We start from the raw sequence: 53,773 nt of genomic DNA on the forward strand, positions 1-53,773 counted from the left end.
GCATCCGCCATCCTGGTGAAACCCGATTCCCCGATCCGCACGCTGGCCGACCTGAAGGGCCGCAAGGTGGCCTTGCAGAAAGGCTCGAGCGCCCACTTCCTGCTGGTGCGGGCGCTGGAGAAGGCGCAGTTGCCATGGAGCGACATCCAGACGGTGTACCTGCCGCCGGCCGATGCACGCGCGGCCTTCGAAAAGGGTGCGATCGACGCCTGGGTAATCTGGGACCCGTACTACGCCGCGGCCGAGATCGCGGGCAACACCCGCGTGCTGGCCACCAGCCGGGGCCTCACCAACAACAACAGCGTCTACCTCGCCGCACCCGCCTTCGCGCGCCAGCATGGCGAAACCCTGCGCCAGGTGTTCACCGCGCTCACCGAGGCCGACGCCTGGGCGCAAGCCAACCGTTCGGAAGCGGCCCAGCGCGTGGCCGAGTTCACCGGCCTGAGCCTGGCCACCGTGCACCGCGTGCTCGCACGGCGGCCCGCCTCGCCGGTGGGGCCGGTCACGCCGCAGATCGTGGCCGACCAGCAGCGGGTGGCCGATGCCTTCACCGCGCTGCAGCTCATCCCCGCAAGGATCAACGTGGCCGATGCGGTGTGGGCAGGCGCGGCCACACGCGTGGCCCAACAAGCACAAGCGAGCAACCGATGAAGATCCTCTGGTTCATTCCCACCCACGGCGATTCGCGCTACCTGGGCACCAGCCACGGCGCCCGCACCACCGATCTCCATTACTTCAAGCAGGTGGCGGTGGCCGCCGACACGCTGGGCTACGAAGGCGTGCTCATCCCCACCGGCCGCTCCTGCGAAGACCCGTGGATCGTCGCCGCCAGCCTGGTCGACGTGACACGGCGCCTGAAGTTCCTGGTCGCGCTGCGGCCCGGCCTGGTGCAGCCGGCGGTGGCCGCACGCATGGCCGCCACCTTCGACCGCCTGTCCGGTGGCCGCCTGCTGATCAACCTGGTGACGGGCGGTGACGCCGACGAACTGGCCGGCGACGGCTTCTTCCTGGACCATGAAAAGCGCTACGAGGTGTCGGGCGAGTTCATGCACATCTGGCGCGAGCTGCTGGCGCGCAGCCATGACGGCGACACGCTCGATTTCGCCGGCGAGCACCTGAAGGTGCATGGCGGCAAGCTGCTTTATCCGCCGGTGCAGCGGCCCTACCCGCCCACCTTCTTTGGCGGCTCCTCGGAGGCAGCCCATGAGCTGGCCGCGCAGCAGCTGGACACCTACCTCACCTGGGGCGAACCGCCGGCCGCGGTGGCCGCCAAGGTGGCCGACATCCGCCAACGCGCAGCGCGCTACGGCCGCACGCTGGAGTTCGGCATCCGCCTGCATGTGATCGTGCGCGAGACGGAGGACGAGGCCTGGGCCGCGGCCAGCTCGCTGCTGTCCCACCTGGACGAGGGCACCGTCGCGGCGGCGCAGGCCAAGTTCGCGCGCATGGATTCGGTGGGCCAGCGCCGCATGGCCGAGCTGCACAAGGGCCGCTTCAACAAACACGACGTGCGCCAGGGGCTGGAGATCAGCCCGAATCTTTGGGCGGGGGTGGGCCTGGTGCGTGGTGGCGCGGGCACCGCCCTGGTGGGCAACCCGCAGCAGGTGGCCGACCGCATCCAGGAGTACGCGGCGCTCGGCCTGGAGCACTTCATCTTCTCCGGCTATCCGCACCTGGAGGAAGCCTATCGTTTCGCGGAGCTGGTGTTCCCGCTGTTGCCGCTGCAGCTGCAGGAGCGGTTGGTGCAGCCGCGCCTGAGCGGGCCGTTCGGCGAGATCGTGGCCAACGACGTGCTGCCGCCTTCGGCCAAGGCCCCGGCCCTGGCCACTTCCGCGAGCTGACGGCCCATGAACAGCATCCGAACCCGATTGCTGCCCTGGCTGCTGCCCATCCTGCTGCTCACGGCCTGGGAGGTGTCCGCGCGCGCCGGCTGGCTGTCCACCCGCGTGCTGCCGGAGCCGCTGGCCGTGCTGGAGGCGCTGGCGCGCCTGCTGCGGTCGGGCGAGCTCTGGCAGCACGTGCGCACCAGCACCTGGCGCGCGCTCAGCGGCCTGGGCATCGGCGGGGGGCTCGGCCTGGCGCTGGGCCTGCTCACCGGCAGCTTCCGCAGCGCGGAGACCCTGCTGGACACCACGGTGCAGATGGTGCGCAACATCCCGGCCCTGGCGCTGGTGCCGCTGGTGATCCTGTGGTTCGGCATCGACGAGACGGCCAAGCTGTTCCTGGTGGCGGTGGGCGTGTTCTTCCCGATCTACCTCAACACCTTCCACGGCATCCGCAGCGTGGACCGCGGCCTGATCGAGATGGCGCGCAGCTACGGCGTCACCGGCTGGGACTTGTATAGGCAAGTCATCCTGCCCGGCGCCTTGCCCAGCATCCTGGTGGGCCTGCGCTTCGCGCTCGGCCTGATGTGGGTGCTGCTGATCGTGGCGGAGACCGTGTCCGCGCAATCCGGCATCGGCTACATGACGATGAACGCCCGCGAATTCCTGCAGACCGACGTGGTGGTGGTCGGCATCCTGCTCTACGCGCTGCTGGGCAAGCTGGCGGACACCGGCGCCAAGGGGCTGGAGCGCTGGTGGCTGCGCTGGCACCCGGCGTACCAGGCCCGGGCTGCGGCATGAGGGAGAGTCGAACCATGAGCACACTGAGTGAAATCGACCTCGGCCTGCTGGGCCATGTGGCCGGCGAGCGGGCGGCGGCCCCACGCCTGCAGCGCGTGGGTGCACCGCGCCCGGCCGGCCTGCCGGTGCGACTGAGCGGCGTGCACAAGCGCTACCGGGAGCGCGAGGTGCTGCGCAATGTGCAGCTGTCGCTGGCACCCGGCGAGTTCGTGGCCCTGGTGGGGCGCAGCGGCTGCGGCAAGAGCACCTTGCTGCGGCTGATCGCCGGCCTGGAAGCCCCCAGCGCGGGCAGCCTCGGCTTCGGCACGGCGGGGGATGCCGGCCGCGACGACGTGCGCATCATGTTCCAGGACGCACGGCTGCTGCCCTGGAAGCGGGTGATCGACAACGTGGCACTCGGGTTGTCGGGTGAGGATGCGCTGCCACGCGCCCGCGAGGCGCTGGCGCAGGTGGGCCTGGCCGACCGCGCGCACGAATGGCCGGCGGTGCTGTCGGGCGGCCAGCGCCAGCGTGTGGCCTTAGCCCGCGCCCTGGTGCACCGCCCTCGCCTGCTGCTGCTGGACGAGCCGCTGGGCGCGCTGGATGCGCTCACCCGCATCGAGATGCATGCACTCATCGAACGGCTGTGGCTGCAGCACGGTTTCACCGCCCTGCTGGTGACACACGACGTGGCCGAGGCGGTGTCGCTGGCCGACAGGGTGCTGCTGATCGAGGACCACCAGGTCGCCCTCGACGAACCGGTGCCCATCGCACGGCCGCGCTCACGTGCGCATGCCGGCTTTGCGGCGCTGGAGAACCGGGTGCTGCAGCGGGTGTTGCGACAGCCCGAGATCGAGCCACAGCGCGCCGAACCAATCACGGTGCCGCAGCTGCGCTGGGCCGTGTGAGCTGAGCTCTCATGCGGGCAACGCATGTGCAGTCGCGATTTGATTCGTTCCCCGTGGGCACCCAGGCCGATAACGTCACCATCACGCCAAACCAGGCGCATCACCCCCAGGAAAACAAAGCCATGAGCATCACCGCCATCAACGTGCGCAACCAGTTCCGCGGCAAGGTCAGGGAGGTCATCGAGGGCCCGGTCGTGTCCGAGGTCGATGTGGAAACGCCCGCCGGCCTGATCATCACCTCGGTGATCACCACCCGCTCCGTCAAGGAGCTGGGCCTCAAGCCCGGCAAGGACGTCATCGCCCTGGTGAAGTCCACCGAAGTGTCCCTGGCCACGCTTTGACACTGCCATGGCCGGCTGCCGCTGCTCCACCCCCTTGCTCGTGATCCCGGGCCTGGACGACAGCGGCCCGGCTCACTGGCAAAGCTGGCTGCAGGCCCAGCACAAGGATGCAGTGCGTGTGACCCAGCACGACTGGTCCACGCCGGACCTGGACCGCTGGGCCGCCCGCATCGCGGCCACGGTGGATCGCCACGGCAGTGGGCCCTGGGTGGCGGTGGCGCACAGCTTCGGCGTGCTGGCGCTGATGCGCTGCCTGCAGCTGCACCCCGGCACGCCGGTGGCCGCCGCCTTGCTGGTGGCGCCGGCCGAGCCGGACAAGTTCGGCGTGGCGGGACTCCTGCCCCATGGCCGCCTGGCCATTCCGAGCACGCTCATCGCCAGCGACACCGACCCGTGGATGACCGCGGCCAGCACGCGGCGCTGGGCCGCCCGCTGGGGCAGCCACTGGCTGACCCTGGGCGATGCCGGACACATCAATGCCGAGGCCGGTTTCGGCCCGCTGCCGCTGGCCCAGCGCTGGGTGGTGAGCACGCAGCAGCGCCTGCAGCGGGCGCGGCGGCCCGTGCGGGCGTCCGTGGCGGAGTGGTCCTTCGCGATCTGAGCGCCATCCCTCATCAACGGGGGCGCGGGTGGCTGGCAACGGCTTGCGCGTTTTGCGCATGTCGATGGGCGCATTCATTCGTTCGTCGTTGGGGTAACCGTTCGTAGCATCGGTCCCCATCCCAGAACTCGAATGGCTGCTTCCCATGAACGCCCCCCGTTTGCTGCTCGGCCTGGCACTGGCCGCCGCCTCCCTGGCCACCCACGCCAAGGACATCACCCTGCTCAATGTGTCGTATGACCCGACCCGCGAGCTCTACCAGGACGTGAACACCGGCTTCGCCAAGGCCTGGAAAGCCAAGACCGGCGACACCGTCACCATCAAGGCATCTCATGGCGGCTCTGGCAAGCAGGCCCGTTCGGTGATCGACGGCCTCGAAGCCGACGTCGTCACCCTGGCGCTGGCCTACGACATCGACGAGATCGCCGACAAGGCCAAGCTGCTGCCGGCCGACTGGCAGAAGCGCCTGCAGCACAACAGCTCGCCCTACACCTCCACCATCGTGTTCCTGGTACGCAAGGGCAACCCCAAGGGCATCAAGGACTGGGACGACCTCATCAAGCCCGGCGTGGCGGTGATCACGCCCAACCCCAAGACCTCCGGCGGCGCACGCTGGAACTACCTGGCCGCCTGGGGCTATGCGCAGCGCAAGGCCGGCGGCTCGGAGGCCAAGGCGCAGGAGTTCGTCGGCAAGCTGTACGCGAACGTGCCGGTGCTGGACTCCGGCGCGCGCGGCGCCACCACCACGTTCGTGGAACGCGGCATCGGCGACGTGCTGCTGGCCTGGGAGAACGAGGCCCTGCTGGCGCTGAAGGAGCTGGGCCCGGACAAGTTCGAGATCGTGGCGCCGTCGGTGAGCATCCTGGCCGAGCCCCCGGTCGCGGTGGTGGACAAGGTGGTGGACAAGCGCGGCACCCGCGCGGCGGCCCAGGCCTACCTCGAATACCTGTACTCGCCCGAAGGCCAGGACCTGATCGGCCAGAACTACTACCGCCCGGTGGACCCCAAGGCCGCGCAGAAGTACGTCAAACAGTTCCCGACGCTGAAGCTGTTCACCATCGATGAAGCGTTCGGCGGCTGGAGCAAGGCGCAGAAGACGCACTTCGCCGACGGCGGGGTCTTCGACAAGATCTACACGAAGCGCTGAACCGGACTTGCCCGTGAACGGCCATCTCCTGCTCAAGCGCCACACCGTGCTGCCGGGCTTCAACCTGGCGCTCGGCTTCACCGTGCTGTACCTCAGCCTGGTGGTGCTGGTGCCCCTGTCGGCCACCTTCCTGCGCGCGGCCACCATGACCTGGCCGGCGTTCTGGGACGCGGTGTCCTCGCCGCGCGTGGTGGCCTCCTACCGGCTCACCTTCGGCGCCTCGTTTGCGGCGGCGCTGGTGAACGCGGTGTTCGGCGTGCTGATCGCCTGGGTGCTGGTGCGCTACGACTTCCCGTTCAAGCGCCTGGTGGATGCGCTGGTGGACCTGCCGTTTGCGCTGCCCACTGCGGTGGCCGGCATCACGCTGAGTGCCATCTACGCCACCAACGGCTGGGTCGGCCAGTGGTTCGCGCCGTTCAAGATCGCCTACACCCCGCTGGGGGTTTTCGTCGCGCTGCTGTTCATCGGCCTGCCCTTCGTCGTGCGCACCCTGCAGCCGGTGCTGGAGGACGTGTCGGCCGAGCTGGAAGAAGCCGCCGCCACGCTGGGCGCGAGCCGCTGGCAGACCTTCACACGGGTGATCTTTCCCTCTATCACCCCGGCACTGCTCACCGGCTTTGCGTTGGCCTTCGCGCGCGCGCTGGGTGAATACGGCAGCGTGATCTTCATCGCCGGCAACCTGCCGATGGTGTCGGAGATCACGCCGCTGCTGATCATCAGCAAGCTGGAGCAGTACGACGTGAGCGGCGCCACCGCCATCGCGGTAGTGATGCTGCTGATGAGCTTTGCAATGCTGCTGCTGGTCAACCTGCTGCAGGCATGGGCGCGCAAGCGCCAGGGGATGTGAGCATGAGTGCCGTCCTGCCCGTATCCACCCCCGTGCCCCTGCCGGGCCGCGCCGATGACAGCCGGCCGAAGGACCTGCGCTCGGCCACCAGCGAAGCGCCCTGGGTGCGCCGCCTGCTGATCGGCATCGCGCTGCTGTTCCTGACGCTGTTCCTGTTCCTGCCGCTGGTGTCGGTGTTCGTCGAGGCCTTCAAGAAGGGTGTCGAGGTCTATCTGGCCGCCATCACCGAAGACGACGCGGTGTCGGCGATCAAGCTCACCCTGATCGCGGCCGGCATCTCGGTGCCGCTGAACCTGGTGTTCGGCGTGGCCGCGGCCTGGTGCATCGCCAAGTTCGACTTCCGCGGCAAGAGCGTGCTGCTCACGCTGATCGACCTGCCGTTCTCGGTGAGCCCGGTGATCGCCGGCCTGATCTACGTGCTGGTGTTCGGCCTGCAGGGCTGGTTGGGCGAGAGCCTGCGCGACCACGACATGAAGATCATCTTCGCGGTGCCGGGCATCGTGCTGGCCACCCTCTTCGTGACCTTTCCGTTCGTCGCGCGCGAACTGATCCCGCTGATGCAGGCGCAGGGCACCGAGCAGGAGGAAGCGGCCCGCGTGCTGGGCGCCTCCGGCTGGCAGATCTTCTGGCGCGTGACCATGCCCAACATCAAGTGGGCGCTGCTGTATGGCGTGATCCTGTGCAACGCACGCGCCATGGGCGAGTTCGGTGCGGTGTCGGTGGTGTCCGGCCACATCCGCGGCCAGACCAACACCATGCCGCTGCACATCGAGATCCTCTACAACGAGTACCAGTTCGCGGCCGCCTTTGCGGTGGCCTCGCTGCTGGCCGGGCTGGCGCTGTTGACGCTGGTGCTGAAGTACATCGTCGAGCAGCGCGTGAAGGCGCAGAAGAAAGGCATTCAACATGAGCATTGAAGTGCGCGGCCTGCGCAAGGCCTTTGGCAGCACCGTGGTCTGCGACAACCTCAACCTCGACATCCCGGCCGGTGAACTGGTGGCGCTGCTCGGGCCGTCGGGCTCTGGCAAGACCTCGCTGCTGCGCATCATCGCCGGGCTGGAGCAGCCCGATGCGGGCGAAGTGCGCTTCCATGGCGAAGACGCCACCCGCACCGATGTGCGCGAGCGCCAGGTGGGCTTCGTGTTCCAGCACTACGCGCTGTTCGCCCACATGACGATCTTCGAGAACGTGGCGTTCGGCCTTCGCGTGCGCCCCAAGGCCACGCGGCCGAGCAACGCGGAGATCACACGCAAGGTGACCGAGCTGCTCAAGCTGGTGCAGCTGGACTGGATCGCCGACCGCTATCCGCACCAGCTCTCCGGTGGCCAGCGCCAGCGCATCGCCCTCGCGCGCGCGCTCGCAGTGGAGCCCAAGGTGCTGCTGCTGGACGAGCCTTTCGGTGCGCTGGACGCCAAGGTGCGCAAGGACCTGCGGCGCTGGCTGCGCCGCCTGCACGACGAGATGCACATCACCAGCGTGTTCGTCACCCACGACCAGGAAGAGGCGCTGGAAGTGGCCGACCGGGTGGTGGTGATGAACCAGGGCCGCATCGAGCAACAGGGCGCGCCCGACGAGGTGTACGACCACCCCGCCACGCCCTTCGTGCTGCAGTTCCTGGGCGACGTGAACCTGTTCCATGGCCGCTTCGGCCACGGGCCGGGTGCGGCCGACGGTGCGCAGCCGGTCAGCTATGTGCGGCCGCATGAGCTGCAGGTGCTGGCCGAGCCGCAGGATGGCAGCCTGGAGGCCGTGCTGTCGCAGGCGCTCACGGTCGGCCCGCAGACGCGGCTGGAATTCAAGCGCGTGGACGACGGCAGCTACATCGACGTGGAAGTCACCCGCAGCGAATACCAGCGCCTGCGCGAGCAGCTCGGCCTGAAGGCCGGCAGCACGGTGCACCTGAAGCCGCGCAAGGTCACCCGCTTCGAGGAAGCCGCGCATACCTGAGCCGGCCCCGACGGCTTGAAGCCCCTGGCCGCCAGCAGGGGCACCACGCTGCCGGCCTGCACGCCGATGCAGGCCGCGTTTATCTTCGGGTCTCCACTTCGAAGGGAGCACCATGAAGTTCTACCGCGGCCGACTGATCGACCACATCCACCTGCGTGCGCGTGACCTGGACGCCAGCAAGCGCTTCTACCGCGCCGTGCTGCAGTCGCTGGGCAAGGCAGACGCGATCCGCGAGGCACCGGACCACTTCTCCGCCGACGAGCTGTGGATCGACCGGGCCGACGGGCCGGTGTCCAAGGTGCACCTGGCGTTCCAGGCGGCCAGCCAGGAGGCCGTGAAGGCCTTTTATGACGCGGCACTCGCGGCCGGCGGCGAGGACAACGGCGGCCCCGGCGAACGGCCCTACCACCCCGGCTACTACGGCGCCTTTGTGTTCGACCCGGACGGCAACAACATCGAGGCCGTGTACCACGGGCCGTTCACGGCGTCTGCCGAAGCGATCGAGCTGACGCCCAAGACCTGATCGCCACGCAAGGCGCTCAGATCTCGAACACCTCGCCCGGCTCGGCCGCCAGTGCCTTGTCCACCACCGCGCGCGTGAGCGGCGCGGCAAAGGTCTGGATGAAGTCGTAGGCGTAGGTGCGCAGCCAGGTGCCGCGGCGGATGGCCAGGCGGGTCATGTTCACCGCGAACAGGTGGCGCGCGTCGATCGCGCGCAGGTGGCGGTCGCGCTCCTCGTCGTAGGCGATGGAGGCGACGATGCCCACGCCCAGGCCGAGCTCGACGTACGTCTTGATCACGTCGGCGTCCATCGCGGTGAGCACGAGGTTGGCTTCCAGGCCCTGGCGCTTGAAGGCCTCGTCGATGTGCGCACGGCCGGTGTAGCCGGCGTCATAGGTGATGATCGGATAGGCCGCCAGGCGCTGCAGCGTCAGCGGCTGCTCCTCCTGCAGCAGCGGATGCTCGGGCGGCAGCACCACTGAGTGGGTCCAGCGATAACAGGGCAGCGCCACCAGCTCCGGGTACTGCGTGAGCGCCTCGGTCGCGATCGCGATGTCGGCCTCGCCGGACAGCAGCATCTCGGCCACCTGGCGCGGCGAGCCCTGGTGCAGGTGCAACACCACGTCGGGATGGCGGCTGCGGAAGTCGCGCACCGCGGTGGGCAGCGCATACCGCGCCTGGGAGTGCGTGGCCGCGATGGCCAGCTGCCCCTGCCCTTGCGCCGCAAAGTCATCACCGGCGCGGCGCAGGTTCTCGCAGTCCAGCAGCAGGCGCTCCACGATCGGCAGGATGGTCTCGCCCGGCGGGGTGAGGCCCGTGAGCCGCTTGCCGGCACGCACGAAGATCTCCACGCCCAGCTCGTCCTCCAGCTCGCGGATCTGGCGGCTGACGCCCGGCTGCGAGGTGGACAGCACCTGGGCCACCACGGTCAGGTTGAAGTCCTGGCGCACGGCTTCGCGCACGGAACGGAGTTGCTGGAAATTCACGGGGCTAGCCTCGAAAGGCGTTGCAAATGCGATTTGCGCATTTTGGAAGTAGTGTCTTCATTGAAAAACAACTATTTCCTTCTATCGATAGGTGTTTGGCGCATGTGGCCGAAGACGCGCATCGCTTTTGCCAACCAGCTGCATGGCCGAATCCCCCAAGGCGATCTACGGTGCGATCGCCGCCAACATCGCGATCGCGATCGGAGCCTGATCGTGGCGGTGCTGATCTTCGGCCTGGGCGGCGGCGTGTCCTTCTATGAAGGCGTGATGCACATGCGCCACCCCACGCCGCTGGAGGATCCGACCTGGAGCTACGTGGTGCTCGCTGCGGCGTTTCTGTTCGAGGGTGCGAGCTTCCTGGTCGCACTGCGGCAGTTCCAGCGCGAGGCCAAGGGCCGGCCCTTCTGGGGCGCGCTGCGCTCCAGCAAGGACCCGACCACCTACACCGTGCTGGCGGAGGACGGGGCCGCGCTGCTGGGCCTGTTGGTGGCAGGCGCGGGGGTGTATGCCAGCCACCGTTTCAACCGGCCCGAACTGGACGGCGCCGCCTCAGCACTCATCGGCCTGCTGCTGGCGGGTGTGGCGGTGCTGCTGGTGCGCGAATCGCGCGGGCTGCTGATCGGCGAAGGCATACGGCCCACCACCGCCGCGGCGATCCGCCGCCTGGCCTGCGCACGTGCCGAGGTGGAGTCGGTGGGGCCGCTGCTGTCCATGTACATCGGGCGTGACGAGGTGCTGCTGGCCTTCGACGTGCAGTTCGCGGAGGCCACGCCGGCGGGCCAGGTGTCCGACACCATCGCGGAGATCGAGCGCCAGGTGCGCGAGCAGTTCCCGGTGATCCGCCGCATCTACATCGAGGCGCGGCGGCGCACCTGAGCGGCAGTGGTCAGTCGATGCGGCGGAAGGTCTGGCGCACGTGGGTGCGGTCCAGCATGTCGAAGTGCCACCACTCGTTGTCCACGCCGCCGAAGCCGCCGGCCGCCATGGCGCCGCGCAGGATCTGCCGGCGCTCCAGCTGCGCGGGCGTCAGCCGGCCATCGGTGAGGAAGCGTTCTTCCAGCACCGGGTGGGACAGCGGCACCATCTCGTCGAAGCCGGTGCCCATGTCCTGCTCCCGGCCCTGCGCGTCGACCAGCGTCACGTCCACCGCCATGCCGAAGGAATGGATGGAGCCGCGCGCCGGGTCGGCCACGTACTGGCGCAGGTCGGTGCCGGCGAGGTGGTCCCACAACACGATCTGCACACGATGCGGGCGTAGTGCGTCCAGCACCAGCAGGTTGTATTGCGGTGCATGCTGCCGCAACCACTGCACGGCGCGCTCCAGGCCTTCGGCGGCCAGGTGGTGCAGCCAGCTGCAGTCCAGCGCGCCGTAGAGGTTGCGGCCCACGAAGTTGGACGTGCCGGCATAACGCAGGTCCACGCCGATGCCGGCAATGCTGCTCAGACAGCGGAACTCCGGCAGTTCGGACAGGTGTTCACAAGGCGCGGAAGGGATCATGGCGTCGCAGGCAGGGCGGCGCTCGGCCACCGGTTGCGCCATCATGCCGGCTGTTCGCCACACCAGGCTTGCGGCCGGCCGAAGCCGTGCCACAAGCCGGGCAATTCGCCACACGCTTCCCGCCATGCCAGCCGACCACCCCACCGACCTGCCGCCGTTCAAGTCCATCCGCTATGCCGGCGCCGCGCCCGGGCCGCGTCTGATCGTGACCGCAGCGGTGCACGGCAACGAAACTTGCGGCACCCGGGCCATCGAACGCCTGGTGCAGGCCATCGACAGCGGCGCGCTGCGCATCGCGGCCGGTGTGCTGACGCTGGTGCCCATCACCAACCCGCTGGCGTATCGCCTGGGCCGGCGCGCCGGCGACCGCAACCTGAACCGGGCACTCGCGCCCACCGCCACGCCGCGCCAGTTCGAGGACCACGTGGCCAACTGGCTGTGCCCGCTGCTGGCCGCGCACGACGTGCTGCTGGACCTGCACTCCTTCCAGGCCCAGGGCCAGCCCTTTGTGATGGTGGGGCCGGACGACAACACCGGCACCTTGGAGCCCTTTGCCCATGCCGCGGAGGAAGAGGCCCTGGTGCGCCGCCTGGGCGTGAACCGCGCGGTGGACGGCTGGCTCAGCACCTATGCCGAGGGCGTGCAGCGCCGCCGAGCCGATGCCGGCGCCGCGGCGGCCGGCCTCGACCTGGACCCGCGCTACGGCATCGGCACCACCGAATACATGCGCTCGCAAGGCGGCTGGGCGCTCACGCTCGAATGCGGCCAGCACGACGACCCGGCGGCGCCCGAGGTGGCCTGGCGCGCGATCCGCAACACGCTGGCGCACCTGCGGCTGGTGGACGAACCGGCGCCGCCTGCGGCACACGGCATGGAGGCACTGCGCTTGTTCGAGGTGGTGGACAAGCGCCATCCCGACGACCGCTTCAGTCGCGCCTGGCAGAGCTTCGATGCGCTGCAAGCCGGCGACATCATCGGCACCCGCCGCGATGGCGAGGTGGTGCGCGCGCCGTGTGAGGGCCGCATCGTGTTTCCCAATGCGGCGGCCGATGCGCGGCAGGAGTGGTTCTACCTCGCCAAGCCGACCTCGCGGTTTGGTTGATCGCGCAACGTCTCTCTTCTCTCGTGCGCAGCCGCAACGCTAGGTCTATGGAACGAATCACGCATGACGGCCTGTCACTGTTCGATGTACCAACGTTCTTTGCTGCCTCAAAGAATCAACGATTTCGCGCAGTGACCCTGCTCAGGGCGCAAGCCACGGCAGAAGCCTTCACGTCCTGCGGCATCGCAAGCGCAAATCTTCAGGAAAGATTTGATGCAGCGCCTGAAGCGTTCAGGGTGACCTACGGCGATCTCACAAGCACTGGTCAAGAGTTTGCAAAGGCTCACTACGGCAAGTGGCTCGCAAGTACCGATCGCTGGAAGCAGGAGATCACGCTAGAGCTCCTTAAGCGCGCGTTACTGCAACGCTGGGAAGAGTTCTGCCAATGCAACTCTGCGGCCAAAGGAGCCGGGGGATCGTGAGCGCGTCCGCGGCAGCTCCCCGATCGAATGTTGGGTGCACGGGCAGATGCGCTCTTACACTCACCCGCTGTAGTTCGACCCACAGTGAACGCCGTATCCATGAGCTACTACTTTGACGACCCCGATGAAGGCTTGTCCGCTGAAACGAGTCATCCAAAATTTCGAGAACTCGCAGTAGACAGCTTCTACTATGACTGCACCGATGAATTCGCCCCTTTTGGGAGCGACGATGGAGCCGACACGTTGGCTGCGCTCCAGGAATGGTTCCGCAGGGGCGGGCGGCCAGAGCGACTTCCACAGTTCCTTGTCGATCTCTCGTCAGGCTGGAACCTTGGGGTTCCGGCGGGGCTCATTCAAGGCTCGGAGGCCCACAAGCGTGCTTGGCTGGAACAAGATCGCATGCACGAACCGTTCCTCCAATCAGAGTGCCGAGCCCGAATCGCCGTCGCGTTCGGGCAACTGAAGATCTGTGGCGAACTTCACCCCGAAATTCAAGCTGAAGCGCTGGCTTCGATTGCCTGCATGCTCTGGCTCAACGAGCGCTCCCAAACAGCGAACCCTCAATGGGGGCACGCCGCAGAAGAGCGTGCAAAGCTGATGAAGATGAAGGCCGTTCTCGGTGGCCTCTAGAAGAGCCCGCCAATGTTTCGCAGCACGGTCCTCGCCCTTGCATCGAGCGGACCATCGGCGGCGCACCAAAGGCGATAAGCACCGCGGCCGATGAGCACCACCGAGAAGCGCTTCAACGTCGCCGAGTCGTCGCGGGCCAAAGCTTGCCGGTCAAGCTGCACGCAGGATATGACCCCCATTGGAGCGCATACGAGGAGCATGTTCGTGTCTTGGAGGAAGGTGGCTCCTAACCCCATCATCAAGCAACCACGTCCAGGTGTGCCAGGCCCGGTCGCGCATGTCGAGTGTCGGCTCCATGAATGAATCCGTGGTGCAGCGAGTGTCGGCCATCGGGGTGGAACTGCGCCTCCTCGTTCAACGGCTCCGTGTACTGGGCTATGAATTTCATCGGCCGGATGAGGTGCTTCCCGGGGTAGCCCCGGACACGTCAGAAGCGATTTCCAGAATTGAACGACTTGCCGGTCCTGTGCCTGCAGCGCTCAAGGCGTTCTGGCTCATCGTTGGAAGCGTCGACTTGAGCGGAGGTCATCCGCAGTGGAGCGGGTGTGAATATCCCGACCCGCTGGTCGTCCTTCCACCTTCCTATGCTCTCTACGAACTGGACGAGTACATGGAAGACAGAGAAGTCAGAGACGCAGAGGGGCTTCCCTTCGCTATTCCTGTAGCGCCTGACTTCTTCCACAAGGCCAATGTGAGCGGTGGCCCACCATACGAAGTCGCCGTACCAGCGACAGCGGACGATCCGCCTTTGAACAACGCACCTCAACACATCTCCTTGCTGGAGTACGTGGAGTTGTCTCTGCGCTGGGGCGGTTTCGCGGGGCTTCAGCGCTGCGTTGGGCACTCGTGGCCTGTGGATAGCCTGGTTGCCGCACAGGGAAGCTAATCCCTCAAAGCACAAAAAAAGTTTCATTGAGGCGGGCGTTCAAGACGTGATCCCAGAGTATCTGGATGACCCGTAAGTCGTCCTTCGTCCGCCCGGCCGACGAAGCAACAACCAAGGAGCATGCGTGCAGAACCGCCTCGCCGTCGCATTGGCCTTCTACGCCGGACCCGAAGTCTTCGACACCTCCCTGGTGTCCGAGACCCTTGCGCTCGGTATGGAGACGCTATCGTCAGTGGGCCTGCGAGCAACACACGCCGGACTGCTAGGTGGAGGCCATTCGGGCAAGTACAGAAAGCTGACTGGAGCGTTTTCTCGCTCACTTTCCGAAGGCACGTTGGAAGGTATCACCAGCCTTACCCTCGCGTCGGTACCGGCTGGCAGCGATGCTCCCGCGTTCGACGGCGTCGCTGCCATTGGTGTAACGGCGCTTGGCGAGGAAACGATCCTGTTCTGCGTGGTTGAGACGACCCACGTTGCGCTGTTTTCGCAGCAATACGAGGTGGTCGCTGCCCGTCTGGCCAGCCTGCGTCCGTGGAGCTTCGGATATGGATTCACAGACCGCTTTCGTCATGCGGAACTTCACATCCTGGCAATGGATCCCGGCGACCTCTCCCCGGAGGAAAGCGTACGCCTGAACGCTTGGTATCAAGCCGGCTTCAATGCCCGAACCACCAAGCTTCGAAACGTCTACCCCGACAACTACCTCAACGGCTCACAACTCGAGGCGATCGCCGCGCCCGGGACGACGCTCCGGCAATTTGCAAGTCGCCAAGCTGGCACGACCTTGCAGCCGGTCACTGCGTCAACGCTGGTGAGATGGACAATTCCAGACGATGCACGGCTGCGCGGCGTACGAGCGGATCTTGCTCACAGCAATCTCATCATTCGTTGACGAGCCAGCGCGGCAATGGGGGGCCTCACCAGAGCAGGCCACCGCACCGAATGCGCACAGGCTCCATCATGGACAAATCTGTAAAGTGAAACTTAACCAGTTCGACAGACTCACCCAGACTCTTATTGGGCCAGTGCTCGGTTCGGGTGGGTTCTCGTACGACAGGGGAACCTTCTTCAGAGAGCTTGACGTCGGTATCCGCCACGTGGTCTCGCTGGACTTTGACATGCGTGGGAAGAAAACATACCGAGTCATCGTTGGCTTTCACTCCCCGCTGCTGCCGCAGGGCCGGTCGCCGAGCGATGACGGTGTCTTTGGTGTTCGCTATTTGGCCGGGGGTGGTCTTCGGTTATCGCCAGCGAACTTCCCATGCTTCACTGAAGAAGCCGCACGGGCAAGCCTGCTTGATGTCGCGGCGGCATTGCGCAACCTCGTCGTGCCTTGGTTTGATGAAGTGAGATCCCTCGGCGATCTCGCCGAGATCACGGAAGAACACTTTCCCTTCTTCAAGGGGAAGCTTTTCCTCCTGGCCGGAAACAGGCAGTCGGCGAAACACTACCTTTCCATCCACTTGACCACCTTGTCGGCACAGCCGCCAACACAGGACACCCGTCGCGCGATCGACCAAACGAGAGAACTGATCGAGCAGTGCTGAGCGCTTGATCCGGTCGTCTGGTGCCTTGCAGCCTCTGGAAGCGCGTGCTGCCCGAATAGACACGAGCCGTCTGCCCTTCGACGTGCGCCAAGTACTTTTTGTGGATCGTGACGCCGACTTCGCCGACGTGTTGGAGTCCAAGCACAACGATCGAATCCTCCAGGTGTCGCTCGGTATTCCCGAGGAACACATGCTGGATGTATCCGACGCGCCAGGGGAGAGTTCGCGTACCTGGAGGGAAGAAAATCGACACGCGTCGGCCACGAACAGCGCCTCGGCGTCGCGGCAGCAAACCCGCCCGCGCACCGTAGTCAAGCCGACCGAGCAAACACCCGCATCTCCTGCCGCCGCGGCAGGTCGGCACCGCGGCGCGAACAAGTAATGGCCGCCGCCTGGCTGGCGAACTGCAGCGCCGCGCGCAAGGCGGGCAACTCCAACGCGCGCAGCGCCTGCGTCGACAGCGCCCCTGTTTCCGCCAACCAGGTGAGCAAGGCGGCCTGGAAGGTGTCCCCGGCGCCCACCGTGTCCACCAGCGTGCAGGGCGCTGAAGGCACATCGACGCGTCCCTGCGCCGTCCAGGCGGAGGCGCCCTCCCCGCCGCGCGTCACCACCACCAGCCCCACGCCCTGTGCCAGCCATTCGGCCGCCAGTGCCTCGGCGCTCGCACCCGGGTGCAGCAGGCCCAGGTCCTCGTCGCTGATCTTCAGCAGGTGGCTGCGCGGCACCATCCACGTCAGCACCTCGCGCCAGCGCGCCACATCCGGCTCCACGTTGAGCCGCACATTGGGGTCATAGGCGATCAGGCTGCGGCCGCATTCACGCTCCACCAGCGCACGCTGGGTGCCGGCCACCGGCTCCACCACCATGGCGTAGGAGCCGAACTGGAAACAGGCTGCGGGCGGCACACGGGCCAGGGCCTCCATCGGCACCAGGCGGTCCGCACAACGATCGCCATAGAAGGCATACGACGGCACGCCCTGTTCGTTCAGGCCCACCAGGCTCAAGGTGGCGGGAGCGTCGATGCGGGCCACGGCGCGCAGGTCCACACCCTCCTGAAGCAGCGCCTGCTGCAGGCGTTCGCCCGCAAAGCCGGTGGAGACCCCGCCAAAGAAGGCCACCGGCTGGCCCAGCCGCGCCAGCCCCACCGCCACGTTGAAGGGCGAGCCGCCCACGCGCGCATCCAACGCCAGCCCGGTGGGTGTGTGCCCATTGGCAAACACATCGAACAAGGCTTCCCCACACACCACGAACATACCGCCCCTCCTGGCGATTGACTGCCATGACTGTCCCTCGGCTCGGCTCGCACCACCACCGGGAAAACCATTAATCAATCAACTTGATTTATCTAAAGCGGCCGCCCAGAATTTGCCCATCCCTTTTTCCAACACGCCAGGAGACACCCATGTTCACCAAGACCTCGATGGCGCTGGCCGCCGCCCTGCTCGCCACCACCGGCGCCGCCATCGCCGCCGACGCACCGGTGATCGGCCTGATCACCAAGACGGAGACCAACCCCTTCTTCGTGAAGATGAAGGAAGGCGCGCAACAGGCGGCGCAGGCCAAGGGTGCCAAGCTGCTCACCGGCGCGGGCAAGGCCGACGGCGACAACGCCGGCCAGGTGACGGCGATGGAAAACATGATTGCCGGCGGCGCCAAGACCATCCTGATCACGCCGAGCGATTCCAAGGCGATCGTGCCCGCCATCCAGAAGGCGCGTGCCAAGGGCGTGCTGGTGATCGCGCTGGACAGCCCGGCCGACCCGGCCGACGCCACCGACGCGCTCTTTGCCACCGACAACTACAAGGCGGGCGAGCTGATCGGCCAGTACGCCAAGGCGGCCACCGGCGGCAAGCCGGTGAAGATCGCCACGCTGGACCTCTTCCCCGGCCATCCGGTGGGCGCGCAGCGCCACAACGGCTTCCTCAAGGGCTTTGGCCTGGCCGCGCCGGATGCCAAGAGCAACGAGCTCGGCAAGGCGGCCGAAGTGGTGTGCATGGCCGACAGCTTCGGCGACCAGGCCAAGGGCCAGACCGCGATGGAGAACTGCCTCCAGAAGAACCCCGACATCAACCTCGTCTACACCATCAATGAGCCCGCCGCGGCCGGTGCGTACAAGGCGCTGCAGCGCGCCGGCAAGGACAAGGGCGTGCTCATCGTGTCGGTGGACGGCGGCTGCCAGGGTGTGAAGGACGTGACGGCCGGCCACATCGCCGCCACCTCGCAGCAGTACCCCCTGCGCATGGCGGCCATGGGCGTGGAAGCCGGGGTGGAATACGCCAAGACCGGCAAGAAGCCCAGCGGCTACACCGACACGGGCGTGACCCTGATCGCGGGCAAGCCGGTGGCCGGCGTCGAAAGCAAGGACACCAAGGTGGGCACCGATCTCTGCTGGGGCAAGAAGTGAAAGCCCGCGCCGCCCCTTCGCCCAGCCTGCCTTCGATGCCCCTGCCCGCGATGACCTTGCACCACAAGCTGCCGCTGGCCACGCTGGGGCCCTTGCTCGCGCTGCTGGCCGCATGCATCTTCTTCAGCACGCAGAACGAGCGCTTCCTGTCGGGCGGCAACCTGTCGCTGGTGCTGCAGCAGGTGATGGTGGTTGGCGTTATCGCCATCGGCCAGACGCTGGTGATCCTCACCGCCGGCATCGATCTCTCCTGCGGCATGGTGATGGCGCTGGGCGGCATCGTGATGAGCAAGTTCGCCACCGAGCTGGGCCTGCCGCCGGCGCTGGCCATCGCCTGCGGCCTGGGCGTGACCGCCCTGTTCGGCCTGGTCAACGGGCTGCTGGTCACCAAGGTGCGGCTGCCGGCCTTCATCGTGACGCTGGGCACCATGAACATCGCCTTTGCGATCACGCAGCTGTACTCCGGCTCGCAGACCGTGACCGGCCTGCCGGATGCACTCACCGTGCTGGGCGACACCTTCGGCATCGGCAGCACGCAGGTCGGCTACGGCACAGTGCTGATGCTGCTGCTCTACGGCCTGGTGTGGTTTGCGCTGCGCGAAACCGCCGCGGGCCGCCACGTGTACGCGGTGGGCAACAACCGGGAAGCCACGCGCCTGACCGGCATCTCGCCCGACCGTGTGCTGTTGGGCGTGTACGTGCTCGCCGGGCTGTTCTACGGCGTGGCCTCGCTGCTCAGCGTGGCGCGCACCGGCGTGGGCGACCCCAACGCGGGGCAGACCGAGAACCTGGACGCCATCACCGCGGTGGTGCTGGGTGGCACCAGCCTGTTCGGCGGGCGCGGCTGGATCGTGGGTTCGCTGATCGGCGCCCTGATCGTGGGCGTGTTCCGCAATGGCCTCACCCTGATGGGTGTGTCCTCGATCTACCAGATCCTGGTGACCGGCATCCTCGTGATCCTGGCAGTCGCCACTGACCAGCTCTCGCATCGGAGTGCACGATGAACAGCAACACGCCCCTCGTGATGCAGGCACGCGGCCTGGTCAAGCGCTATGGCCAGGTCACCGCGCTGGACGGTGCCGACTTCGACCTGCGTGCCGGCGAGATCCTGGCCGTGATCGGCGACAACGGCGCCGGGAAGTCATCGCTGATCAAGGCGCTCTCCGGCGCCATCGTGCCGGACGACGGCGAGATCCGCCTGGACGGGCAGCCGGTGCGCTTTCGCAGCCCGAGCGACGCACGCCGCGCCGGCATCGAGACCGTGTACCAGGAGCTCGCGGTCGCGCCCGCGATGACGATCGCGGAGAACCTGTTCCTCGGCCGGGAGCTCAAGCGAGGTGGCGTGTTCGGCCGCTTCCTCGGCCTGCTGGACAAACCGCGCATGCTGAGCGAAAGCGTGCGCCACATGAGCGACCTGAAGATCGGCATCCGCTCCATGAACCAGCCGGTGGAAACACTCTCCGGCGGCCAACGCCAGGGCGTGGCGGTGGCCCGCAGCGCGGCCTTCGCCAAGCATGTGGTGATCATGGACGAGCCCACCGCGGCGCTGGGCGTGAAGGAAGGCAACATGGTGCTGGACCTGATCCGCCGCGTGCGCGACAAGGGCCTGCCGGTGGTGCTGATCAGCCACAACATGCCGCATGTGTTCGAGGTGGCCGACCGCATCCACATCGCCCGCCTGGGCAAACGCGCCGCGGTGGTGGACCCCAAGCGCATCAGCATGAGCGACACGGTGGCCGTGATGACCGGTGCGCTGGCGCCGGAGAACATCCCGGCAGAATGCCTGGCGCATTGAGCCCCACCCCACCTTTGACCACTGACACCGTGACCGACCCCGCCCCCTGGCAGCTGCGCCCGCGCGGCTCCAGCCAGGGCGGCCTGCGCCAGTACAACGAACGCGTGGTGCTGCAGGCCATCCGCCTGCACGGCGCCCTGCCCGGCGCCGAGATCGCGCGCCTGACGCACCTGACCGCGCAGACGGTGTCCCTGATCACCAAGCGCCTGCTGGATGACGGCCTGCTGGTCAAGGGCGCGCCGCAGCGCGGCAAGGTGGGCCAGCCCTCGGTGCCGCTGGCACTGAACCCCGACGGTGCGTATGCGGTCGGCGTGAAGGTGGGCCGCCGCAACATGGACCTGCTGCTGGTGGACTTCACCGGCGCGGTGCGCGAACGCTGGTCCACCGACTACCGCTACCCCGAGCCCGCGATGCTGCGCGCGGAGATCGACCAGCGCCTGCGCGAGCTGCGGCGCAAGCTGGGGCCGGCGCGGCGCGAGCTGGTGCAGGGCGTGGGCATTGCGGCGCCGCTGTCGCTGGGCGGTTGGCAGACCCTGCTGGACATGCCGGCCGACGTGGCCCAAACCTGGCGCGGCACCGACCTGCGCGCCGAGGTGGCCACGCTCACCGACTGGCCAGTGCAGCTGCTCAAGGACACCGCGGCGGCCTGCGTGGCCGAGCTGGTGGCCGGGCGTGGCCGCAGCGTGAAGAGTTTTCTCTACGTGTTCGTGGACACCTTCATCGGCGGCGGCCTGGTGGTGGACAGCCACCTGCGCCACGGCTTGAACGGCAACGCCGGCGCGATCGGTTCGCTGCCGCTGGGGCTGGCAGCGCCCGGCAGCAACGCGCCGCCGCCGCAACTGCTCAGCGTGGCGTCCCTGCTGAACCTGGAACGGCTGTATGCGGCGGCCGGCCTGGACACGGGCGCCGTCGCCGACACCCGAGCCCTTGCGGCGCCCTGGCTGCAGCACACCCAGCAATGGCTGCACGATGCCGGCGCCGCGGTGGCCCTGTCGGTGAACAGCGCCGCCTGCCTGCTGGACCTGGACGGCGTGATCATCGACGGCTCCTTCAGCCGCGAGCTGCTGCAGGCGTTGCTGCGAGCCACCGGCGAGGCGCTGGACCGCTACAGCTGGGAAGGCGTGATGCGTCCGCAAGTGCTGGCCGGCACCATCGGCTCCGACGCCCGCGCCATCGGCGGCGCGCTGCTGCCGCTGTATGCCAACTTCGCGCCGGACCGGGATCTGTTCCTGAAGCTGGACGCGTAAGGCCCTCAGGCCAGGCTCACGCGGTCGCGCCCTTCGTGCTTGCTGCGGTACAGCGCGCCGTCGGCACGGCGCAGCAGCTCGTCGGCGCTTTCCGCCGCCGCGCCGGGCGGCAGGTGGGCGATGCCGATGCTCACCGTGACGCAGGGGCCGACCGGCGAGGCCGGATGCGCCAGCGCCCGCGCCGCCAGGCGTTGCCGCAAGCCTTGCGCAACCTGAATGGCGCCATGCGCGGTGGTGTCGGGCAGCACGACGGCGAACTCCTCGCCGCCGATGCGGGCGGCGATGTCGCCGGTGCGGCGGCAGCAGGCTTGCAGCTCGCGCGCCATCTCCTTCAGGCAGCGATCGCCGCCCTCATGGCCGCAGCTGTCGTTGTAGGCCTTGAAGTGATCGACATCGAGCACCAGCAGCGCGAGCCCGCAGCCGCCACGCGTGCTGCGGCGCAGCTCCTGCTGCAAAGCCAGGTCGAACGCACGCCGGTTCGCCAGCCCAGTGAGCGCGTCCTCGTGCGCCAGACGCTCCAGCGCCATGTTGGCCAGGCGCAGCTTGTGCTCGCTGTCCTGCAGCGCCTCTTGCTGTCGCTTGGTGCGGGTGAGGTCGGCAAAGCGCAGCAGGCAACCGTCGATCACCGGTGACACCCAAACGCCATAAAAGCGTTGCTCAGGACCCGGGTCGCCTACCGCAATTTCCACTTCCGCCGGCTGCTGCTGCGCCATGACGGCCAGGCACAACTCGCCGAGCCCGCCGGAAGTCCACAGGCCAAACGCCTGGTCCGCGCGCTGGCCCGGCAGCTCCTCGGCCGGCGTACCGATCAGGCCGGCCATGTGGCCGTTGGCCAGCGCAATCACCCATTCGTCGTCGGCCACCCCGCCGCGCTTCCACAGGCGCACGGCGAGCACGCCGTCCTGCGTGGCGTCGAGCACGGCGGCCAGCAGGTGCTCGCGCGATTCGAGCGGCGCGCAGTACACCAGCATCCAGGGCGCGCCCTGATCGTCATGCACCGGCAGGATCAGCCGCTCCCAGGTGTGCACCGAGCGGCCGTATTGGGACACGTGCACCGTGTAGCAGGGGTGTCGCTCGCTCAGCACCGCGCGGTATTTCAGCAGGATGGGATTCACCCGCCGGGGGTCGATCTCGCTGACCAGCCGACCTTCCAGCTGCAGGCCGGAGTACCGCTGCACCTCCGCACCGTAGTGGCGGTAGCGAAAGTCGTCGCCCTCGGCCTGCAGCAGGATCAGGTGATCGACGAACACCTCGAAGCGCCTGGGCAGGAACTCCGCCATCGCCGGCAGGCCACTGGGGGCGGTGCGTTCACTCCACGCGGCATGGAGCGCGCGGATCACGGGGTTCTGGACGTCCTGCGCGATGCCCGAGTCGATGTCCTTCAACCACAGTGCCATGCAACCATGGTGGCAGGTTCCGTGCGCATGGCGCTCGGGACTATCCACGATCGCGCCCAACCAAAGTCACGGTCGCTCAGGGTGAAATGTCGAGCGAGCTGCTGCGACGACCCCCACGTCTTTTTCTGGCGCAAACCCCGAAGCCCGCCTTGCCCGGGTGGCCGTACGCTCTGGGGCATGGCAGCACCTTACATCCCCCAGATCCGCCTGTACCAGCAGTGGCTGCACGAGCAGCGCGGCCTGCAGTTCGACTCCTACGACGCGCTCTGGCGCTGGTCGGTCACCGACCTCGACGCCTTCTGGTCCAGCCTCTGGGACTACGAACGGTTCGAGTCGCCCACACCCTACACCGCAGTGCTCACCGAGCGCCGCATGCCGGGCGCCCGCTGGTTCACCGGCGCACAGGCCAACTACGCGCAGCGCGTGCTGCGCCATGTCAACGCGGCCCATGCGGCCGGCCATCCCGCCATCGTGAGCGAGGACGAACAGGGCCGCGTGCGCGAGCTGCGCTGGCCCGAGCTGCAGCGCCAGGTGGCCTCGGTGGCGCTCACCTTGCGCGACATGGGCGTGCAGCGTGGCGACCGGGTGGCGGCCTACCTGCCCAACGTGCCCGAGACCATCGTCGCCTTTCTCGCCTGCGCCAGCATCGGCGCGGTGTGGAGCATCTGCGCGCCCGACATGGGCACGCAGGCGGTGGCCGACCGCTTCCGGCAGATCGAGCCGCGCGTGCTGATCGCCAGCGATGGCGTGTTCTACGGCGGCCGCGCGCTGGACCGCAGCGGGGTGGTGCAGCAGCTGCGCGAGGCGCTGCCGACGGTGCAGCGGCTCATCGCGCTGCGATCACCGCATGCGACGACCACCCTGCCGGCGGATGCCGACTTCGCTGCAGCGTCCGCCCGCAACGACGCCGAAGTGGCGGCCTTCCAGCCCGAGTGGCTGCCCTTCGAGCACCCGCTGTGGATCGTGTACTCCAGCGGCACCACCGGGTTGCCGAAGGCGCTGGTGCACAGCCACGGCGGCATCCTGATGATGATGGCCGCCAGCGGCAAGCATGGCGACATCGGCAAGAGCTACGAGGCCAACAGCTTTGGCGAACGTTTCCACTGGTACAGCAGCACCGGCTGGGTGATGTGGAACTCGCAAGTGGGCGGGCTGGTGGCGGGCGCCACCATCTGCCTGTACGACGGCAGCCCCGCGGGCCCCAAGGACCAGCCGGACTGGGGCGTGCTGTGGCGCTTTGCGGCGCGCCACCGCGTCACCTACTTCGGCGCGGGTGCGGCCTTCTACGCCAACTGCATGAAGGCCGGCGTGGACATCGCTGCCTGCGGCGACTTAGGCGCAGTGCGCGCGCTGGGCGCCACCGGCTCGCCGCTGTCGGAAGAGGTGCAGCGCTGGGGCACCGCGCAGTTCGAGCGCGTGGGCACCCGCGACATCTGGTGGAACAACATCTCCGGCGGCACCGACTTCTGCGGCGCCTTTGTGGGCGGCCACCGCGAGCTGCCGCAGGTGCCAGGGCGCATGCAATGCCGCCAGCTCGGCTGTGCGGTCGAGGCCTGGAACGAAGCCGGCGAACCCGTGATCGACGAAGTCGGCGAGCTGGTGTGCACCCAGCCGCTGCCTTCCATGCCGCTGTACCTGTGGGGCGACACGGATGGGCAGCGTTACCTCGCGAGCTACTTCGACGTGTACCCCGGCGTCTGGCGTCACGGCGATTGGCTGAAGATCCACGCCGACGGCAGCTGCGTGATCTACGGCCGCAGCGACGCCACCATCAACCGCCACGGCCTGCGCCTGGGCACCAGCGAGATCTACGCCGCAGTGGAGGCGCTGCCCGAGGTGCTGGACTCGATGGTGATCGACCTGGAATACCTGGGCCGCCCGAGCTGGATGGCGCTGTTTGTCGTGTTGCGCGAAGGCGCCACGCTGGACGAGGCGATGCAACGCCGCATCGCCGACGCGATCAAGGCCGCCGTGTCGCCCCGCTTCATCCCCGATGCCATTTACCAGGCGCCCGAGATCCCGCGCACCCTGTCCGGCAAGAAGCAGGAAGTGCCGATCAAGAAGCTCTTCCTTGGCCAGCCGATCGACAAGGTGGTGAACCGGGACGCGATGGCGAACCCGGGGTGCCTGGGGTGGTATGTGGAGGTGGCGGCGCGGCGTGCGGGGTGATGCTTCGGGGCGTGCACGCGGCCGCGCTGTACTGAGCACAATCCACCGAACACGTCTGCCCACACAACAAAGGCATTTTGCGCATGCACCACCCGGACCCGAAGCTGTACGGCCTGTCCCGCAGTGTCTACACGCGCATCGCACGGCTGGCCCTCCTCGAGAAGGGTGTTCCCCACGAGCTGGAAGAAGTGGAGATCTTCGGCCCCTCCGGCGTGCCGGCGTCCCATTTGTTGCGCCACCCGTTCGGCCGCATTCCCGTGCTGGACCACGCCGGCTTCATGCTGTTCGAAACCTCGGCCATCACGCGCTACGTGGACGAGGCGTTTGCCGGCCCGGCCCTGCAGCCGGCCAGCGCGCCGGCGCGTGCCCGAATGAACCAGATCATCGGCTTGCTCGACGCCTATGCATACAGGCCCATGGTCTGGCAGGTCTTTGTCGAGAGAGTGCGGGTGCCGCTGGAAGGCGGTGTATCCGACGAGGCGAAGATCCTTGCCGGCCTGGCCGCATCAAAAACCTGCCTGCAGGTGCTGCAAGGGCTGATGAGCGGCCCGTACCTCGCGGGAGAACACGCGACGCTGGCGGACTGGCACGCCATGCCCATGCTGCAATACCTGTCGCTGGCGTCAGAAGGGGCTGAGCTGCTGTCGCAGTACCCTGCCGTGTGCCGGTGGCTGGAGACCCTGCGCCGCCGGCCGTCTGTCCAGCAAACGCAAACGGCCTATGAACGCAGCGTGCTGCAACCGTCGGCGTGAACACCCATGTCCTTCTGGCACCCGCTTGGCAGCGCCCTGCTCGGTGACTGGCACTGGCTGTTCCGCGATGCGCTGGCCTTCATCGAGCGCTGGGCGGCAGGTTCTCCATCGCCGTCGGGCCTGATCGCAAATTGACCTTGCTCCATGCCATCAACCATCTGCGCCGTGGCCCACGTACATCGATCGAAACAGCCAACGGTTCGCGTCGCCGTGACGGAGGACGCACACAGGATTTCTGACCTGCTGCCTCACCTGGGCTATCAGGTGTCCGCTGATGAGGCCTCGCTGCGGCTGGCGTATGTGCTCGGCAGCCCGAACCATGCAGTGTTCGTCGCCGAGGCCCATCGCGAACTGGTCGGCTTGTGCCTCCTTGCCGGTGTGCGCCACATCGCCAGCGCAGGCTACGCCGAGGTGATGGAACTGGTGGTCCACAGCGGTCATCAGGGCCAAGGCGTGGGAAGGTCCTTGCTCCAGCAGGCCGAAGCCTGGGCTGTGTCGCAGGGCTACGGCCGGGTCAGACTGCGGTCCGGCGTGCAGCGTGAAGAGGCCCACCAGTTCTATGAGCGGCTGGGCTATTCCAGGTCGCGGGCGAGCTATGCATTCGAGCGGACCTTGGCTGCAATACAGCCGCCGGAGCCGACATGGGTGGGCGCGCACCGGCTTCCTCCATGGCCCACATCCGCCTCCGAAAGCTGAGCTGAACGCAACCATGAGACGCCGGGTGCTTCAATATGGCCTTCGACCCTGATCTGGCGCAGCGCGTTCGCGCTGTGCTCGCCGACCGGCCTGGCATCACCGAACGCAGGATGTTCGGTGGCCTGGCTTTCCTGGTGGACGGCAAGATGTTCATTGGCATCCGTAACTCGAGCCTGATGGCCCGGGTTGGGCCGGAGCACCATCAGGATGCGCTGGCCATGCACAACGTTCGGGTGATGGACTTCACCGGCCGCCCCATGAAGGGATACGTCTATGTCGATCCACCGGCCATTGCGCACGACAATGAGTTGAACGCCTGGGTGCTGTGGTGCGCCGATCACGTGGCTCGGCTCCCTGCAAAGCAGCCCAGGCAGGCTGGTTGACGGCCACCACTCACCCAATGTCGACACGCTGGCTCGTCTTCATGGCCCAACCACCGTATCCAGATGCCCTCGTTCACCCTTAGCACCGAACTGAAGGTCACCCCGCAGGCGTTCTGGCAGCAGATGTCGATGGCCGCCGTGAACGCCGAGTTGCGGCCGCTCGTGCGAATGACGGCGCCCGCTGCCTGGCGTGACTGCCCACTGGATCAGTGGCACAGCGGGCGGGTGCTCTTTCGCAGCCTGGTCCTGTTGTTCGGTTGCTTGCCGGTCGACGTGCACTCGCTTCGCCTGGAGTCCATCTCTGCGGGGCACGGGTTCCTGGAAAGATCGACGTCATGGGGCAACAGGCAATGGCAGCACGAGCGGCTGACCACGCCGACTGCGGCCGGCTGCATCGTCACCGACACGGTGACCGTCGTGGGCCGCATCCGGCTCATCACCGCGCTCCTGATGCCTGTGTATCGGCTCGTCTTCCGGCATCGGCATCGGCAGCTGCGGCGGCTGCATGGTGCGGCGAACGCTGACACATCCCCATGACGCGGCCCGTCCATTCAGCGCCATCCCGTCTGCACCAGGCGCTCGGCCTGCTGGCATGGCTGGCGGTCGCCTTCGCCACCGGCGCGGTGGGGGCCGTTGCCTCCATCGAGGCCGCGTCGTTCTATGCGCAGCTGAATCGCCCAGCCTGGGCGCCGCCGGCTTCGGTGTTCGGGCCGGTATGGAGCACGCTGTTCACCCTGATGGGCGTTGCTGCCTGGCTGGTGTGGCGACAGACCGGCGTTACCCACCGGGCGCTGGGGCTGTTCCTCGCGCAGCTGGCCGCCAACGCACTGTGGTCATGGCTGTTCTTCGCCTGGCACCAGGGCGCCCTCGCCTTTGCCGACGTGTTGCTGCTGCTGGTGCTGATCGCCGCCACGCTGCTGTCGTTCTGGCGCATCCATCGCCTCGCCGCCCTCCTGCTCCTGCCCTACTTCCTGTGGGTGAGCTTCGCCTCGGCGCTCACCTGGGCAGTGTGGCGCGGCAACCCTGGCCTGCTGTGACGGCCCTGCATCGCCAACTCGCAGAAGGTTCGCGCCACCATGAACAATCCTTGCCAGGCGGCCGCTGTCGTCTATGTCAAAGACCTCCGCGCCATGAGCCGCTTCTATGCAGAGGCTGTCGGCCTTCAGGTGGTGGAGGAAGCGCCGGGGCATGTGGTGCTCGAATCCAGCGGCTTTCAGCTGGTGCTGGTCGCCATGCCGGAGCACATCGCGCAACAGGTGCACATCGCCACGCCCCCGGTACGCCGGGAAGAGACACCGATCAAGCTGTGTTTCTTCGTGCCCGGCATTGCGGCGGTTCGTGAGCGCGCGCTGGCGTGCGGTGGCGAGATGAACGCTGCGCAGCGCGAGTGGGTGTTCCAGGGCCACCGCGTCTGCGATGGGCACGATCCCGAAGGGAACGTTCTGCAGGTGCGCGGACCCGTGCGATAGCCGGCTCCGCCAACACGCCCGGCGCGAATGCCGCCACGACCCATCTTTCCACTGACATCCTCCCGATGTTCGCCCTCACCGTCATCGCCAGCCCGAACCCCGGGAGCTTCTGTCACGCCATGGCGCAGGTCGCCCATTCCGTGTTGGCACAGCGTGGGTATGAACAGCGCGTGCATGACCTGTACGCCGAAGGCTTCAACCCCGTGCAGCCCACCGGCGAGCTGCAGAACACCGCGTCGGCCGACCCCCTGGTGGAGCAGCACTGCGCGGAGCTGGCGCAGGCCGATCTGGTGCTGGTGTTCCACCCCAACTGGTGGGGCCAGCCGCCAGCCATCCTGAAAGGCTGGATCGACCGGGTGTTCAGGCTGGACACCGCCTACGGCTATCCGCCCGGCGTGCCGCCGGAGGGCGAGCCGGTCGGGTTGCTCAAGGCACGGCAAGCGCTGGTGTTCAACACCTCCAACACGCCGCCGGCACGCGAACAAGCCGTGTTCGGCGACCCGCTCGAAGCGCTGTGGAAGCGATGCGTCTTTCCACTGTGCGGTGTGAATAACGTGGTCCGGCGCATGGTGGGGCCCATGTCGGGCAGCACCGCCGAACAACGCGATGCCTGGCTGGCGGAGGTGCGCCGCCTCGTGGCGCAGGCCAACACATAAGGGGACGAAGCATCGACACACCATCACACCCCTCCACCGCCGATGACTTCAAGGCGTTGGAGCAGTCCCGGCTTCGTGCGCTGGTGGAGCGGAACATGGCGCTGGCGTGGCAGCTGCATTCGCCCGACTTCGAGCTCGTCACGCCGGGCGGTACCCGCTACTCGCGCGCGCAGTACCTGGGTGACGTGGAGTCCGGGCAGTTGAACTACCTGCGCTGGACGCCGGGCGACATGTGGGTGCGGATGTATCCCCAGGTGGTGCTGCTGCGGTACCAGGCGGCGCTGGAGATGGGCGACAGCCCGGCCAACGCCACATCGTTCCGCTGTTGGCACACCGACGCCTATGAACAGCGGGACGGCCTCTGGCAGGTGGTGCTCTCGCAGGCCACCTTGATCAGGTAGCGTCCGGTGTGGCACGCCAACCCGGGCTTGATGTAGTCTTGGCCGCACACCAAGGAAGGCACGATGACCCTCTCCACTGTCTCTACCTGGCACCAACTGGTCCAGTCACGCAACGCAAAAGGGCTGGGCGGCCTGCTGGCCGACGACGTCGTCTTCCACTCGCCCGTGGTGCACACCCCGCAGGTGGGCAAGGCGGTGACGGCCCAGTACCTCTCCGCGGCCTTCCATGTGTTCTTCAACGAGTCGTTCCGCTATGTGCGCGAGGTGGTCGGTCCGCGCGATGCGGTGCTGGAGTTCCAGGTGCAGATCGACGGCATCGAGGTGAACGGCGTGGACATGCTGGCTTGGAACGACGAGGGCCGCATCGTGGACTTCAAGGTGTTGATCCGCCCGCTCAAGGCGATCAACCTGATTCACCAGAAGATGGCCGCCCTGCTGCAGGCCAAGGAGCGCTCATGAACACCACGGTTCCCAGCCTCTACACCTGGCTCGGTGGCATCGAGGCACTGAACCGCCTGACCGAACGCTTTTATGAACGGGTTCGCGACGACGCGGTGCTGGCCCCCGTGTTCGCCCACATGGGCGCCGAGCATCCGCAACATGTGGCGGCCTTCCTGGCCGAGGTGCTGGGTGGCCCGGCCGACTACTCGGCGCGGCATGGCGGGCATCCGCACATGATCCGCCAGCACCTGAACCGGCACCTGGACCAGGCACAAAGGCGCGCCTGGGTCAGCCTGTTGCTGGACACCGCTGACGAACTTCAGATGCCGGACGACCCCGAGTTCCGCTCGGCGCTGGTGGGTTACCTGGAATGGGGCTCGCGGCTGGCGGTGATCAACTCGCAGCCCGGCGCCACGGCGGACGCCGATGCGCCCATGCCGCGCTGGGGCTGGGGCGAGGTCAAAGGCCCGTACCAGCCGGAGAAGGTGTAGGCAGCCCAGCCGGACCGCGCCGCTAGGACGCCACGCCTGCCCGCTCCAGCATCGCGTGCAGCAGCACGTTGCATCCCGCGGTGATGTGCTCCGGCTTGGCGTCCTCGATCTCGTTGTGGCTGATGCCGTCCTTGCAGGGAATGAAGATCATGCCGGCCGGCGCCAGGCGCGCCATGTACACCGCGTCGTGCCCCGCGCCGGACACGGCCGGCATGTGGGAGTACCCCAACTTCTGCGCAGCGCGCGTCACCGCCTCGATGCACTCGCGGTCGAAGGGCTGCGCCGGGTAGGCCGACACCGGCTCGATCACGATGGACAGCCCGCTGTCGGCCGCCAGGCGCGCGGCCACCTCACGGATGTCCGCGTCCATCGCCTCGCACAGCGCATCGGTGGCGTTGCGCAGGTCGATCGAGAACTTCACGCGCCCGGGAATGACGTTGCGGCTGTTGGGGTGCACCTGCACCATGCCCACGGTGCCGCGGCCATGCGGCGGGTGGCGGTGGGCGCAGGCCACCACCTCCTGCATCAGGCGCGAGGCCACCTGCAGCGCGTCGCGCCGCAGCGCCATCGGCGTGGGGCCGGCGTGGGCCTCCATGCCGGTCACCGTGCAGTCGTACCAGCGAATGCCCAGCACGCCGGTCACGCAGCCGATAGTGACGTCATGGTCCTCCAGCACCGGGCCCTGTTCGATGTGGGTCTCGAAGTACGCGCCGATCGGGTGGTCGCCCGGCTCCTGCGGGCCGATGTAGCCGATGCGCTCCAGCTCGCCCTTCACCGTCTTGCCCTCGGTGTCGGTGGCTGCATACGCATGCTCCAGCGTGAAGGCCTTGGCGAACACGCCCGACCCCATCATCACCGGCACGAAACGCGAGCCTTCCTCGTTGGTCCAGAAGGCCACCTCGATCGGCGCTTCGGTCTCGATGCCGTGGTCGTTGAGCGTGCGCACCACCTCCAGCCCAGCCAGCACGCCGTAGTTGCCATCGAACTTGCCGCCGGTGGGCTGGGTGTCGATGTGGCTGCCGGTCACGATGGGCGGCAGCGCGTTGTTGCGCCCCGGGCGGCGCATGAAGCCGTTGCCGATCTTGTCGATGGTGACCGTCATGCCGGCCTCGCGCGCCCAGCGGGTGACGAGGTCGCGGCCCTGGCGGTCCAGGTCGGTCAGGGCCAGGCGGCAGACGCCGCCCTTGGCCGTGGCGCCAATCTGCGCCAGCTCCATCAGCGAAGCCCAGAGGCGATCGCCGTTGATGCGCAGCTGGTCCAGGGCAAGCGGTGTGGTCGCGGTGTCCATGGCGGTCTCCTGTTCAGCGCGCCACCGCGGTGGGCGCCAGTTCCTTCGCGCGCCGTGCAACGGCATCGAATTGCGGGCCGAAGGCCGGGCGCTTCACGTAGCGGCCAGCGCCTTGCTCCGCACGCAGGTCGCCATTGGCATACACCAGCTTGCCGCGGCTGATGGTGTGGCTGGCGATGCCGCGCACGGTGCGGCCCTCGAAGATGTTGAAGTCGCCCTTGGAATGCTGGGTCTTGGCCGACAGCGTCTTGCTGCCCTGCGGGTCCCACAGCACCAGGTCGGCATCCGCGCCCTCGGCAATCAGCCCCTTGCGCGGGTAGATGTTGAACAGCTTGGCGGTGTTGGTGGAGGTCACCGCCACGAACTCGCTGGGCGTGAGCCGGCCGGTGTTCACGCCGGCGTCCCAGATGACCGCCAGCCGCTCCTCGATGCCGCCGCAGCCATTGGGGATCTTGGCGAAGGCCTCGCGGCCCGCGGCCTTCTGCGCAGCGCAGAAGGTGCAGTGGTCGGTGGCCGTGGTGTGCAGGTTGCCGGCCTGCAGCTGGCGCCACAGGTGCTCCTGGTGGCCACTGGGGCGGAAGGGCGGGCTCATCACATGCGCGGCCGCGCGGGCGAAATCGGGGTCGCGGTACACGCTGTCGTCGATCACCAGGTGGCCGGCCAGCACCTCGCCGTACACCCGCTGTCCGCGGGCGCGGGCGCGGGCGATCGCATCGGCCGCTTCGATGCAGGACACATGCACCACGTAGATCGGCACGCCCAGCACGTCGGCGATCGCGATCGCGCGGTTGGCCGCTTCGGCCTCCACCATCGGCGGGCGCGACAGCGGGTGGCCCTCGGGGCCGGTGATGCCCATCTTGGCCACCTCCTGCTGCAGCAGGTACACCAGCTCGCCGTTTTCCGCATGCACGGTGGGCATGGCACCCAGCTCCAGCGCGCGGCGGAAGCTGTTCACCAGCGTTTCGTCATCGCACATGATGGCGTTCTTGTAGGCCATGAAGTGCTTGAAGCTGTTCACGCCTTCTTCGGTGACCAGGGTGCCCATGTCGCGGTGCACCGCCTCGCTCCACCAGGTCACCGCCACGTGGAAGCCATAGTCGGCCGCCGACTTCTCGGCCCAGCCGCGCCAGGTGCGGAAGGCCTCCATCAGCGGCTGCTGCGGATCGGGGATCACGAAGTCGATGATGCTGGTGGTGCCGCCCGCCAGCCCGGCCGCGGTGCCGGTGAAGAAGTCGTCCATGGTGACCGTGCCCATGAACGGCAGCTGCATGTGGGTGTGCGGGTCGATGCCGCCGGGCATCAGGTACTGCCCGCTGCCGTCCAGGGTGGTGGTGCCGGCGGGCGCCTGGCTCGCTGCCGAGGCACCCACGGCCGCGATGCGGCCCTCCACGCACAGCACGTCGCCAGAGCTAGCGCGGTCGGCATTGACGATGGTGGCACCACGGATCAGCAGGGGAGCAGTCATCACAGGTCCTTTCAGGTCACAGCTTCTCAGCGGCGCTTGGCGGTGAAGAAGTAGTACGCACCGGCGACGGCCAGGCTGAAGAACCAGCCGAAGTCGAACAGCGACACCAGCGCCGGCGGCACGCTGGCCTTGTCGGCGATGCCGGACACCACCAGGTAGCCCGGCAGGCAGGGCAGCACGCCCAGCACGAAGGCGATGAGGGCCTGCACGTTCCAGCCGCCGCTGTATTCGTAGTCGCCACCGCGGCGATACAGGTCGGGCACGTTGAGCTCGGTGCGCCGCACCAGGAAGTAGTCCGCCAGCAGGATGCCGGCGATGGCGCCCAGCAAGGTGCCGTAGCCGCCCAGCCAGGTGAAGAGGTAGCCGCCCGAGGTGGCCAGCAGCTTCCAGGGCATGAACAGCAGGCCGATCAGCGCGGCGATGATGCCGCCCATGCGGAAACTCACCTTCGAGGGCGCGAGCTGGCTGAAGTCATACGAGGGCGACACCAGGTTGGCGGCCACGTTGGTGGTCAGGTTGGCCAGCAGGATGACCAGCAGGCCGATGCCCGCGGCCACCGGGCCCATCTGCGTGAGCAGGCCGTCGGGGAACAGCTGTGCCTTGCCGTAGAGGATGGCCGATGCGGAGAAACCGATCACGCCCACCATGGAGAACAGCGCCATCGGGATCGGCAGGCCGATCGCCTGGCCCAACACCTGGTCCTTCTGCGATCTGGCGAAGCGGGTGAAGTCGGGGATGTTCAGCGCCAGCGTGGCCCAGAAGCCCACCAGGCCGGTGAGCGCGGCCCAGGTCTTGGGCCCGCCCTCCACCACCTTGGCCGGCAGGTTGAACAGCTGCCCCGAAGGCACCCGCATCATCAGCACCACCACCAGCAGGATGGACGCACCGATCATCAGCGGCGCGGCAATCACCTCCAGCTTGCGGATGGATTCCGGCCCGCGCCAGATGTAGTAGATGTGCACTGCCCAGAAGGCCATGAAGCACAGGAACTGCGAGGTGCTGATGGTCTCGCCCGCCGCCGGCCCGGCGAAGCCGGCGCCCAGCACGTTGAAGAAGCCATGCAGCGCCAGGCCGCCGAAGTAGCAGTTGATCGAGAACCATCCGCAGGCCACCAGCCCGCGCAGCACCGCCGGCAGGTTGGCGCCGCGCACGCCGAAGGAGGCGCGCGCCAGCACCGGGAAGGGGATGCCATGCTTCTGCCCCGCGCGGCCCATCAGCACCATGGGCACCAGCACGATGCAGTTGGCCAGGAACACCAGCCACACCGCCTGCTGCCAGGTGAAGCCCTGGTCCAGCATGGAACTCGCCATGGTGTAGGTCGGCACGCACACCACCATGCCCACCCACAGGGCGGCATAGTCCTTCCAGTTCCAGTGGCGCTGCGCCTGGGCCGTGGGCGCCAGGTCGTCGTTGGACAGGGAGGGAGACGCGTCGTATGCGCTCCCTGGCAGAGGGACCGCGCTGCTGCTGGTTGAAGCCATGGGATGTCCTCGGTTGGGCCCGATGGGCCGTGGTGTGGTTTCAGGGCCGGGAAAGCAAGCCGCGGGCCGCTGGGTGGGTCGAGATGCTAGGCCGATCAGGCGGGCGTTGCCACCCCGGGCGACCCTGTGCTGCAACTGCGCATCGGGTTGTTCGGATGGGTGGTCCAGTTGGCGTAGTCGCCGCTCACCGCGCGCCCGGTGCGCAGGTCGGTTTCACCGGGCTGCAGCACCCGCATGGTGATGGTGTCGGGCACCGGGCAGATGGACACGCAGAGGTTGCAGCCGACGCACTCCTCCTCCTTCACCTCGAAGAAGCGCCGGCCGTCGCGCGTGGCGCTGATCGCCTGGTGCGAGGTGTCCTCGCACACCACATGGCAGCGGCCGCACTGGATGCAGCTGTCCTGGTGGATCACCGCCTTCTCGATGTGGTTGAGGTCCAGTTGCTGCCAGTCCTTCACCGTGGGCACGGCGCGGCCACGGAAGTCCTCGATGCTGCGGTAGCCCTGCTCGTCCATGAAGTTGGCGAGGCCGTCGCACAGGTCCTGCACGATCTTGAAGCCATAGACCATGGCGGCGGTGCACACCTGCACATTGCCGGTGCCCAGCGCGATGAACTCGGCCGCGTCGCGCCAGGTGGTCACGCCGCCAATGCCGGAGATCGGCAGGCCGGCGGTGAGCGGGTCGCGTGCGATCTCGGCCACCATGTTCAGCGCGATCGGCTTCACCGCCGGCCCGCAGTAGCCACCGTGCGAGCCCCAGCCGCCGGTGTGCGGGCTCATCGCCATGCGCTCCAGGTCCACGCCCATCACCGAGTTGATGGTGTTGATCAGGCTCACCGCATCGGCGCCCCCCGCCTTGGCCGCACGCGCCGGGTGGCGCACGTCGGTGATGTTGGGAGTGAGCTTCACGATCACCGGCAGCTTCGAATAGTGCTTGCACCATGCGGTCACGCGCTGGATGTATTCCGGCACCTGGCCCACGGCCGCGCCCATGCCGCGCTCGCTCATGCCGTGCGGGCAGCCGAAGTTGAGCTCCACGCCGTCGGCGCCCGTGTCTTCCACCATCGGCAGGATGCGTTTCCAGCTCTCCTCCACCACCGGCACCATCAGCGACACCACCATCGCGCGGTCGGGCCAGGCGCGCTTGACGCGGCGGATCTCTTCCAGGTTCACCCGCAGCGGCCGGTCGCTGATCAGCTCGATGTTGTTGAAGCCGATCACCCGCCGGTCCTGCGACATCAGCGTGGCATATCGCGGGCCGTTCACGTTGACCACCGGCGGATCCTCGCCCAGCGTCTTCCACACCACGCCGCCCCAGCCCGCCTCGAAGGCGCGCACCACGTTCACTTCCTTGTCGGTGGGCGGCGCGGAGGCCAGCCAGAACGGGTTGGGGCTGGAGATGCCGACGAAGTTGCTGCGCAGGTCAGCCATGCTGTGCCTCCGTTTCGATGGCGGTGGCGGCCGCCGTTGCGCCCAGCTCCAGGTCGATGGACACCGCGGCGCGTTTGCCGTGTTCCACCGCCTCCACCGTGAGGTCGCGCCCGCCGAAGCGGCAGTCGCCGCCCGCCCACACCCGCGAATGGCTGGTGCGGCCGTCGGCATCGGTGGCAACGCGGCCGCCCTTGAGCTCGATGGACACGCCCGCCGGCTCGGGCATATAACACTGGCCGATCGCCTTGAGCACCATGTCGGCTTCCAGGGTGAACTGCTCGCCGGTTTCCACCAGCCGGCCATCGGGCGCCAGCGCGGTGGCTGCGAAGCGCATGCCACGCAGTACGCCGCCCTCGCTGACCACCGCCTTGGGCGCAGCCCAGTGGCGCAGGGTCACGCCATTCGTCTGGGCCCAGCGCTGCTCCACCACCGAGGCCGACATCGCCTCGGGCCCGCGCCGGTACACGATGCTCACCTCTTCGGCGCCCAGCAGCCGCGACTGCACGGCGGCGTCCACCGCCGTCATGCCGCCGCCGATCACCGCCACCCGGCGGCCCACCGGCACGGTGGACTTGTCTGCCGCCTGCCGCAGCTCGGCGATGAAGTCCACCGCATCGCGCAGGCCCGGCAGCTGCGGCTCGGCGATGCCCAGCGCGTTCACGCCCGCCAGCCCGAGGCCGAGGAACACCGCATCGTGGTCGGCGACCAGGGTGTCCAGTGTGAAGTCGCGGCCCAGCATCTGGCCATTGCGCACCTCGATGCCACCGATGGACAGCAGCCAGGCGACCTCGCGCTGGGCGAAGTCCCCGGCCGTCTTGTACGCCGCCAGGCCGTATTCGTTCAGCCCACCCAGCTTCGGGCGGGCATCGAACAGCACCACCGCATGGCCGCGCCGTGCCAGGCCATGCGCGCACGCCAGCCCGGCCGGGCCCGCGCCCACCACCGCAATGCGCCGGCCCGTGCTGGCGGCGCGGGTGAACAGGGGCGCGCCGGGTGCGGCCATGTGGGCATCGGTGGCATAACGCTGCAAGGCGCCGATCTCCACCGGCTTGTCCTCATGCGTGTTGCGCACGCAAGCCTGCTCGCACAGCACCTCCGTGGGGCACACCCGCGCGCACATGCCCCCCAATGGGTTGGCCTCCAGGATGGTGCGGGCGGCACCGCGCAGGTTGTCCTGCGCGATGCGCTGGATGAATGTGGGCACGTCGATGCCGGTGGGGCAGGCCGTCTGGCAGGGCGCGTCGAAGCAGTAGTAGCAGCGCTCCGCTTCGATCAGCGCCTGGGCGCGGGTGAGCGGCGGGTGGGCGTCGCCGAAGTTGCGGGCGACCTCCGCCAGGTTCAGGCGGCCGGCGTGGATCCCGCAGGCGCGGGATGAAGGTGTGTCCAAGGCGAGGCTCCTGCGAATGGAGAACGAAGTGCGGACGGCCGGCGCCGCCATGAACTCCCAGCGGCGGCGGAATATTGACGGTTCAGTAAAACTTTGACTACCTGGTAAAAACACCTGTACGCATGGGCCGTGCCAGCCGGCCCGGCTGCGGGTGGCCGCCCCACAATCACGCCATGACGACCGCCGCCCGATCGAAGGCCGCCAGCCCCCCACCCGCCGCGGCCCCGCGCCCGCCACGCGCCGCCCGCCTGCGCAAGCAGCAGCAGATCCTGCTGGAGGCGGAAGCGCAGTTCGCGCGCTATGGTTTCGAAGGCGCGTCGCTGGACGGCATTGCCGCCGCCCTGGGCATCAGCCGCCAGAACATGCTGTACTACTTCGCCAGCAAGGAGGAGCTGTACGACGCCGTGCTGGACAACGTGCTCGCCGCCTGGGTGGAAGGCATGGACACCATGGCGCGCGGCAAGGATCCGGAGGCCGCCATCAGCGCCTACGTGGCCGCCAAGCTGCGTTTCTCGCAGGAGCGCCCCAGCGGCTCCGCGGTGTTCACGCGCGAGGTGATGGCCGGTGCGCCGCGCTATGCGGACAAGCTCGCGCAGCAGGTGCTGCCCCACCTGCGCACGGATGTGAAGACCTTCGAAAAGTGGGCGCGCAAGGGGCTGATCGCACGGGTGGACTTCACCCACCTGATGTTCGTGATCTGGTCGGTCACGCAGGCCTATGCCGACCTGGCGCCGCAGTTTGCGCTGCTGCTGGGCAAGCCGCAGCTGGAAGACCGCGACTTCGCCGCGGCCCATGCCCTCATCACGCGGCTGGTGGTGAGCAGCCTGCGCAAGTGAACCGAAGAAGGCTCAGCCGCCCTGCATCACTGGCCGCAGCACCGCCCGCGCCGGCAATCGCAGCACGAACTCGGAGCCCAGCCCCAGGCCGGCACTGTGCACCCCGATGCTGCCGCCATGCAGTTCCACCAGCGCGCGGCTGAGCGACAACCCGATGCCGAGCCCTCCCTGGCTGCGGTCCAGCTTGGGCGCCACCTGCGAGAAAAGCTCGAAGATCGTCTGCTGTGACGCCGGCGCCAGCCCGATCCCGTTGTCACGCACGCGGATGGCCACACCGCCGTCGGGCCCGGCCTCCGTGGCCAGATCGATGGTGCCGCCTTCGTCGGTGTACTTCGCCGCGTTGGAGAGCAGGTTGGACAGCACCTGGGCCAGCCGCAGCGGGTCGGCATCCAGGGTCAGCGGCTCGGTCGGCACGGACACGCCCAGCCGATGGCGCCGCCCGTCGATCAGCGGCCTGGCGGTTTCCATCGCGGCGTCCACCACCGCGGACAGCAGCACCGGCTCGCGCCGCAACTGCAGCCGCCCGAGCGCGATGCGCGACACATCGAGCAGGTCGTCCAACAGCAAGGCCATGTGGCGGGACTGGCGCTCGATCACGTCCAGCGCCCAGCGGCTTCGCTCCGCCGACACGCCAGGCGCCTTGGCCACCAGCACGCCCTGCCGTATCGGCGCCAGCGGGTTGCGCAGCTCATGCGCCAGCGTGGCGAGGAACTCGTCCTTGCGCCGGTCGGCTTCCCGCAGCGCCTGCAGCGCGTGCACCTGCTCAGTCACATCATGCCCCTGGGCGAAAATGCCGGCCACCCGTCCTTCGCCATCAAAGACCGGCTGGTAGACCAGGTCCACAAAGGTCTCGGACACCGGGCTGCCGGGCTCCTTCTGCACCATGAGCCGCATGCCGCGCCCCACGAAGGGCTCGCCGCTGTCGTACACGCCGCGCAGCAGCTCCTCGAAACCCTGGTTGCTCACGTCAGGCAATGCCACAAACGCGGGCTTGCCGATGATGTCGCGGTGCCCCACCAGCTGGTAGTAGGCCTGGTTCGCCATCTCGAACACGAAGTCGGATCCGCGCAGCACAGCGATGAAACCGGGTGCCTGGTCGAACCACAGGCGCAGAGTCTCGGCCACGTCCTGCGCATCGCGCACCAGCTTGTCGCGCTGGCGTTCGGCCAGCACGCGGGGCGTTTCCTCGGTACAGGCGCAGAACAGGCCACCGATGTCGCCGTTTTCGTCGTAGATCGGGCTGTACGACCAGGTGAAGTAGGTTTCCTCGCTGAAGCCATTGCGTTCCATCACCAGCAGCACCCGGTCGTTCCAGGTCGGCTGGCCGTGTTGGAGTACCTGCTCCACCTGCGGCTGGAGCACCGGCCAGATGTCGCTCCAGGTGTCCTTCGCCGGCCGGCCGAAGGCCTGCGGATGCCGCTGGCCCAGCACCGGGATGTAGGCCTCGTTGTAGATGTTCACGAGCTCGCCGCCCCACCACACGAACATCGGGAAGAGCGAGTTCAGGCACAGGTTGACGGCGGTGCGCAGGCTGTGAGGCCACTGTTCCACCGGCCCGAGCGCAGTGGCCGCCCAGTCGGTCTGCCGGAACAGGCGGCCGGTCACCGTATCCGGTATGGCACCGGGCAGGCGGGTGAGCTGCACCGCTTCTTCGGAGGTGGGCGAGCTCATGGGCGGGCGTTGGCGTTCACGGCGGCTGGGGAGCGGGTCGCATGTCAAGGCAACTGGCGTGCCGCACTGGCGCGGCACCGCGTCCTGACACTGGCGAAGCATCGCACTACGTCGCGTCCCAGCGGAAGGCCAGCGTCGCCCGGGCCGCGCTGGCCTGCACCAGCCGCGCGTTGGCCTCGTCGCTGCGCTGCACCCATTCTGCGGCCGCCTGCGCCGAACGTCCGAACTGCTGGTGCCGGGTGGTCAGGCGCTGCACCCGCAGGCCGTCGTCCACCGCCACGTACCAGCATGCGTCCAGCAGTGGCGCGACCTCATCCCAGGGCGGGGTATCGAGCAGCAGGTAGTTGCCTTCCACGATCACCAGCGGCGTGCTGGCCGGTACCGCCAGCGCACCGGCCACCGGCTCCTCGATCTCGCGGCGGAACTCCGGCGCGTACACCACCTCGCCCTCCCGCGGCTGGCGCAGCCTGCGCAGCAAGGCCACGAAGCCATGGGCATCGAAGGTGTCCGGCGCGCCCTTGCGGTCGGCCAGCCCCAGGCGCAGCAACTCGGCTTGCGCGAGATGGAAACCGTCCATGGGCACCACCTGCGCCTGGCCGCCCAGCGCCGATTGCAGCAGGGCAGCCACGGTGGACTTGCCGGCCCCGGGTGGCCCGGCAATGCCCAGCAGGCGGCGTCCGCCGGCGGCCAGCAGCGCTTGCGCGCGCTGCAGATACACCGGCGGCAGCGAGAGGGTGGATGCGGTATTCATTCGGTCGGGATGGTCAGCGGCCCGCCGCGCTTGGCGGCGTCCAGCACGATGCGGGTGGTGAAGCTGCGCACGTTCGTGTCGTGCAGCAGGCAGGCTTCGCAGAAGGCGTCATAGGCGGCCAGGTCGGGCACGATCACCACCAGCACATAGTCCGCCTCGCCGGCCACGCCGTAGCACTGCTGCACTTCCGGCCGCGCCACCAGGCGGTCGCGGAAGGCGTGGGCCGCGCGCGCCGACTCATCCACCAGGTCCACCTGCACGATGGCGGTGAGCCCGAGGCCCAGCGCGCGGCAATCCAGCGTGGCGGTCTCGGCCACGATGACACCGGCTTCGCGCAGGCGCTTCAGCCGGCGCTGCACCGCAGCGGCCGACAGGCCCACCTGTTCGCCGATGCGGTCGCTGGGCAGGCGCGTGTCACGCTGGTAGAGGTCGAGGATCTTGCGGTCGAAACCGTCGAGCGGCATGGCAGGAAAGGCCGCAGCGGCGGCATCAAGAATGCGGGATCGCCGCAAGGCGGGCGGCGGGTTTGCGGCCAGGCGCACCGGCGCCAGGCCGACACTGGCGGCCATGCAGATTATCAAGACACCGCACCGTCTGTCGCTGGAGCGCATCGCGCAGGCCGCCGCCGCCATGCCGGCCGTGTTCGCCCACAGCCCGCAGTTCGAATGCGAGCCGCTGTCGCAGGCGCTCGGCTGCCCGGTGCTGCTGAAGGTGGAAACCATGAACCCGCTGCGCTCCTTCAAGGGCCGCGGCGCCTTCTACTTCATGCACCAGATGGCCGGCGCGCTGGCGGGCCGCCCGCTGGTGTGCGCCACCGCGGGCAACTGGGGCCAGGCCATGGCCTACCTGTGCCGAGCGCAAGGCCGTCCCTTGATCGTGTACTGCTCTGCCGCGGCCAACCCGCTGAAGCTGCAGCGCATGCGCAGCATGGGCGCCGAACTGCGCCTGCACGAGGGCGACTTCGACGCCGCGAAGGCCGAAGCGCGGCGCTTCTGCGAAGTCAGCGGCGCCTATTTCGTGGAAGACGGCTTCGAGCCCAGCATTGCCGAAGGCGCCGGCACCATCGCGGTGGAGCTGCTGCGCAATGGGCCACCGGCCTTCGACACGCTGCTGGTGCCGCTGGGCAACGGTGCGCTGCTGACCGGCATCGGCCGTTGGATGAAGGCCCACGCGCCGCAGGTGAAGGTGGTCGGCGTGTGCAGCGAGGCGGCCGACGCCATGGCGGTGTCCTGGCGCGAGGCGCGCGTGGTGCAGCGCCCCAGCGCCCACACCATCGCCGACGGCATCGCGGTGCGCTGCCCGGTGCCCGAAGCGGTGGCCGACATGGCCGGCTGCGTGGACGACGTGGTGCTGGTGAGCGAAGAGGCCATCGAGCGCGCGATGCGGCGGCTGCACAGCCACGCGGGCCTGATGGTGGAGCCGGCGGGCGCCGTGGGCATCGCCGCCCTGCTGGCCCATCCCTCGCTGCGCCAGGGGCGCGCGGCCACCGTGCTGTGCGGCAGCAACCTCACCCCCGAACAAGCCACGCGCTGGCTCGCTTGACAGGAGACTTCATGATGATCGACCACGTTTCACTCGGCACCCATCGCTACGACCAAGCGGTGCGCTTCTACCGCGAAGCGCTCGCGCCCTTGGGGCTCACGCTGCTGCGCGACACCGGCAAGGAAGCCGCCTTCGGCACGCCGGAACAATGGTGCTTCTTCCTCTACCCGGTGGACGAAGCCGAGCCGATTGCCGCCAAGGGCACCCACATCGCGCTGAGGGCCGAAAGCCGCGCCCAGGTAGCGCAGGTGCATGCGCAGGCGCTGACCCTGGCGGGCCAGGACGTGTTCACGCCCCGCACCCGGCCGGACATCAACGACACGTACTTCGGCGCGATGTTCAAGGACCTGGACGGCCACGCGATCGAGGTGAAGACCGACAGCACGAGCTGACCCGGCGCGGGCATGGCGGGCACCCGGGTTGCAGTGCGAGAAGCACCCCAACGCACGGAGAACGCCATGAAGGAAGACAAGCCCCTGGCGAAGGGCCAGGTCAAGGACACCACCGACGCTGCCGTGGAGCGCGTGGGCACCCACGCGGCGGCCACCACCGGCGGTGCGCTCGCAGGGGCGGCCGCCGGTGCCGCCAGCGGCCTGGCCTTCGGGCCGGTGGGCAGCGTGGCGGGCGCCGTGGGTGGCGCACTGGCGGGCGCGGCGGCGGGTGCATCCACGGGCCGCGGCGTGGACATCGACACCGAGGCTTTCGAGCGCCACTGGCGCGAGCAGTACGCCAGCCGGCCCTATGCCACAGCGGGCCGCAGCTACGAACACTATGCGCCGGCCTACCGCTACGCGATCCAGAGTTACGCCCGCTCCGACCATCCACGCACTTGGGACGAGGTGCAGGAAGAGCTGCGCGCGGGCTGGAACGACGCACGGGGCGAATCGCCACTGGCCTGGGACGAGGCCGAGCCCGCGATGCGGGAGGCCTGGGAGCACATGTACGACCCCGCGCAGTCGGCCTGACACTCGGGGCCATCTGGGCACGCCATGTGCCCCGCAATTGGCATCACTTCTTGGATGCGGAGCCACCATGTCTGACAGCACCAGCAACCGCGGCGGCCAGGACCGCCAGCGCATCAACGTGAACCAGGACTACGAACTGCGCGACTGGGCGAAGAAGTTCGATGCCACGCCGGAGCAGATCAAGGAAGCCGTGCAGGCGGTGGGCGACCGCGCCGACAAGGTCGAGATGCACCTGAAGGGCACGCGCAGCACCAGCAACAGCGAGCGCACCGCCAAGGCAGGGCGGGAGGGTGGCTCGAGCTGACCCCGCCACCCTTTCAGGCACGCCGAGGGGGCAGACAGCGTCTGCCCTTTTTCTTGGGTTTTTTACCCTGGGTTACTGGCATTCAACTGGTTATACACTGGTTATAGCTGTAGGCTCATTGGTGCGTACCAGTGAGGCGTCGCCATCCTAGTTCCTGCAGGCTGGCCCAGCGACGACCGTTCAGCAGTACGAGCCACCGCGGCTCGGGGCTTCACGCCCCGCAGCCGCCGCCATCGACTTGCCAACGGAGACACCATGGCCAACCCACCCCCGGTGCGCAGCGCGAAGCTGCGCATCATCGCCGGCCTGTCCGCAGCCCTTGCGGCCACCGCCATCCACGCCGCCAGCTACCCCGCCTGGAAACCCGACACCTTTTATGCCGCCGGCACGCTGGTGACCTACAACGGCCACAACTACCGCGCGCTGGTGGACCAGGTGGACTACAGCAGCACCGGCTGGAACCCAAGCAACCCCAGCCTGTGGACCGACGTGGGCGCCAGCGACGGCACCCCGCCGCCGCCCCCGCCACCGCCCCCACCGAACAGCCCACCGCCACCGCCCCCGCCACCGGGCTGCTACGCCGTGTGGAACGCCAGCACCGCCTACGGCGCCGGTGCGACCGCGAGCGTCAACGGCATCAATTACAAGGCCAACTGGTGGACCCAGGGCGACAACCCCGCCACCCACAACGGCCCGGCCGGCAGCGGCCAGCCCTGGACGCAGGTGAACAGCTGCTCGGCGCCGCCGCCGCCACCTCCTCCGCCGCCCCCGCCGCCGCCACCACCGCCCCCTCCGCCCCCGCCGCCCCCGCCGCCCCCGCCGCCGCCGGGCAGCTTCTCGTTCGGCCCCTACAAGGACGTGACGATCAACATGGACTGGAACACCAACGTGATGAGCACGATGGTCACCGGTTCACGCCAGCCGATCCTGAGCGTGCTGCCGGCCGGTGCCAGGACGGTGACCTGGTCCTTCGCGACCGGAGAGTGCGGCTCCGAGAGCTGGGCCGGCGTGCAACCCGCGGCGCTGGTGGCAGCCAACAAGCAGCGCTTCATCGACGCAGGCCGCTACTACGTCGTGTCCACCGGCGGCGCGGCAGGCTCCTTCAGCTGCGGCAGCGACGCCGGCTTCGACACCTTCATCCGGAACTACAACTCGCCCAACCTGCGAGGCGTGGATTTCGACATCGAAGGCGGGCAGAGCGCCGCGGTGATCGAGGGCCTGGTGCAGCGGGTGAAGACCGCGCAGCCCAAGTACCCCAACCTGCGCTTTAGCTTCACCCTGGCCACGCTGGGCGGCAACGCCGGGCAGAGCCTGGGCAGCCATGGTGTCACCACCATGCAGGCGATCAAGAACGCCGGGCTGCAGAACTACATCATCAACCTGATGGTGATGGACTACGGCAGCACCACGCCCACCAACTGCACCATCGGCAGCAACGGGCGCTGCGACATGGGCCAGTCGGCCATCCAGGCCGCCGCGCACCTGCACGAGACCTGGGGCGTGCCGTACAGCCAGATCGAGCTCACGCCCATGATCGGCGGCAACGACACGCCGGACGAGACCTTCACGCTCGCCGACGTGGACACGCTGTCGGCCTTTGCGCTGCAGAACAAGCTCGCCGGCGTGCACTACTGGTCGCTGGACCGCGACGTGGACTGCCCGGCGGGCAGCGCTTCGGCCACCTGCAACAGCTACGGCACTGCGGGCACCTGGGGCTTCACCAACCGCTTCATCCAGAAGCTGGGGCAGTAAGCCGCTTCAGCAGAAGCCACGCCACCGGTGCTCACGCGCCGGAGGCGTCTTTCATGCGGCTTGGCGCTCGGGGCGTCAGTGGATCGAGGCCGGGCGCATCGGCTCGGGCGTGCGCATGTCGCGCGGCGGCTGGAAGTCCTCCTTCGCCGCGCCGCGCATCTGGTCCGCCGGCCTGGGGAAGCCGCTGCGGTCGCTGTAGTCGCGCGCGGTCTTCTTGGCCTGCTGCTTCAGGCGCGCATTGCGCGCGGCCACCACGTCCATCGCCGCCACGCCGGCCAGCGCCACCAGCGCGATGGCGGCGGTGCGGCCCTGGCTGCGGCGCCGGCCGGCGCCCACGGTCGCCATGTCCAGCGCATCGCCGGCCACGCGGGCCCACAGCCACGGCTCGGGGTTCTTGGACGCGAGGATGCCGATGCCGGTGGCCACCTCGCGCGCACCGTAGCCGCGCAGCAGGCCGGGCTTGTCACCGCCCATGCCGGCCGCGCGCGACACCGCACGCGGGGCCACCAGCTCGGCCACGCCGAGCGCGAGGCTGAAGAAGCCCAGGAAGCGGGCGAAGGAATCGGGGTTGGGGATCTTCAAGGACTTGAGGTTCATTGCGCGCTCCTGGCTTGCGAATGGCTGCTGGTCTGGCCGGGCTTGAGCACCACCTTGATGCAGCTGTCCTGCTTGTCGCGGAACACCTTGTACATCTCGGGGCCGTCGGCCAGCGCGGCGGTGTGCGTGATCACGAAGGAAGGATCGATCTGGCCACTCTCGATGCGGGCCAGCAGGTCGTCGGTCCAGCGGTTCACATGGGTCTGGCCGGTGCGCACCGTGAGGCCCTTGTTCATCAGCGCACCGAAGGGCAGCTTGTCGACCAGGCCGCCGTACACGCCGGGGATGGACAGCACGCCGCCGGGGCGGCACACGTACATCATCTCGCGCAGCACATGCGGGCGGTCGCTCTCGGCGAACACCGCCTGCTTGGCGCGGTCGACCACCGAATCGATGGAGCGGCCCACGTGCGCCTCCATGCCCACCGCGTCGATGCACTTCTCCGGGCCCTTGCCATCGGTGAGCTCCTGCAGGCGCTCCAGCACGCTCTCTTCGTCGAAGTTGATCGTGATCGCACCGCCGGCGCGCGCCATGCTGAGGCGGTCTTCCAGGTTGTCGATGCAGATCACCTGGCGCGCGCCCAGCAGCACCGCGCTGCGGATCGCAAACTGGCCCACCGGGCCGGCGCCCCACACCGCCACCGTGTCGGTGGGCTCGATGTCGCACTGCACCGCGGCCTGCCAGCCGGTGGGAAAGATGTCGCCGAGGAACAGCACCTGCTCGTCGCTGAGGCCGTCGGGGATCTTCACCGGGGCGAAGTCGGCATACGGCACGCGCACGTATTCGGCCTGGCCGCCGGCATAACCGCCGGTGAGGTGGGTGTAGCCGAACAGGCCCGCGGTGGTGTGGCCGAACACCTTGTCGGCCACGTCCTTGTTGCGGTTGCTGCGCTCGCACACCGAGAAGTTGCCGCGCCGGCACTGGTCGCACTCGCCGCAGCAGATGGTGAAGGGCACGACCACGCGGTCGCCCACCTTCAGCTTCTTGTTGGCCTTGCCCACCTCCATCACCTCGCCCATGAATTCATGGCCGAGGATGTCGCCGCGTTTCATGCCGGGCATGAAACCGTCGAACAGGTGCAGGTCCGAGCCGCAGATGGCGCAGCTCGTCACCTTGATGATCGCGTCGCGGTCGTCCTCGATGGTGGGGTCGGGAACGGTGTCGTATCGCACGTCCTTCTTGCCGTGCCAGCACAGTGCCTTCATGCAGAACTCCTCATGGTCGGGGGGGTGGCGGGATCTGGGTGGGTGAGTCCAGCAATCCCCGTTCCGCCACCGCGCACCTGCGCGCGTCGCAGCGCTGGCGAGAAGTCGTCAGCTTTACGCGTAGGCGGGCACCAGGCGGCGCCTCACCGCGCTGCTGCACGCGTCCACCACGAGCACCAGCACCAGCACTGCCAGCACCACGGTGCTGGCCTGTGCCTGCTGGAACAGCGACAGGTGGTAGTACAGCAGCTGCCCCAGGCCGCCGGCGCCCACGAAGCCCAGCACCGCGGCCATGCGGATGTTCATCTCCCAGCGGTACAGCGCATAAGCCAGCCACTGCGGCATCACCAGTGGCAAGGTGCCGTAGGCAAAAGCAGCCATGGCGCCGCTGCCCGCCTGCAGCAGCGCCTGCTGCGGCAGTGGGGGTGCGTTCTCCAGCGCCTGGGCGAACAGCCGGCCCAGCACGCCGGTGGTGTGCAGCGCCAGCGCCAGCGCGCCCGCAAACGGGCCCAGGCCGGCCGCCAGCACCATGAGGGTGGCCCACACCAGCTCCGGCACGCTGCGCAACGCGTTCAACGCGAAGCGCGCCACCTCGCGCGGCAAGGCCCCCAGCCGGCCCGCCGCCGGCACCGCGAGCACAGCGCCGCCAACCACCGCCAGCAGGGTGCCGACGGACGACACGGCAAGCGTCTGCAATGCGCCCCATGCCACCTTGCGCACGAAAGCCGGCGACAGGTCCGGCGGGAAGAACTCCGCAATGAACTTGGCCATCAAGGCCGGCGCATCGCCGCGCAGCAATGCGCCGAAGCCCATGTCCAGGTAGGCGAAGCTCGCCACCACGGCGGCCAGCAGCAACAGCAACAGCGCCACGCAGGTGAGGCACGGCCCCGCGGCGCGCGCCTTGTCCACCGTGCTCACCACTGGGCTCATGCCAGCACCTTGCGCAGGCCCACGCTGAGCAGGTCGGCCAGGAACACCAGCAACAGGAAGGTCAGCAGGATGGTGCTCGCTTCGCCGCCGTTGAGCATCTTGGTGGACTGGTCCATCAACTGGCCCAGCCCGCCCGCACCCACGAAGCCCATGACCACCGAAGCGCGCACCGCGCATTCCCAGCGGTAGACGGTGTACGAGGTGAGTTCCTGGCCGGCACCCGGCAGCAGGCCGTACAGCAGGGCGGCGATGCGGCCACTGCCGGCTTCGAGCAGCGCCCGCCCGGGCCGGGTGTCGGTGGATTCCAGGATCTCCGCATACACCTTGCCCAGCATGCCGCCGTAGCTGATGGCCAAGGCCAGCACCGCCGCGGCCGGCCCCAGCCCAAGCGCGCGCACGAACAGCAGCGCCCACACCACCTCAGGAATCGCACGCAGCAGCGCCAGCATGCTGCGTGCGAGCTGGCGCACCGCTTCACCGCGCCATCGGCCCGGCCCCGGGCCGATGCGCGAGACCGACAGCGCGCGTGTCATCAGCAGGGCCAGGGGCACGGCCAGCAGGAACGCCAGCGCGATGCCGGCCGTGGCCATCGCCAATGTCTCCAGGGTCGCGGTGAGCAGTTGCCCCAGGAACTCAGGCGAGTGAGCCGGGGGCAGAAAGCCACTGAGGAACCCGCCGATGACCTGCAGGTTGCCCGGCTCGAACAACGTCCACGGCTTGAATTCCGACAGCACCAGCAAGGGCCACAGCAGTGCCAGCGCGAGCAGCAGCGTGCCGGCACGGCGGCGCGCCTGCGGGTCGCGTGGCGGCACAGCAGCAGAAGCCAGCACGGTGCTCACGGTGCGCGCGCTACCGGCAGCCCGGGCGCACCAGCGGCACCACGTTGCTGCCCCCGCCGGCGGCGGCCAAGGTGGCCAGCGCGGCGGGGTCGTTGCCTTGCGTGGGCAGCACGGCGCCTTCGGCCGCATACAGCTCCTGCAACTGCTCGCGCGTGACCTCGCTGGCTGGCAGGTCGAACAGCAGCTCGCCGTTGCGCAAGCCCACCAGGCGCGGGAACCATTTCAGCGCCAGGTCCACCGCATGCAGCGATGCGACCAGCGTGGCACCGGTGGCTTCGCTCTGCGCCACCAGCTGGCTGATCGCGGAATCGGCCAGCGTCGGGTCCAGCGCCGACACCGGCTCGTCGGCCAGCAGCAGTTCAGGGCGCTGGTAAAGCACGCGGGCGATGCCCACGCGCTGCAGTTGCCCGCCGGACAGGCGGTCGCACCGCTCGAACAGCCGGTCGGCCAGGTCGAGCCGGGCAAGCACCTCCGTCGCGCCCGCGATGTCCGCGGGGTACAGCAGCGAGCGCAGCGCCTTGAGGGCGCTCCACTGCCCCAGCCGGCCGGCCAGCACCGCGGTGACCACGCGCAGCCGCGGCGGGATCGGCGGTGCCTGGTGCACCACGCCGATGTGGCTGCGCAGGCGCCTCAACTCACCCGCGCCGAGACGCCACGGGTTGTGGCCCAGCACCTCTGCCCGCCCTTCGCTGGGGCGTTGGGCACAGCCCACCACGCGCAGCAGGCTGGTCTTGCCGGCACCCGACGGCCCGATCACGGCCACCCGTTCGCCGGCGCGCACGGCCAGCGTCAGGCGCTGCAGCGGGCGGTGGCCGTTGGGGAACTGCAGCGTCAGGTCGGCGAGCGCAAAGCTCATCGGCGCATCACTTGATGAGGCCCGCGGCCCGCGCAGCCGATTCGATGCCGGCGTAGTTGGACGTCTGCGTCGGAATGAACTTCGACGCGCGCTGCAGCGCCATGATCTCCTTGTGCTCGGGTTTGGACGGGTCCAGCTTCAGGAAGGCGTCGGCGATCTTGCGGGTGAGCGCGGCATCCAGGCCGGGACGGACCGTCCAGTTGTAGTCGTAGTAAGGCGGCGTGCTGGCCAGCACTTTCACCTTGGTCGCATTCGGGTTGTGCGCTTCGTTGAGCTTGTCCCACACCGAGGCGTTGAGCACACCGGCCTCCGCACGGCCGGCGGCCACGAAGGCCACGGTGGCGTCGTGCGCACCCGAGAACGCCACTGCCTTGAAGTCCTTGTCGGGGTCGATGCCGGCCTGCATGAGGAAGTAGCGCGGCATCAGGTGGCCCGAGGTGGACGAGGCCGAGCCGAAGGCAAAGGTCTTGCCCTTCAGATCCGCCAGCGACTTCACCGGGCTGTCCGCCGGCACGATGAAGCGGCTGGTGAACTTCTCGTCCTCCGCCCGCTGCACGATGGGTACCACGCCGCCGTTGGTGCGCAGCTTGGCCTGCACGAAGGTGAAACCGCCCAGCCAGGCCAGGTCGATCTTGTTGGTGGCCAGGCCCTCCACCACCGCGGCGTAGTCGGTCACCGGGGTGAACTGCACCGGCAGCCCGGTCTCCTGCTGCAGGTAGTCGCCCAGCGGCTTGAACTTGCGCTGCAGTTCGGTGGGCGCTTCATCGGGAATGGCCGACACGCGCAGCACGGCGGTCTGCGCCGACGCTGCCAGGGCGGCAAGCGACAGGGCGGCGGCAAGAAGGAGTTGTTTCATGGTCAGAGCTCGACAGTGCGAAAACCGGTGAACAGGTCGGTTCGGTCCGGAAGGAAAAAGTTGCGATAGACGGGATCGTGCAGCCGCGCCTGGGTGGCAAAGGCGCCGCCGCGCAACTCGCGATGATCGCCGAACCAGGGGGCGGAGTAGTCGCGGTAGGGGCCGGGCTGGAAGCCGGGGTAGGGCTGGAAGGCATCGGCGGTCCATTCCCACACGCTGCGGCCCCACTCGATCTGCCCGCTGCGGGCGGCATGTTCCCACTCGGCCGCCGAAGGCAGGCGCCGCCCCGCCCAGCGGGCATAGGCTTCGGACTCCCAGGCGTTGAGGTGGATGGCAGGCTGCGCCGGCTGCAGCGGCAACCAGCGGTCGAACCAGCGCGTTTCCCAGCCGTTGCCGGCACGCCGCCAGCGCGCCGGGTGTTGTGCTTGTTTGCGGGCGCGCCAGTTGGCCGCGGCAGCGGGCCACAGCGCCGCCTCCGCATAGCCGCCAGCGTCGACAAAGCGCGCGTAGGCACCAGCGCTCACCGGCGCGCGGTCGATCCGGAACCTCTGCAGCGGCACCGTGCGGGCCGGCTGCTCATTGTCGAAGGCAAAACCGAGGCGGTAGGCAGGCCAGCCGATGAGCAGCGCACCACCGGGCAGCTCGCACATACCGGCGCTGCGTACGCTGCCGAGCCGGGCATCGGGCGGCGCGGCATATCCCAGGCTCGCCCGCAGCCAGGTCAGCGCCTCGCCGTGCATGTCTTCATGGAAGAGTGCCAGGCGATGGAAGTACAGCGCCGCATCGTCACCCTCGGCCGGCAGCGCGGCCAGGCAGGCGTCCAGCTGCGCCGCCAGCATGCCGAGCACCCGGGCCCGCGACGGCAGGGCCACGCGCCAGCGCTGGGCATGCGGCAGGCGGGCGGAGTCCAGCAGTTCGTCAGGCCCGGCGTGCTGGAACGGTTGGGCCGCCTGCAGCCGTCCGCTGGCATCGGCACGATGCGGCCCGCGCAGGATCCAGAACTCGGCGAACCACGCGATGTGCGCCAGCTCCCAGGCCAGCGGGTTCAGGCCCGCGCGCTGGGGCACCTGCCACTGCGCATCGTCGAGGTCGGCCACCAGCGCCAGCGTGTGGCGCCGGCTGTCCTGCAGCGCCTGCACGAGCGCGTCGCCAGTGAGTGTGCGGGCATCACTGCTCATACGTGCGGCTCCAGCCGTGCCAACATCGCCGCATGCCGCTTCCGCAGGTCTGCATCGTCTCTCCGGCGCTGACCGACGCCCACAACGGCAATGCCCACACGGCAGCGCGCTGGCAACGCTTTCTCGCCCCATTGGCGCGGGTGCAGGCCGTGCTCGCCTGGCAGGGCGACCCGGCCGACGCCCTGATCGCACTGCACGCCCGCCGCTCGGCCGACAGCATCGCGCGCTTTCGCAGCGCGCATCCCGAACGCGCGCTGGCGCTGGTGCTCACCGGGACGGACCTGTACCGGGACCTGGCAAACGGCGATGCGGCGGCGGCCCATTCGCTGGAGTGTGCCAGCCACGTGGTGGTGCTGCAGCCGCAGGCACTGGCCCCGCTGCCTGCGGCCGTGCGGGCCAAGGCGCGGGTGATCCTGCAATCGGCCACGCGCCTGGTGCGCCATGACCGGGCCACCACCCGGGTGGACTTCGTGGCGGCCGGCCATCTGCGCGCGGAAAAAGACCCGCTCACCTTGATGGACGCGGCGCAGCAACTCGGCAGCGAACCGCGGCTGCGCATCGTCCACATCGGCCGCGCGCTGGAGCCGGCGCTGGGAGCGGCCGCACACACCACCATGCACGGCTGCCCGGGTTACCGCTGGCTCGGCGGCCTGCCGCCTGCAGCGACACGGCGCTGGATCGCCCGCGCCCATGCCCTGGTGCACATGAGCCGCATGGAAGGCGGCGCCAACGTGGTGATCGAGGCGCTGCGCTGCGGCGTGCCGGTGCTCGCCAGCCGCATCGACGGCAACCTGGGACTGCTGGGAGAGGACTACGAGGGCTACTTCCCCGTGGGCGACGCGGCGGCGCTTGCGGCATTGATGCGGCGCTTTGCCCACGACAGCGCCTTTGCGGCCCGGCTGGCCGCGCAATGCGCCGCGCTCGCGCCGCAGTTCGCACCGGCCGCAGAGGCCGCTGCCGTGCGGCAGCTGCTGGTGGACATGCTGGCCGGCGCCACGCAGCAGCGGCTGCCACAATGGGAAGGCGTTTCCCCCATCCCCCGCCCCGCCCCATGAGCACCCCTTCCGACACCTGCCCCGTTGCGCCGGCCGAGATCCGCCTCACCCAGTTTTCCCACGGCGGGGGCTGCGGCTGCAAGATCGCGCCCGGCGTGCTGTCCGAGATCCTCAAGAGCTCGTCCGGCGGGCTGATCCCTCCGCAGCTGCTGGTGGGCATCGAAACCGCCGACGACGCGGCGGTGTACCAGCTCAACGACGAGCAGGCGCTGATCGCCACCACCGACTTCTTCATGCCGATCGTCGACGACCCGTTCGACTTCGGCCGCATCGCCGCCACCAATGCAATCAGCGATGTCTACGCCATGGGCGGCAAGCCCATCATGGCGCTGGCCCTGGTGGCCATGCCGATCAACCAGCTGCCCGTCGAAGTGATTGGGCAGATCATCCGCGGCGGTGAGTCGGTGTGCCGCGAGGCCGGCATCCCGATCGCTGGCGGCCACACCATCGATTCGGTGGAGCCGATCTACGGCCTGGTGGTGATGGGCCTGGTGCACCCGGGGAAGGTGCGGCGCAATGCCAGCGCCAGGCCGGGCGACGTGCTCATCCTCGGCAAGCCGCTCGGCGTGGGCGTGCTGTCGGCGGCGCTCAAGAAGGGCCGGCTCGACGCCGCCGGCTACCAGCAGCTGGTGAAGACCACCACCCAGCTCAACAAACCCGGCGTGGCCCTGGCCGATCTGCCCGGTGTGCATGCCTTGACCGACGTCACCGGCTTCGGCCTGGCCGGCCACACCTTGGAGTTCGCGCGAGGCGCGGGTGTCACCGCCGTGATCGACTGGCCGGCGGTGCCGCTGCTGCCGGGGGTTCAGGCGATGGCGGCCGAAGGCCTGGTGACCGGCGCCTCCGGCCGCAACTGGGCCGGCTACGGCGCCGAGGTGGTGTTGCAGTCCGGGCTGCCAGCCACCGCGCAGCACCTGCTCACCGACCCGCAGACCTCCGGCGGCCTGCTCGTGAGCTGCGCGCCGGACACAGCGGACGCGGTGCTGCGCATCTTCCGTGACGGCGGCTTCGAACACGCCGCGGTCATCGGCCGGGTGGAAGCCGGCGCACCGCAGCTGCGCGTGCAGGGCTGACCGGGCGCTACGCCGCCTTCGGGCGCACCACGTCCTGCAGGCGCT

Annotated in this window: 61 protein-coding genes and 1 pseudogene (2 of these 62 cut by a window edge); 42 read left to right on the forward strand and 20 right to left on the reverse strand. The window is 68.5% G+C overall.

Annotated features, from left to right (window positions below):
- The 11 genes and pseudogenes from VPH43_RS13270 to VPH43_RS13320 form a co-directional block, all read left to right on the forward strand.
- Positions 1-651 carry the 3' portion of a sulfonate ABC transporter substrate-binding protein gene (locus VPH43_RS13270; RefSeq protein ID WP_328578181.1) on the forward strand. The gene continues 360 nt to the left of window position 1, outside the view, so the window shows 651 of its 1,011 coding nt (coding positions 361-1,011); its start codon lies beyond the left edge, outside the window; it ends in the stop codon at positions 649-651.
- Positions 648-1,841 (forward strand): FMNH2-dependent alkanesulfonate monooxygenase, encoded by a 1,194-nt coding sequence (gene ssuD, locus VPH43_RS13275; RefSeq protein ID WP_328578182.1) that lies wholly within the window; start codon positions 648-650, stop codon positions 1,839-1,841. Before VPH43_RS13270 ends, ssuD begins: the two co-directional genes overlap by 4 nt.
- 6 nt (positions 1,842-1,847) lie before the next feature.
- A complete protein-coding gene (ssuC, locus tag VPH43_RS13280) occupies positions 1,848-2,624 on the forward strand; it encodes an aliphatic sulfonate ABC transporter permease SsuC (RefSeq protein WP_328578183.1) in 777 nt (258 codons plus the stop codon).
- A 200-nt stretch (positions 2,625-2,824) separates the two neighbouring features.
- A pseudogene (locus tag VPH43_RS13285) lies at positions 2,825-3,511 on the forward strand (ATP-binding cassette domain-containing protein); the annotation flags it as partial.
- A gap of 122 nt (positions 3,512-3,633) precedes the next feature.
- Positions 3,634-3,852: a TOBE domain-containing protein gene (locus tag VPH43_RS13290; RefSeq protein ID WP_328578185.1), complete on the forward strand. Its 219-nt coding sequence runs from the start codon at positions 3,634-3,636 to the stop codon at positions 3,850-3,852.
- A gap of 7 nt (positions 3,853-3,859) precedes the next feature.
- Positions 3,860-4,453, forward strand: a complete 594-nt coding sequence (locus VPH43_RS13295) for an RBBP9/YdeN family alpha/beta hydrolase (protein ID WP_328578186.1) — start codon at positions 3,860-3,862, stop codon at positions 4,451-4,453.
- Between the two features lie 145 nt (positions 4,454-4,598).
- The gene (locus tag VPH43_RS13300; RefSeq protein WP_328578187.1) at positions 4,599-5,600 is read left to right on the forward strand and encodes a sulfate ABC transporter substrate-binding protein; all 1,002 of its coding nucleotides are present in this window, start codon (positions 4,599-4,601) and stop codon (positions 5,598-5,600) included.
- A complete protein-coding gene (gene cysT / locus VPH43_RS13305; protein ID WP_442909281.1) occupies positions 5,515-6,447 on the forward strand; it encodes a sulfate ABC transporter permease subunit CysT in 933 nt (310 codons plus the stop codon). The genes VPH43_RS13300 and cysT overlap by 86 nt, the downstream gene beginning before the upstream one ends.
- A gap of 2 nt (positions 6,448-6,449) precedes the next feature.
- Positions 6,450-7,364: a sulfate ABC transporter permease subunit CysW gene (gene cysW / locus VPH43_RS13310; RefSeq protein ID WP_328578189.1), complete on the forward strand. Its 915-nt coding sequence runs from the start codon at positions 6,450-6,452 to the stop codon at positions 7,362-7,364.
- Positions 7,354-8,394 carry a sulfate/molybdate ABC transporter ATP-binding protein gene (locus VPH43_RS13315; RefSeq protein ID WP_328578190.1) on the forward strand — a complete coding sequence of 347 codons (1,041 nt, stop codon included), beginning with the start codon at positions 7,354-7,356 and terminating at the stop codon, positions 8,392-8,394. The genes cysW and VPH43_RS13315 overlap by 11 nt, the downstream gene beginning before the upstream one ends.
- A 112-nt stretch (positions 8,395-8,506) precedes the next feature.
- On the forward strand, positions 8,507-8,917 hold the full coding sequence (locus VPH43_RS13320) for a VOC family protein (RefSeq protein WP_328578191.1): 411 nt from the start codon (positions 8,507-8,509) through the stop codon (positions 8,915-8,917).
- A 16-nt stretch (positions 8,918-8,933) separates the two neighbouring features.
- Here VPH43_RS13320 and VPH43_RS13325 read toward each other — a convergent pair whose 3' ends face one another.
- On the reverse strand, positions 8,934-9,881 hold the full coding sequence (locus VPH43_RS13325; RefSeq protein ID WP_328578192.1) for a CysB family HTH-type transcriptional regulator: 948 nt from the start codon (positions 9,879-9,881) through the stop codon (positions 8,934-8,936).
- Positions 9,882-10,094: 213 nt separating this feature from the next.
- Here VPH43_RS13325 and VPH43_RS13330 point away from each other — a divergent pair, with 213 nt between their 5' ends.
- A complete protein-coding gene (locus VPH43_RS13330) occupies positions 10,095-10,757 on the forward strand; it encodes a cation diffusion facilitator family transporter (protein ID WP_328578193.1) in 663 nt (220 codons plus the stop codon).
- 10 nt (positions 10,758-10,767) lie between these two features.
- On the opposite strand, the gene VPH43_RS13335 is transcribed toward VPH43_RS13330, so the two are convergent.
- Entirely contained in the window at positions 10,768-11,424 is a 657-nt protein-coding gene (locus VPH43_RS13335) for a M15 family metallopeptidase (RefSeq protein ID WP_328578194.1), read from the reverse strand.
- 79 nt (positions 11,425-11,503) lie between these two features.
- Between VPH43_RS13335 and VPH43_RS13340 the strand changes: the two genes are divergently transcribed.
- The 6 genes from VPH43_RS13340 (at position 11,504) to VPH43_RS13365 (ending at position 15,966) form a co-directional block, all read left to right on the forward strand.
- Positions 11,504-12,481: a succinylglutamate desuccinylase/aspartoacylase domain-containing protein gene (locus VPH43_RS13340; RefSeq protein ID WP_328578195.1), complete on the forward strand. Its 978-nt coding sequence runs from the start codon at positions 11,504-11,506 to the stop codon at positions 12,479-12,481.
- Positions 12,482-12,528: 47 nt separating this feature from the next.
- Positions 12,529-12,903 (forward strand): hypothetical protein, encoded by a 375-nt coding sequence (locus tag VPH43_RS13345; RefSeq protein WP_328578196.1) that lies wholly within the window; start codon positions 12,529-12,531, stop codon positions 12,901-12,903.
- Between the two features lie 99 nt (positions 12,904-13,002).
- On the forward strand, positions 13,003-13,533 hold the full coding sequence (locus VPH43_RS13350) for a MolR family transcriptional regulator (protein WP_328578197.1): 531 nt from the start codon (positions 13,003-13,005) through the stop codon (positions 13,531-13,533).
- 295 nt (positions 13,534-13,828) lie between these two features.
- Entirely contained in the window at positions 13,829-14,419 is a 591-nt protein-coding gene (locus tag VPH43_RS13355; protein WP_328578198.1) for a hypothetical protein, read from the forward strand.
- A 124-nt stretch (positions 14,420-14,543) separates the two neighbouring features.
- On the forward strand, positions 14,544-15,311 hold the full coding sequence (locus VPH43_RS13360; protein WP_328578199.1) for a hypothetical protein: 768 nt from the start codon (positions 14,544-14,546) through the stop codon (positions 15,309-15,311).
- Between the two features lie 85 nt (positions 15,312-15,396).
- On the forward strand, positions 15,397-15,966 hold the full coding sequence (locus VPH43_RS13365) for a hypothetical protein (protein ID WP_328578200.1): 570 nt from the start codon (positions 15,397-15,399) through the stop codon (positions 15,964-15,966).
- A gap of 311 nt (positions 15,967-16,277) precedes the next feature.
- Here the strand turns inward: VPH43_RS13365 and VPH43_RS13370 are convergent, their stop codons facing one another.
- A complete protein-coding gene (locus tag VPH43_RS13370) occupies positions 16,278-17,219 on the reverse strand; it encodes a carbohydrate kinase family protein (protein ID WP_328578201.1) in 942 nt (313 codons plus the stop codon).
- 149 nt (positions 17,220-17,368) lie between these two features.
- On the opposite strand from VPH43_RS13370, the gene VPH43_RS13375 reads away from it, so the two are divergent.
- From VPH43_RS13375 to VPH43_RS13390, 4 genes are read left to right on the forward strand one after another with little or no spacing between them, the layout of a single operon-like run.
- Positions 17,369-18,370 carry a sugar ABC transporter substrate-binding protein gene (locus tag VPH43_RS13375; RefSeq protein WP_328578202.1) on the forward strand — a complete coding sequence of 334 codons (1,002 nt, stop codon included), beginning with the start codon at positions 17,369-17,371 and terminating at the stop codon, positions 18,368-18,370.
- 35 nt (positions 18,371-18,405) lie between these two features.
- On the forward strand, positions 18,406-19,374 hold the full coding sequence (locus tag VPH43_RS13380) for an ABC transporter permease (protein ID WP_328578203.1): 969 nt from the start codon (positions 18,406-18,408) through the stop codon (positions 19,372-19,374).
- Positions 19,371-20,165 (forward strand): ATP-binding cassette domain-containing protein, encoded by a 795-nt coding sequence (locus VPH43_RS13385; protein ID WP_328578204.1) that lies wholly within the window; start codon positions 19,371-19,373, stop codon positions 20,163-20,165. Before VPH43_RS13380 ends, VPH43_RS13385 begins: the two co-directional genes overlap by 4 nt.
- Positions 20,150-21,412, forward strand: coding sequence for an ROK family transcriptional regulator (locus tag VPH43_RS13390; RefSeq protein WP_442909283.1), 1,263 nt, complete (start codon positions 20,150-20,152; stop codon positions 21,410-21,412). Before VPH43_RS13385 ends, VPH43_RS13390 begins: the two co-directional genes overlap by 16 nt.
- A 5-nt stretch (positions 21,413-21,417) precedes the next feature.
- Here VPH43_RS13390 and VPH43_RS13395 read toward each other — a convergent pair whose 3' ends face one another.
- A complete protein-coding gene (locus tag VPH43_RS13395) occupies positions 21,418-22,809 on the reverse strand; it encodes a diguanylate cyclase (protein WP_328578206.1) in 1,392 nt (463 codons plus the stop codon).
- Positions 22,810-22,986: 177 nt separating this feature from the next.
- Between VPH43_RS13395 and VPH43_RS13400 the strand changes: the two genes are divergently transcribed.
- The 12 genes from VPH43_RS13400 to VPH43_RS13455 all read left to right on the forward strand — a co-directional run bounded on the left by VPH43_RS13400 (position 22,987) and on the right by VPH43_RS13455 (position 30,267).
- Positions 22,987-24,978, forward strand: a complete 1,992-nt coding sequence (locus VPH43_RS13400) for an acetoacetate--CoA ligase (RefSeq protein WP_328578207.1) — start codon at positions 22,987-22,989, stop codon at positions 24,976-24,978.
- An 83-nt stretch (positions 24,979-25,061) separates the two neighbouring features.
- A complete protein-coding gene (locus tag VPH43_RS13405; RefSeq protein WP_328578208.1) occupies positions 25,062-25,730 on the forward strand; it encodes a glutathione S-transferase family protein in 669 nt (222 codons plus the stop codon).
- Between the two features lie 6 nt (positions 25,731-25,736).
- A complete protein-coding gene (locus tag VPH43_RS13410; protein ID WP_328578209.1) occupies positions 25,737-25,865 on the forward strand; it encodes a hypothetical protein in 129 nt (42 codons plus the stop codon).
- A gap of 9 nt (positions 25,866-25,874) precedes the next feature.
- Positions 25,875-26,426 carry a GNAT family N-acetyltransferase gene (locus VPH43_RS13415; protein ID WP_328578210.1) on the forward strand — a complete coding sequence of 184 codons (552 nt, stop codon included), beginning with the start codon at positions 25,875-25,877 and terminating at the stop codon, positions 26,424-26,426.
- A 35-nt stretch (positions 26,427-26,461) separates the two neighbouring features.
- Complete coding sequence (locus tag VPH43_RS13420) at positions 26,462-26,809, forward strand: TfoX/Sxy family protein (protein WP_328578211.1); 348 nt, start codon at positions 26,462-26,464, stop codon at positions 26,807-26,809.
- A gap of 63 nt (positions 26,810-26,872) precedes the next feature.
- Positions 26,873-27,346: a hypothetical protein gene (locus VPH43_RS13425; protein ID WP_328578212.1), complete on the forward strand. Its 474-nt coding sequence runs from the start codon at positions 26,873-26,875 to the stop codon at positions 27,344-27,346.
- Positions 27,343-27,846 (forward strand): TspO/MBR family protein, encoded by a 504-nt coding sequence (locus VPH43_RS13430; RefSeq protein WP_328578213.1) that lies wholly within the window; start codon positions 27,343-27,345, stop codon positions 27,844-27,846. Before VPH43_RS13425 ends, VPH43_RS13430 begins: the two co-directional genes overlap by 4 nt.
- A gap of 39 nt (positions 27,847-27,885) precedes the next feature.
- On the forward strand, positions 27,886-28,278 hold the full coding sequence (locus tag VPH43_RS13435; RefSeq protein ID WP_328578214.1) for a VOC family protein: 393 nt from the start codon (positions 27,886-27,888) through the stop codon (positions 28,276-28,278).
- Positions 28,279-28,343: 65 nt separating this feature from the next.
- Complete coding sequence (locus VPH43_RS13440; protein ID WP_328578215.1) at positions 28,344-28,934, forward strand: NAD(P)H-dependent oxidoreductase; 591 nt, start codon at positions 28,344-28,346, stop codon at positions 28,932-28,934.
- Between the two features lie 56 nt (positions 28,935-28,990).
- On the forward strand, positions 28,991-29,335 hold the full coding sequence (locus VPH43_RS13445) for a nuclear transport factor 2 family protein (RefSeq protein WP_328578216.1): 345 nt from the start codon (positions 28,991-28,993) through the stop codon (positions 29,333-29,335).
- 63 nt (positions 29,336-29,398) lie between these two features.
- On the forward strand, positions 29,399-29,794 hold the full coding sequence (locus VPH43_RS13450) for a nuclear transport factor 2 family protein (RefSeq protein ID WP_328578217.1): 396 nt from the start codon (positions 29,399-29,401) through the stop codon (positions 29,792-29,794).
- Positions 29,791-30,267: a group II truncated hemoglobin gene (locus VPH43_RS13455; RefSeq protein WP_328578218.1), complete on the forward strand. Its 477-nt coding sequence runs from the start codon at positions 29,791-29,793 to the stop codon at positions 30,265-30,267. The genes VPH43_RS13450 and VPH43_RS13455 overlap by 4 nt, the downstream gene beginning before the upstream one ends.
- A 22-nt stretch (positions 30,268-30,289) precedes the next feature.
- Here the strand turns inward: VPH43_RS13455 and VPH43_RS13460 are convergent, their stop codons facing one another.
- The 5 genes from VPH43_RS13460 to VPH43_RS13480 form a co-directional block, all read right to left on the reverse strand.
- Positions 30,290-31,555, reverse strand: a complete 1,266-nt coding sequence (locus tag VPH43_RS13460) for a Zn-dependent hydrolase (protein ID WP_328578219.1) — start codon at positions 31,553-31,555, stop codon at positions 30,290-30,292.
- A gap of 13 nt (positions 31,556-31,568) precedes the next feature.
- Positions 31,569-33,020, reverse strand: a complete 1,452-nt coding sequence (hydA, locus tag VPH43_RS13465) for a dihydropyrimidinase (protein ID WP_328578220.1) — start codon at positions 33,018-33,020, stop codon at positions 31,569-31,571.
- Between the two features lie 26 nt (positions 33,021-33,046).
- Positions 33,047-34,501 carry an NCS1 family nucleobase:cation symporter-1 gene (locus VPH43_RS13470; RefSeq protein WP_328578221.1) on the reverse strand — a complete coding sequence of 485 codons (1,455 nt, stop codon included), beginning with the start codon at positions 34,499-34,501 and terminating at the stop codon, positions 33,047-33,049.
- Between the two features lie 95 nt (positions 34,502-34,596).
- Positions 34,597-35,931 carry an NAD-dependent dihydropyrimidine dehydrogenase subunit PreA gene (gene preA / locus VPH43_RS13475; RefSeq protein WP_328578222.1) on the reverse strand — a complete coding sequence of 445 codons (1,335 nt, stop codon included), beginning with the start codon at positions 35,929-35,931 and terminating at the stop codon, positions 34,597-34,599.
- Positions 35,924-37,318 carry an NAD(P)-dependent oxidoreductase gene (locus VPH43_RS13480; protein WP_328578223.1) on the reverse strand — a complete coding sequence of 465 codons (1,395 nt, stop codon included), beginning with the start codon at positions 37,316-37,318 and terminating at the stop codon, positions 35,924-35,926. The genes preA and VPH43_RS13480 overlap by 8 nt, the downstream gene beginning before the upstream one ends.
- A 173-nt stretch (positions 37,319-37,491) precedes the next feature.
- Between VPH43_RS13480 and VPH43_RS13485 the strand changes: the two genes are divergently transcribed.
- Complete coding sequence (locus tag VPH43_RS13485; RefSeq protein WP_328578224.1) at positions 37,492-38,154, forward strand: TetR/AcrR family transcriptional regulator; 663 nt, start codon at positions 37,492-37,494, stop codon at positions 38,152-38,154.
- A 12-nt stretch (positions 38,155-38,166) separates the two neighbouring features.
- Here VPH43_RS13485 and VPH43_RS13490 read toward each other — a convergent pair whose 3' ends face one another.
- From VPH43_RS13490 to VPH43_RS13500, 3 genes are all read right to left on the reverse strand, one after another.
- Positions 38,167-39,825 carry a PAS domain-containing sensor histidine kinase gene (locus tag VPH43_RS13490; RefSeq protein ID WP_328578225.1) on the reverse strand — a complete coding sequence of 553 codons (1,659 nt, stop codon included), beginning with the start codon at positions 39,823-39,825 and terminating at the stop codon, positions 38,167-38,169.
- Positions 39,826-39,931: 106 nt separating this feature from the next.
- The gene (locus VPH43_RS13495; protein WP_328578226.1) at positions 39,932-40,576 is read right to left on the reverse strand and encodes a nucleoside/nucleotide kinase family protein; all 645 of its coding nucleotides are present in this window, start codon (positions 40,574-40,576) and stop codon (positions 39,932-39,934) included.
- Positions 40,573-41,145 (reverse strand): Lrp/AsnC family transcriptional regulator, encoded by a 573-nt coding sequence (locus VPH43_RS13500; RefSeq protein ID WP_328578227.1) that lies wholly within the window; start codon positions 41,143-41,145, stop codon positions 40,573-40,575. The genes VPH43_RS13495 and VPH43_RS13500 overlap by 4 nt, the downstream gene beginning before the upstream one ends.
- Between VPH43_RS13500 and VPH43_RS13505 the strand changes: the two genes are divergently transcribed.
- The 5 genes from VPH43_RS13505 (at position 41,144) to VPH43_RS13525 (ending at position 45,139) form a co-directional block, all read left to right on the forward strand.
- Positions 41,144-42,118, forward strand: a complete 975-nt coding sequence (locus VPH43_RS13505; protein WP_328578228.1) for a threonine ammonia-lyase — start codon at positions 41,144-41,146, stop codon at positions 42,116-42,118. The two genes, VPH43_RS13500 and VPH43_RS13505, sit on opposite strands and share 2 nt — an antisense overlap.
- 11 nt (positions 42,119-42,129) lie before the next feature.
- Complete coding sequence (locus tag VPH43_RS13510) at positions 42,130-42,510, forward strand: VOC family protein (protein WP_328578229.1); 381 nt, start codon at positions 42,130-42,132, stop codon at positions 42,508-42,510.
- A gap of 66 nt (positions 42,511-42,576) precedes the next feature.
- Positions 42,577-43,083 (forward strand): hypothetical protein, encoded by a 507-nt coding sequence (locus VPH43_RS13515; RefSeq protein WP_328578230.1) that lies wholly within the window; start codon positions 42,577-42,579, stop codon positions 43,081-43,083.
- Positions 43,084-43,150: 67 nt separating this feature from the next.
- A complete protein-coding gene (locus VPH43_RS13520; protein WP_328578231.1) occupies positions 43,151-43,387 on the forward strand; it encodes a DUF3606 domain-containing protein in 237 nt (78 codons plus the stop codon).
- Between the two features lie 255 nt (positions 43,388-43,642).
- Positions 43,643-45,139: a carbohydrate-binding protein gene (locus VPH43_RS13525; RefSeq protein ID WP_328578232.1), complete on the forward strand. Its 1,497-nt coding sequence runs from the start codon at positions 43,643-43,645 to the stop codon at positions 45,137-45,139.
- 75 nt (positions 45,140-45,214) lie between these two features.
- On the opposite strand, the gene VPH43_RS13530 is transcribed toward VPH43_RS13525, so the two are convergent.
- The 7 genes from VPH43_RS13530 to senA form a co-directional block, all read right to left on the reverse strand.
- Entirely contained in the window at positions 45,215-45,736 is a 522-nt protein-coding gene (locus tag VPH43_RS13530) for a hypothetical protein (protein WP_328578233.1), read from the reverse strand.
- Positions 45,733-46,941: a zinc-dependent alcohol dehydrogenase gene (locus tag VPH43_RS13535; protein ID WP_328578234.1), complete on the reverse strand. Its 1,209-nt coding sequence runs from the start codon at positions 46,939-46,941 to the stop codon at positions 45,733-45,735. Before VPH43_RS13535 ends, VPH43_RS13530 begins: the two co-directional genes overlap by 4 nt.
- Positions 46,942-47,055: 114 nt before the next feature.
- Positions 47,056-47,871, reverse strand: coding sequence for a phosphonate ABC transporter, permease protein PhnE (gene phnE / locus VPH43_RS13540; protein ID WP_328578235.1), 816 nt, complete (start codon positions 47,869-47,871; stop codon positions 47,056-47,058).
- The gene (locus VPH43_RS13545) at positions 47,868-48,710 is read right to left on the reverse strand and encodes a PhnE/PtxC family ABC transporter permease (RefSeq protein ID WP_328578236.1); all 843 of its coding nucleotides are present in this window, start codon (positions 48,708-48,710) and stop codon (positions 47,868-47,870) included. The genes phnE and VPH43_RS13545 overlap by 4 nt, the downstream gene beginning before the upstream one ends.
- 10 nt (positions 48,711-48,720) lie before the next feature.
- The gene (locus VPH43_RS13550) at positions 48,721-49,566 is read right to left on the reverse strand and encodes a phosphonate ABC transporter ATP-binding protein (RefSeq protein WP_328578237.1); all 846 of its coding nucleotides are present in this window, start codon (positions 49,564-49,566) and stop codon (positions 48,721-48,723) included.
- Positions 49,567-49,573: 7 nt separating this feature from the next.
- Positions 49,574-50,422 (reverse strand): putative selenate ABC transporter substrate-binding protein, encoded by an 849-nt coding sequence (locus VPH43_RS13555; RefSeq protein ID WP_328578238.1) that lies wholly within the window; start codon positions 50,420-50,422, stop codon positions 49,574-49,576.
- A gap of 2 nt (positions 50,423-50,424) precedes the next feature.
- Positions 50,425-51,600, reverse strand: coding sequence for a selenoneine synthase SenA (gene senA / locus VPH43_RS13560; RefSeq protein ID WP_328578239.1), 1,176 nt, complete (start codon positions 51,598-51,600; stop codon positions 50,425-50,427).
- Between the two features lie 32 nt (positions 51,601-51,632).
- Between senA and senB the strand changes: the two genes are divergently transcribed.
- Positions 51,633-52,655 carry a selenoneine biosynthesis selenosugar synthase SenB gene (gene senB / locus VPH43_RS13565; RefSeq protein WP_328578240.1) on the forward strand — a complete coding sequence of 341 codons (1,023 nt, stop codon included), beginning with the start codon at positions 51,633-51,635 and terminating at the stop codon, positions 52,653-52,655.
- Complete coding sequence (gene selD / locus VPH43_RS13570) at positions 52,652-53,728, forward strand: selenide, water dikinase SelD (protein WP_328578241.1); 1,077 nt, start codon at positions 52,652-52,654, stop codon at positions 53,726-53,728. Before senB ends, selD begins: the two co-directional genes overlap by 4 nt.
- Before the next feature lie 7 nt (positions 53,729-53,735).
- Here selD and VPH43_RS13575 read toward each other — a convergent pair whose 3' ends face one another.
- Positions 53,736-53,773, reverse strand: the end of a protein-coding gene (locus tag VPH43_RS13575) for an arylamine N-acetyltransferase family protein (RefSeq protein ID WP_328578242.1). Its footprint extends 787 nt past the window's final position; the window shows 38 of its 825 coding nt (coding positions 788-825); its start codon lies beyond the right edge, outside the window — the gene reads right to left on this strand; its stop codon occupies positions 53,736-53,738.

Source organism: Ideonella sp. BN130291 (assembly GCF_036231905.1).
Lineage (GTDB): Bacteria > Pseudomonadota > Gammaproteobacteria > Burkholderiales > Burkholderiaceae_C > CAMLIZ01.

What these genes read in the sequence shown, in the direction of transcription:
- ssuD (WP_328578182.1), top strand. Translation starts at nt 648, where the DNA reads ATGAAGATCCTCTGGTTCATTCCCACCCACGGCGATTCGCGCTACCTG.
- ssuC (WP_328578183.1), top strand. Translation starts at nt 1,848, where the DNA reads ATGAACAGCATCCGAACCCGATTGCTGCCCTGGCTGCTGCCCATCCTG.
- VPH43_RS13290 (WP_328578185.1), top strand. Translation starts at nt 3,634, where the DNA reads ATGAGCATCACCGCCATCAACGTGCGCAACCAGTTCCGCGGCAAGGTC.
- VPH43_RS13295 (WP_328578186.1), top strand. Translation starts at nt 3,860, where the DNA reads ATGGCCGGCTGCCGCTGCTCCACCCCCTTGCTCGTGATCCCGGGCCTG.
- VPH43_RS13300 (WP_328578187.1), top strand. Translation starts at nt 4,599, where the DNA reads ATGAACGCCCCCCGTTTGCTGCTCGGCCTGGCACTGGCCGCCGCCTCC.
- cysT (WP_442909281.1), top strand. Translation starts at nt 5,515, where the DNA reads ATGAAGCGTTCGGCGGCTGGAGCAAGGCGCAGAAGACGCACTTCGCCG.
- cysW (WP_328578189.1), top strand. Translation starts at nt 6,450, where the DNA reads ATGAGTGCCGTCCTGCCCGTATCCACCCCCGTGCCCCTGCCGGGCCGC.
- VPH43_RS13315 (WP_328578190.1), top strand. Translation starts at nt 7,354, where the DNA reads ATGAGCATTGAAGTGCGCGGCCTGCGCAAGGCCTTTGGCAGCACCGTG.
- VPH43_RS13320 (WP_328578191.1), top strand. Translation starts at nt 8,507, where the DNA reads ATGAAGTTCTACCGCGGCCGACTGATCGACCACATCCACCTGCGTGCG.
- VPH43_RS13335 (WP_328578194.1), bottom strand. Translation starts at nt 11,424, where the DNA reads ATGATGGCGCAACCGGTGGCCGAGCGCCGCCCTGCCTGCGACGCCATG.
- VPH43_RS13340 (WP_328578195.1), top strand. Translation starts at nt 11,504, where the DNA reads ATGCCAGCCGACCACCCCACCGACCTGCCGCCGTTCAAGTCCATCCGC.
- VPH43_RS13345 (WP_328578196.1), top strand. Translation starts at nt 12,529, where the DNA reads ATGGAACGAATCACGCATGACGGCCTGTCACTGTTCGATGTACCAACG.
- VPH43_RS13350 (WP_328578197.1), top strand. Translation starts at nt 13,003, where the DNA reads ATGAGCTACTACTTTGACGACCCCGATGAAGGCTTGTCCGCTGAAACG.
- VPH43_RS13355 (WP_328578198.1), top strand. Translation starts at nt 13,829, where the DNA reads ATGAATGAATCCGTGGTGCAGCGAGTGTCGGCCATCGGGGTGGAACTG.
- VPH43_RS13370 (WP_328578201.1), bottom strand. Translation starts at nt 17,219, where the DNA reads ATGTTCGTGGTGTGTGGGGAAGCCTTGTTCGATGTGTTTGCCAATGGG.
- VPH43_RS13375 (WP_328578202.1), top strand. Translation starts at nt 17,369, where the DNA reads ATGTTCACCAAGACCTCGATGGCGCTGGCCGCCGCCCTGCTCGCCACC.
- VPH43_RS13380 (WP_328578203.1), top strand. Translation starts at nt 18,406, where the DNA reads ATGCCCCTGCCCGCGATGACCTTGCACCACAAGCTGCCGCTGGCCACG.
- VPH43_RS13385 (WP_328578204.1), top strand. Translation starts at nt 19,371, where the DNA reads ATGAACAGCAACACGCCCCTCGTGATGCAGGCACGCGGCCTGGTCAAG.
- VPH43_RS13390 (WP_442909283.1), top strand. Translation starts at nt 20,150, where the DNA reads ATGCCTGGCGCATTGAGCCCCACCCCACCTTTGACCACTGACACCGTG.
- VPH43_RS13395 (WP_328578206.1), bottom strand. Translation starts at nt 22,809, where the DNA reads ATGGCACTGTGGTTGAAGGACATCGACTCGGGCATCGCGCAGGACGTC.
- VPH43_RS13400 (WP_328578207.1), top strand. Translation starts at nt 22,987, where the DNA reads ATGGCAGCACCTTACATCCCCCAGATCCGCCTGTACCAGCAGTGGCTG.
- VPH43_RS13405 (WP_328578208.1), top strand. Translation starts at nt 25,062, where the DNA reads ATGCACCACCCGGACCCGAAGCTGTACGGCCTGTCCCGCAGTGTCTAC.
- VPH43_RS13410 (WP_328578209.1), top strand. Translation starts at nt 25,737, where the DNA reads ATGTCCTTCTGGCACCCGCTTGGCAGCGCCCTGCTCGGTGACTGGCAC.
- VPH43_RS13415 (WP_328578210.1), top strand. Translation starts at nt 25,875, where the DNA reads ATGCCATCAACCATCTGCGCCGTGGCCCACGTACATCGATCGAAACAG.
- VPH43_RS13420 (WP_328578211.1), top strand. Translation starts at nt 26,462, where the DNA reads ATGGCCTTCGACCCTGATCTGGCGCAGCGCGTTCGCGCTGTGCTCGCC.
- VPH43_RS13425 (WP_328578212.1), top strand. Translation starts at nt 26,873, where the DNA reads ATGCCCTCGTTCACCCTTAGCACCGAACTGAAGGTCACCCCGCAGGCG.
- VPH43_RS13430 (WP_328578213.1), top strand. Translation starts at nt 27,343, where the DNA reads ATGACGCGGCCCGTCCATTCAGCGCCATCCCGTCTGCACCAGGCGCTC.
- VPH43_RS13435 (WP_328578214.1), top strand. Translation starts at nt 27,886, where the DNA reads ATGAACAATCCTTGCCAGGCGGCCGCTGTCGTCTATGTCAAAGACCTC.
- VPH43_RS13440 (WP_328578215.1), top strand. Translation starts at nt 28,344, where the DNA reads ATGTTCGCCCTCACCGTCATCGCCAGCCCGAACCCCGGGAGCTTCTGT.
- VPH43_RS13450 (WP_328578217.1), top strand. Translation starts at nt 29,399, where the DNA reads ATGACCCTCTCCACTGTCTCTACCTGGCACCAACTGGTCCAGTCACGC.
- VPH43_RS13455 (WP_328578218.1), top strand. Translation starts at nt 29,791, where the DNA reads ATGAACACCACGGTTCCCAGCCTCTACACCTGGCTCGGTGGCATCGAG.
- VPH43_RS13460 (WP_328578219.1), bottom strand. Translation starts at nt 31,555, where the DNA reads ATGGACACCGCGACCACACCGCTTGCCCTGGACCAGCTGCGCATCAAC.
- hydA (WP_328578220.1), bottom strand. Translation starts at nt 33,020, where the DNA reads ATGACTGCTCCCCTGCTGATCCGTGGTGCCACCATCGTCAATGCCGAC.
- VPH43_RS13470 (WP_328578221.1), bottom strand. Translation starts at nt 34,501, where the DNA reads ATGGCTTCAACCAGCAGCAGCGCGGTCCCTCTGCCAGGGAGCGCATAC.
- preA (WP_328578222.1), bottom strand. Translation starts at nt 35,931, where the DNA reads ATGGCTGACCTGCGCAGCAACTTCGTCGGCATCTCCAGCCCCAACCCG.
- VPH43_RS13485 (WP_328578224.1), top strand. Translation starts at nt 37,492, where the DNA reads ATGACGACCGCCGCCCGATCGAAGGCCGCCAGCCCCCCACCCGCCGCG.
- VPH43_RS13490 (WP_328578225.1), bottom strand. Translation starts at nt 39,825, where the DNA reads ATGAGCTCGCCCACCTCCGAAGAAGCGGTGCAGCTCACCCGCCTGCCC.
- VPH43_RS13495 (WP_328578226.1), bottom strand. Translation starts at nt 40,576, where the DNA reads ATGAATACCGCATCCACCCTCTCGCTGCCGCCGGTGTATCTGCAGCGC.
- VPH43_RS13505 (WP_328578228.1), top strand. Translation starts at nt 41,144, where the DNA reads ATGCAGATTATCAAGACACCGCACCGTCTGTCGCTGGAGCGCATCGCG.
- VPH43_RS13500 (WP_328578227.1), bottom strand. Translation starts at nt 41,145, where the DNA reads ATGGCCGCCAGTGTCGGCCTGGCGCCGGTGCGCCTGGCCGCAAACCCG.
- VPH43_RS13510 (WP_328578229.1), top strand. Translation starts at nt 42,130, where the DNA reads ATGATGATCGACCACGTTTCACTCGGCACCCATCGCTACGACCAAGCG.
- VPH43_RS13515 (WP_328578230.1), top strand. Translation starts at nt 42,577, where the DNA reads ATGAAGGAAGACAAGCCCCTGGCGAAGGGCCAGGTCAAGGACACCACC.
- VPH43_RS13520 (WP_328578231.1), top strand. Translation starts at nt 43,151, where the DNA reads ATGTCTGACAGCACCAGCAACCGCGGCGGCCAGGACCGCCAGCGCATC.
- VPH43_RS13525 (WP_328578232.1), top strand. Translation starts at nt 43,643, where the DNA reads ATGGCCAACCCACCCCCGGTGCGCAGCGCGAAGCTGCGCATCATCGCC.
- VPH43_RS13530 (WP_328578233.1), bottom strand. Translation starts at nt 45,736, where the DNA reads ATGAACCTCAAGTCCTTGAAGATCCCCAACCCCGATTCCTTCGCCCGC.
- VPH43_RS13535 (WP_328578234.1), bottom strand. Translation starts at nt 46,941, where the DNA reads ATGAAGGCACTGTGCTGGCACGGCAAGAAGGACGTGCGATACGACACC.
- phnE (WP_328578235.1), bottom strand. Translation starts at nt 47,871, where the DNA reads ATGAGCCCAGTGGTGAGCACGGTGGACAAGGCGCGCGCCGCGGGGCCG.
- VPH43_RS13550 (WP_328578237.1), bottom strand. Translation starts at nt 49,566, where the DNA reads ATGAGCTTTGCGCTCGCCGACCTGACGCTGCAGTTCCCCAACGGCCAC.
- VPH43_RS13555 (WP_328578238.1), bottom strand. Translation starts at nt 50,422, where the DNA reads ATGAAACAACTCCTTCTTGCCGCCGCCCTGTCGCTTGCCGCCCTGGCA.
- senA (WP_328578239.1), bottom strand. Translation starts at nt 51,600, where the DNA reads ATGAGCAGTGATGCCCGCACACTCACTGGCGACGCGCTCGTGCAGGCG.
- senB (WP_328578240.1), top strand. Translation starts at nt 51,633, where the DNA reads ATGCCGCTTCCGCAGGTCTGCATCGTCTCTCCGGCGCTGACCGACGCC.
- selD (WP_328578241.1), top strand. Translation starts at nt 52,652, where the DNA reads ATGAGCACCCCTTCCGACACCTGCCCCGTTGCGCCGGCCGAGATCCGC.